The sequence below is a fragment of the Streptomyces monomycini genome, assembly GCF_022271435.1.
Classification (GTDB): Bacteria; Actinomycetota; Actinomycetes; order Streptomycetales; family Streptomycetaceae; genus Streptomyces; species Streptomyces monomycini.
In genome coordinates this window covers 1-56,157 of sequence record NZ_JAFIQY010000006.1, presented here as the reverse complement: position 1 = coordinate 56,157, position 56,157 = coordinate 1, and the positions used below count along the sequence as shown (strand labels likewise).

General features: G+C 72.2%; 49 protein-coding genes and 1 riboswitch (1 of these 50 only partly in view). Of the genes, 16 read left to right on the top strand and 33 right to left on the bottom strand.

All coding sequences use genetic code 11. The annotated features are described in order from the left end of the window. The 4 genes from JXZ78_RS09810 to JXZ78_RS09795 all read right to left on the bottom strand — a co-directional run. Positions 1 to 1,075, bottom strand: partial view of a putative T7SS-secreted protein gene (locus JXZ78_RS09810; protein WP_033038252.1) — the 5' portion only. Its footprint begins 3,674 nt before the window's first position; only the first 1,075 of its 4,749 coding nucleotides appear in the window; the start codon lies at positions 1,073 to 1,075; its stop codon lies beyond the left edge, outside the window. Next, positions 1,075 to 1,692: a hypothetical protein gene (locus JXZ78_RS09805; RefSeq protein WP_050502619.1), complete on the bottom strand. Its 618-nt coding sequence runs from the start codon at positions 1,690 to 1,692 to the stop codon at positions 1,075 to 1,077. The genes JXZ78_RS09810 and JXZ78_RS09805 overlap by 1 nt, the downstream gene beginning before the upstream one ends. Next, the gene (locus JXZ78_RS09800) at positions 1,689 to 2,168 is read right to left on the bottom strand and encodes an SseB family protein (protein ID WP_106968825.1); all 480 of its coding nucleotides are present in this window, start codon (positions 2,166 to 2,168) and stop codon (positions 1,689 to 1,691) included. Before JXZ78_RS09800 ends, JXZ78_RS09805 begins: the two co-directional genes overlap by 4 nt. A gap of 209 nt (positions 2,169 to 2,377) precedes the next feature. Beyond that, positions 2,378 to 3,769, bottom strand: a complete 1,392-nt coding sequence (locus JXZ78_RS09795; protein WP_238782796.1) for a vWA domain-containing protein — start codon at positions 3,767 to 3,769, stop codon at positions 2,378 to 2,380. Between the two features lie 567 nt (positions 3,770 to 4,336). Here JXZ78_RS09795 and JXZ78_RS09790 point away from each other — a divergent pair. The 4 genes from JXZ78_RS09790 to JXZ78_RS09775 all read left to right on the top strand — a co-directional run bounded on the left by JXZ78_RS09790 (position 4,337) and on the right by JXZ78_RS09775 (position 8,030). Beyond that, on the top strand, positions 4,337 to 5,620 hold the full coding sequence (locus JXZ78_RS09790) for an alpha/beta hydrolase (protein ID WP_030021140.1): 1,284 nt from the start codon (positions 4,337 to 4,339) through the stop codon (positions 5,618 to 5,620). 78 nt (positions 5,621 to 5,698) lie between these two features. Continuing rightward, positions 5,699 to 6,370 (top strand): ABC transporter permease, encoded by a 672-nt coding sequence (locus tag JXZ78_RS09785; protein WP_030021139.1) that lies wholly within the window; start codon positions 5,699 to 5,701, stop codon positions 6,368 to 6,370. Next, positions 6,367 to 7,041, top strand: coding sequence for an ABC transporter permease (locus JXZ78_RS09780; protein WP_030021138.1), 675 nt, complete (start codon positions 6,367 to 6,369; stop codon positions 7,039 to 7,041). The genes JXZ78_RS09785 and JXZ78_RS09780 overlap by 4 nt, the downstream gene beginning before the upstream one ends. A gap of 80 nt (positions 7,042 to 7,121) precedes the next feature. Next, entirely contained in the window at positions 7,122 to 8,030 is a 909-nt protein-coding gene (locus JXZ78_RS09775) for an ABC transporter substrate-binding protein (RefSeq protein WP_050502629.1), read from the top strand. A gap of 36 nt (positions 8,031 to 8,066) precedes the next feature. On the opposite strand, the gene JXZ78_RS09770 is transcribed toward JXZ78_RS09775, so the two are convergent. Further along, the gene (locus JXZ78_RS09770) at positions 8,067 to 9,224 is read right to left on the bottom strand and encodes an ABC transporter ATP-binding protein (RefSeq protein ID WP_238782795.1); all 1,158 of its coding nucleotides are present in this window, start codon (positions 9,222 to 9,224) and stop codon (positions 8,067 to 8,069) included. A 144-nt stretch (positions 9,225 to 9,368) separates the two neighbouring features. Further along, the gene (gene ligD / locus JXZ78_RS09765; RefSeq protein ID WP_030021134.1) at positions 9,369 to 10,301 is read right to left on the bottom strand and encodes a non-homologous end-joining DNA ligase; all 933 of its coding nucleotides are present in this window, start codon (positions 10,299 to 10,301) and stop codon (positions 9,369 to 9,371) included. A 281-nt stretch (positions 10,302 to 10,582) separates the two neighbouring features. Between ligD and JXZ78_RS09760 the strand changes: the two genes are divergently transcribed. Continuing rightward, positions 10,583 to 11,524 carry an NADP-dependent oxidoreductase gene (locus JXZ78_RS09760; protein ID WP_030021133.1) on the top strand — a complete coding sequence of 314 codons (942 nt, stop codon included), beginning with the start codon at positions 10,583 to 10,585 and terminating at the stop codon, positions 11,522 to 11,524. Between the two features lie 67 nt (positions 11,525 to 11,591). Here JXZ78_RS09760 and JXZ78_RS09755 read toward each other — a convergent pair whose 3' ends face one another. After that, entirely contained in the window at positions 11,592 to 12,620 is a 1,029-nt protein-coding gene (locus tag JXZ78_RS09755; RefSeq protein ID WP_030021132.1) for a cation diffusion facilitator family transporter, read from the bottom strand. A 520-nt stretch (positions 12,621 to 13,140) separates the two neighbouring features. Then, a complete protein-coding gene (locus JXZ78_RS09750; RefSeq protein WP_033038250.1) occupies positions 13,141 to 16,350 on the bottom strand; it encodes an AfsR/SARP family transcriptional regulator in 3,210 nt (1,069 codons plus the stop codon). A gap of 205 nt (positions 16,351 to 16,555) precedes the next feature. Here JXZ78_RS09750 and JXZ78_RS40195 point away from each other — a divergent pair, with 205 nt between their 5' ends. Next, complete coding sequence (locus tag JXZ78_RS40195; RefSeq protein ID WP_078624361.1) at positions 16,556 to 18,757, top strand: tetratricopeptide repeat protein; 2,202 nt, start codon at positions 16,556 to 16,558, stop codon at positions 18,755 to 18,757. Here the strand turns inward: JXZ78_RS40195 and JXZ78_RS09730 are convergent. From JXZ78_RS09730 to JXZ78_RS09720, 3 genes are all read right to left on the bottom strand, one after another. Continuing rightward, entirely contained in the window at positions 18,735 to 19,337 is a 603-nt protein-coding gene (locus JXZ78_RS09730; protein ID WP_030021129.1) for a hypothetical protein, read from the bottom strand. The genes JXZ78_RS40195 and JXZ78_RS09730 overlap by 23 nt on opposite strands. Next, entirely contained in the window at positions 19,334 to 20,584 is a 1,251-nt protein-coding gene (locus tag JXZ78_RS09725) for a hypothetical protein (protein WP_238782794.1), read from the bottom strand. The genes JXZ78_RS09730 and JXZ78_RS09725 overlap by 4 nt, the downstream gene beginning before the upstream one ends. Positions 20,585 to 21,129: 545 nt before the next feature. Further along, the gene (locus JXZ78_RS09720) at positions 21,130 to 21,366 is read right to left on the bottom strand and encodes a hypothetical protein (protein ID WP_030021127.1); all 237 of its coding nucleotides are present in this window, start codon (positions 21,364 to 21,366) and stop codon (positions 21,130 to 21,132) included. A gap of 293 nt (positions 21,367 to 21,659) precedes the next feature. Between JXZ78_RS09720 and cbiE the strand changes: the two genes are divergently transcribed. The 3 genes from cbiE to JXZ78_RS09705 are packed head-to-tail and all read left to right on the top strand — an operon-like array spanning position 21,660 to position 24,620. Further along, complete coding sequence (cbiE, locus tag JXZ78_RS09715; RefSeq protein ID WP_078624360.1) at positions 21,660 to 23,141, top strand: precorrin-6y C5,15-methyltransferase (decarboxylating) subunit CbiE; 1,482 nt, start codon at positions 21,660 to 21,662, stop codon at positions 23,139 to 23,141. Continuing rightward, a complete protein-coding gene (gene cobM / locus JXZ78_RS09710) occupies positions 23,138 to 23,923 on the top strand; it encodes a precorrin-4 C(11)-methyltransferase (RefSeq protein ID WP_030021125.1) in 786 nt (261 codons plus the stop codon). Before cbiE ends, cobM begins: the two co-directional genes overlap by 4 nt. A 40-nt stretch (positions 23,924 to 23,963) precedes the next feature. Beyond that, on the top strand, positions 23,964 to 24,620 hold the full coding sequence (locus JXZ78_RS09705; RefSeq protein WP_078624369.1) for a cysteine hydrolase family protein: 657 nt from the start codon (positions 23,964 to 23,966) through the stop codon (positions 24,618 to 24,620). A 36-nt stretch (positions 24,621 to 24,656) separates the two neighbouring features. On the opposite strand, the gene JXZ78_RS09700 is transcribed toward JXZ78_RS09705, so the two are convergent. After that, positions 24,657 to 25,919, bottom strand: a complete 1,263-nt coding sequence (locus JXZ78_RS09700) for a cobalt-precorrin-5B (C(1))-methyltransferase (RefSeq protein ID WP_030021122.1) — start codon at positions 25,917 to 25,919, stop codon at positions 24,657 to 24,659. Positions 25,920 to 25,936: 17 nt separating this feature from the next. On the opposite strand from JXZ78_RS09700, the gene JXZ78_RS09695 reads away from it, so the two are divergent. Continuing rightward, a complete protein-coding gene (locus JXZ78_RS09695) occupies positions 25,937 to 26,704 on the top strand; it encodes a cobalt-precorrin-6A reductase (RefSeq protein ID WP_030021121.1) in 768 nt (255 codons plus the stop codon). On the opposite strand, the gene JXZ78_RS09690 is transcribed toward JXZ78_RS09695, so the two are convergent. The 3 genes from JXZ78_RS09690 to JXZ78_RS09680 all read right to left on the bottom strand — a co-directional run bounded on the left by JXZ78_RS09690 (position 26,674) and on the right by JXZ78_RS09680 (position 28,796). Continuing rightward, positions 26,674 to 27,312: a TetR/AcrR family transcriptional regulator gene (locus tag JXZ78_RS09690; RefSeq protein ID WP_050502616.1), complete on the bottom strand. Its 639-nt coding sequence runs from the start codon at positions 27,310 to 27,312 to the stop codon at positions 26,674 to 26,676. The two genes, JXZ78_RS09695 and JXZ78_RS09690, sit on opposite strands and share 31 nt — an antisense overlap. 45 nt (positions 27,313 to 27,357) lie before the next feature. Further along, positions 27,358 to 28,263 carry a quinone oxidoreductase family protein gene (locus tag JXZ78_RS09685; RefSeq protein ID WP_238782793.1) on the bottom strand — a complete coding sequence of 302 codons (906 nt, stop codon included), beginning with the start codon at positions 28,261 to 28,263 and terminating at the stop codon, positions 27,358 to 27,360. A gap of 305 nt (positions 28,264 to 28,568) precedes the next feature. After that, positions 28,569 to 28,796 carry a hypothetical protein gene (locus JXZ78_RS09680; RefSeq protein ID WP_030021117.1) on the bottom strand — a complete coding sequence of 76 codons (228 nt, stop codon included), beginning with the start codon at positions 28,794 to 28,796 and terminating at the stop codon, positions 28,569 to 28,571. 127 nt (positions 28,797 to 28,923) lie between these two features. On the opposite strand from JXZ78_RS09680, the gene JXZ78_RS09675 reads away from it, so the two are divergent. Both JXZ78_RS09675 and JXZ78_RS09670 read left to right on the top strand, forming a co-directional pair. Further along, on the top strand, positions 28,924 to 29,745 hold the full coding sequence (locus JXZ78_RS09675) for a helix-turn-helix domain-containing protein (RefSeq protein WP_030021116.1): 822 nt from the start codon (positions 28,924 to 28,926) through the stop codon (positions 29,743 to 29,745). Beyond that, positions 29,742 to 29,954 carry a DUF397 domain-containing protein gene (locus JXZ78_RS09670; RefSeq protein WP_033038248.1) on the top strand — a complete coding sequence of 71 codons (213 nt, stop codon included), beginning with the start codon at positions 29,742 to 29,744 and terminating at the stop codon, positions 29,952 to 29,954. The genes JXZ78_RS09675 and JXZ78_RS09670 overlap by 4 nt, the downstream gene beginning before the upstream one ends. Positions 29,955 to 30,076: 122 nt before the next feature. Here the strand turns inward: JXZ78_RS09670 and JXZ78_RS09665 are convergent, their stop codons facing one another. From JXZ78_RS09665 to cobG, 4 genes are all read right to left on the bottom strand, one after another. Then, positions 30,077 to 30,580, bottom strand: coding sequence for a hypothetical protein (locus tag JXZ78_RS09665; RefSeq protein ID WP_030021114.1), 504 nt, complete (start codon positions 30,578 to 30,580; stop codon positions 30,077 to 30,079). 206 nt (positions 30,581 to 30,786) lie between these two features. Continuing rightward, positions 30,787 to 32,328, bottom strand: coding sequence for a precorrin-2 C(20)-methyltransferase (locus tag JXZ78_RS09660; RefSeq protein WP_030021113.1), 1,542 nt, complete (start codon positions 32,326 to 32,328; stop codon positions 30,787 to 30,789). Next, positions 32,325 to 32,957, bottom strand: coding sequence for a precorrin-8X methylmutase (locus tag JXZ78_RS09655; protein WP_030021112.1), 633 nt, complete (start codon positions 32,955 to 32,957; stop codon positions 32,325 to 32,327). The genes JXZ78_RS09660 and JXZ78_RS09655 overlap by 4 nt, the downstream gene beginning before the upstream one ends. Before the next feature lie 55 nt (positions 32,958 to 33,012). Beyond that, positions 33,013 to 34,524, bottom strand: coding sequence for a precorrin-3B synthase (gene cobG, locus JXZ78_RS09650; protein WP_238782792.1), 1,512 nt, complete (start codon positions 34,522 to 34,524; stop codon positions 33,013 to 33,015). A 117-nt stretch (positions 34,525 to 34,641) separates the two neighbouring features. Further along, a riboswitch (cobalamin riboswitch) is annotated at positions 34,642 to 34,714 on the top strand. Between the two features lie 54 nt (positions 34,715 to 34,768). On the opposite strand from cobG, the gene cobN reads away from it, so the two are divergent. Next, entirely contained in the window at positions 34,769 to 38,440 is a 3,672-nt protein-coding gene (gene cobN, locus JXZ78_RS09645; protein WP_238782791.1) for a cobaltochelatase subunit CobN, read from the top strand. Positions 38,441 to 38,561: 121 nt separating this feature from the next. Here cobN and JXZ78_RS09640 read toward each other — a convergent pair whose 3' ends face one another. The 5 genes from JXZ78_RS09640 to JXZ78_RS09620 form a co-directional block, all read right to left on the bottom strand. After that, on the bottom strand, positions 38,562 to 39,893 hold the full coding sequence (locus JXZ78_RS09640; protein WP_030021109.1) for an LCP family protein: 1,332 nt from the start codon (positions 39,891 to 39,893) through the stop codon (positions 38,562 to 38,564). Positions 39,894 to 40,134: 241 nt separating this feature from the next. Beyond that, positions 40,135 to 40,389, bottom strand: coding sequence for a hypothetical protein (locus JXZ78_RS09635; protein ID WP_238782790.1), 255 nt, complete (start codon positions 40,387 to 40,389; stop codon positions 40,135 to 40,137). Positions 40,390 to 40,499: 110 nt separating this feature from the next. Continuing rightward, on the bottom strand, positions 40,500 to 41,219 hold the full coding sequence (locus JXZ78_RS09630) for a hypothetical protein (protein ID WP_050502615.1): 720 nt from the start codon (positions 41,217 to 41,219) through the stop codon (positions 40,500 to 40,502). A gap of 67 nt (positions 41,220 to 41,286) precedes the next feature. After that, positions 41,287 to 42,252: a M56 family metallopeptidase gene (locus tag JXZ78_RS09625; protein WP_030021106.1), complete on the bottom strand. Its 966-nt coding sequence runs from the start codon at positions 42,250 to 42,252 to the stop codon at positions 41,287 to 41,289. A 7-nt stretch (positions 42,253 to 42,259) separates the two neighbouring features. Beyond that, positions 42,260 to 42,652, bottom strand: a complete 393-nt coding sequence (locus JXZ78_RS09620) for a BlaI/MecI/CopY family transcriptional regulator (protein WP_050502626.1) — start codon at positions 42,650 to 42,652, stop codon at positions 42,260 to 42,262. Between the two features lie 347 nt (positions 42,653 to 42,999). On the opposite strand from JXZ78_RS09620, the gene JXZ78_RS09615 reads away from it, so the two are divergent. Beyond that, positions 43,000 to 43,575, top strand: coding sequence for a TerD family protein (locus tag JXZ78_RS09615; RefSeq protein WP_030021104.1), 576 nt, complete (start codon positions 43,000 to 43,002; stop codon positions 43,573 to 43,575). A gap of 118 nt (positions 43,576 to 43,693) precedes the next feature. Here JXZ78_RS09615 and JXZ78_RS09610 read toward each other — a convergent pair whose 3' ends face one another. Beyond that, entirely contained in the window at positions 43,694 to 44,149 is a 456-nt protein-coding gene (locus JXZ78_RS09610) for a tellurite resistance TerB family protein (protein ID WP_030021103.1), read from the bottom strand. 181 nt (positions 44,150 to 44,330) lie between these two features. Then, positions 44,331 to 45,713: an alkaline phosphatase gene (locus JXZ78_RS09605; protein WP_030021102.1), complete on the bottom strand. Its 1,383-nt coding sequence runs from the start codon at positions 45,711 to 45,713 to the stop codon at positions 44,331 to 44,333. 380 nt (positions 45,714 to 46,093) lie between these two features. On the opposite strand from JXZ78_RS09605, the gene JXZ78_RS09600 reads away from it, so the two are divergent. Beyond that, positions 46,094 to 46,666 (top strand): DUF6344 domain-containing protein, encoded by a 573-nt coding sequence (locus JXZ78_RS09600; protein WP_033038245.1) that lies wholly within the window; start codon positions 46,094 to 46,096, stop codon positions 46,664 to 46,666. Positions 46,667 to 46,926: 260 nt separating this feature from the next. On the opposite strand, the gene JXZ78_RS09595 is transcribed toward JXZ78_RS09600, so the two are convergent. The 3 genes from JXZ78_RS09595 to JXZ78_RS09585 all read right to left on the bottom strand — a co-directional run bounded on the left by JXZ78_RS09595 (position 46,927) and on the right by JXZ78_RS09585 (position 51,544). Further along, positions 46,927 to 49,191: an MFS transporter gene (locus JXZ78_RS09595; RefSeq protein ID WP_030021100.1), complete on the bottom strand. Its 2,265-nt coding sequence runs from the start codon at positions 49,189 to 49,191 to the stop codon at positions 46,927 to 46,929. Positions 49,192 to 49,384: 193 nt separating this feature from the next. After that, positions 49,385 to 50,656: a sensor histidine kinase gene (locus tag JXZ78_RS09590; protein WP_238782789.1), complete on the bottom strand. Its 1,272-nt coding sequence runs from the start codon at positions 50,654 to 50,656 to the stop codon at positions 49,385 to 49,387. Between the two features lie 186 nt (positions 50,657 to 50,842). Beyond that, a complete protein-coding gene (locus JXZ78_RS09585; protein ID WP_078624358.1) occupies positions 50,843 to 51,544 on the bottom strand; it encodes a response regulator transcription factor in 702 nt (233 codons plus the stop codon). Between the two features lie 336 nt (positions 51,545 to 51,880). Between JXZ78_RS09585 and JXZ78_RS09580 the strand changes: the two genes are divergently transcribed. Then, on the top strand, positions 51,881 to 52,873 hold the full coding sequence (locus JXZ78_RS09580; protein ID WP_030021097.1) for a D-alanyl-D-alanine carboxypeptidase family protein: 993 nt from the start codon (positions 51,881 to 51,883) through the stop codon (positions 52,871 to 52,873). Between the two features lie 85 nt (positions 52,874 to 52,958). On the opposite strand, the gene JXZ78_RS09575 is transcribed toward JXZ78_RS09580, so the two are convergent. The 4 genes from JXZ78_RS09575 to JXZ78_RS09555 form a co-directional block, all read right to left on the bottom strand. Then, a complete protein-coding gene (locus JXZ78_RS09575) occupies positions 52,959 to 53,534 on the bottom strand; it encodes a hypothetical protein (RefSeq protein ID WP_030021096.1) in 576 nt (191 codons plus the stop codon). 45 nt (positions 53,535 to 53,579) lie between these two features. Further along, on the bottom strand, positions 53,580 to 54,461 hold the full coding sequence (locus JXZ78_RS40185) for a 4'-phosphopantetheinyl transferase family protein (protein ID WP_078624367.1): 882 nt from the start codon (positions 54,459 to 54,461) through the stop codon (positions 53,580 to 53,582). After that, positions 54,356 to 55,318 (bottom strand): alpha/beta hydrolase, encoded by a 963-nt coding sequence (locus tag JXZ78_RS09560; RefSeq protein ID WP_078624357.1) that lies wholly within the window; start codon positions 55,316 to 55,318, stop codon positions 54,356 to 54,358. The genes JXZ78_RS40185 and JXZ78_RS09560 overlap by 106 nt, the downstream gene beginning before the upstream one ends. Positions 55,319 to 55,321: 3 nt before the next feature. After that, on the bottom strand, positions 55,322 to 56,157 hold an 836-nt coding region (locus JXZ78_RS09555; RefSeq protein ID WP_238782788.1), incomplete at its 5' end, for a biotin/lipoyl-containing protein.

The window sequence follows — 56,157 nt, the reverse complement described above, 5'->3', positions numbered from 1 at the left end:
CAGGGTCACTCCCCCAGCCCGTACCCAGCAGGGCCTTGGGCAGCCGCTCGGGATGGGCCACCGTGGTGGTGAGTCCCATGAGGGTGGTGGAGACGTTGGACATGAACTGGAAGGGGTGGGTGATGTTGTAGACGTCCAGCGGATTGACCGTACGGACCAGCTTCACCGTCTCGGCCCCGGTCCGGAGCACACCGCCTGCCACGTGCATCAGCTGGATCCCGCCGGACACCGCTCCGTCCGCCACGTCGGAGACGAACTGCTGGGTGAACTTGGGCTCCCGCGGCGCGTGGGCCAGCGCCTGGCTGATGGCGTGCTGGGCGCGCTCGGCGGCTTCGTCCCGCTGGTGACGGGCGTTCTTGAGCAGTTCCTGGGCGGCCTTGCGCCCTTCCGCACCGGGGTCGGAGAAGGCGCCCGGCTGCTGGGGCTTCTGGCCCGGGTCGGTGTTCTTCGCCAAGGCGGCGTTGTACGCGTCCGCCTTGGCGTTGTACGAGTCGACCTGGGTTTGGTGGGCATCCATGGCCTTCTTGGTGGCGTCCTGCGCGGCCTTGTACTTGTGGATGGCCGTCTCGGCCTTGCTCTGGGCCCAGGAGACCGTCTCCCCGTACGCGTGGAGTGCCTTGCCCGCGGCTTCGCAGGCGTCCGCCGCCTGCATCCACTGCTTCGGGTGGGCGTCGAACTCCTCGTGGAAGCTGTCCGCCGCCTTGCCCTCCCAGCCGCCGGAGTCCAGCTTGCGCAGGCCCTGGCCGACCCGTTCGAAGGCGGCGTAGAAGTCCTTCAGGTGCGCGGCGGACTCGTTGATCGCGGAGGCGTCGCCGTGGACCAGGGCCTTGGGGTCGTCGGTCTCGCCCAGGTTCCGTTCCTCGACGTGGGCGCCGAGGTTGTCGGCGACGTCCTCGCCCGCGGAGCGGACCTTGTCGGCCACTCCTTCCGCGCCGACCGAGTCCAGGGCGTCGGCGGTCTTGTCGGCGACGAACTCGACCCCCTCGCCCAGCTTCTCCTTGGTTCCGTCAACGACATCACCGGCCTTGTCGGCCACCGTGTCGACGACATGGCCCAGGCCGTCGAGGATGCCCATCAGCTCTCGTCCCCGTCGTCGTGCGTGTTCCCGGGCCGGTCCCGGCCGGTCCCCATGGCCTTGAGGGCCAGGTTGTGGTCGGCGTCGCCCGCCCACTTGGACGTGGACCAGTCCTGCTTCGTCTGCTCCCACGACGAGTTGACCCGCTCGAACGACTCTCTTGTGGCGGCCGAGTTGATGTCGTAGTCGGCGTCCCTGATCTGAGTGATCGGGTTGTCGTCGCGGATCTGCTCCCAGGACTTCTTCTTGATCTCTTCCGAGGACAGTGACGGGTCGCCGATCGCCGCATTCGTCGTGATCTTCAGCTGGTCGGAAACGTACTGTTCCTGCTCGTGGTAAAGACCGGCCGACAGGTCGAGGCGGCGGGCGAAGGAATTGGCTTCGTGCACCAGGGCGCGCACTCCCCAGGTCCAGCGTTCGCAGAACGTCTCGAAAGTCGAGGCCAGTTCCGCATGTCCGGCTTCCATACCGGTCAATTGGAGCTTCTCGAAGCCGTGGCCGAGTTGTGCCTGGCTGTCGAATCCCAGCTCTTTGAGTTCCGAGATGGTGTCGTTGATGCCTTTGCTGACCTGCTGAAGGGCCTGCTGGTCGAGCTTGTAACCGCCCCCTGCGGTCATATTCGCGCACCGTCCTGGCCGGGCGTGGTGCCGGGCGGCGACGCTTGTTCTTCGGCTGTGTCGGCAGTGGCGGGGGCGTCGGGAGCGTTGACAGCGTCGGCATCGGTGCGGACGGCGACGGAGTCCGGCACGATTCCGGGCGCGGGCGGGAACAGCATCCCCTGTTCGCTACCGGCGTCCAGAGCTACACCGGCCGGCCCTTTCACGGCGGGAATGACGACGTCGAGCAGGCGGGCGCCGAGTGCGGACACATACTGCCAACGAGTGTCCGGGCTACTTCCCCTGGCGAGGGCGAAACGGCTGAGCGCTTCTTCGTCCGTGAACGCGTAGAGCCAGCGTATTCCGCCCCATTCGGCGGACATGAGCCCGTCGTCGGATACGGGCACCAAGACGCTGGTGCGGCGGAATTCGCCGACCAGTGCCGTCGGGTCACCCTCGTAGGCGTACATACCGGCGATCTCTTCGGTCAATGGCATAGCGGTTCCCCCCACCCCCGTGTGGTCCAAGCGGTAACACTCTTACACATGGCACTGACAGGGGAGCTGAGGTCGGTGGGAACGAGCCGGACCGATGGTGTCGTGAAGAATTCAACCAGTGCCGGGACGGGTCAGGAAAGGCACCGGTCGCGGCGGGCCGTCCGGCCCGGCCGCGACCGGTGGGGGGTGGGGGTGGTGGGGGTGAAGCGTCAGGCGGGGAGGATGCCGGCGGTGCGGGCTTCCTGGAGCCAGGCGGGGAACTCGACCATGAGCTGCTGGTAGAGGTCGGCGTCGGCGAGGGCGCGCGGGTCGCGGCCGGCGTGGAAGAAGCCCGCGTTGTCGACCACGCGCTTCTCCGGTACGGCCAGGTCGTCCAGCTTGCGGAGGAAGTCGAAGCCCTTGGCGTCCGGGTCGCCGAAGCCGACGAACTGCCAGAAGATGGGCAGCTTCGCGGCCTCGCAGAGCGCCTTCTCGGCGGCCGGCTTGGACGTGGGGGCGCCGTCCGTCTGGAAGATGACGAAGGCGGGATCGGTGGCGCCGGACTTCTCGTAGTGCTCGATCACGGCGTTGATCGCCCAGTGGTAGTTCGTACGGCCCATGTGGCCGAGGCCCGCGTGCAACTCCTCGATGCGGCCGGAGTAGTTGGCCAGGTCGAGGTCGGCGGTCCCGTCGACGTCGGTGGAGAAGAAGACCACCGGTACGGTGCCGTCGTCGTCGAGGTTGGCGGACAGGCCGAGGGCCTGCTCGGCCAGGTGCTGGACCGTGCCGTCCTTGTAGTAGTTGCGCATCGATCCCGAGCGGTCGAGAACGAGGTAGACCGCGGCGCGCTGGGTGGCCAGCCCCTGCTTCTCCAGGGAGACCCGGGCGGCCTTGTAGAGGCTGACGAGGGCGGGAGCCTGGGCTTCTACCTTGGTGAGGGAGGCGGGGGCGGGGGCGGGGTCGGTCCCGGTCACGGGTTCCGGGTCGGCCACCTGCGTCGTGTCGGTTACGGGCTCGGGTTCGGCCTCGGCCTCGGGCTCGGGCCGGGGCTTGGGCTGGGCCTCGGTCGTCACCTCGGGTTCGGGCTTCGCGTCGGCCGCGGGCACCGGCTTCGCTTCGACCACGGCTTCCGGTTTCGGCTCGACCACGGCCTCCGGCTTCGCCTCGACCACCGGCTCCGGCTTCGCCTCGGGCGCCTCGCCTTCGGGCTTCGCGTCGCTCTCGGGCTTCGCGTCGCTCTCGGGCTTCGCGTCGCTCTCGCGCTTCGCCTCGGCTTCCGCAGCCGCTTCCGTGACCGCCGTCGTCGGCTCCGCCTCCCGCGTCGGCTTCGGCGCGTCGAAGGCCTGGGAGACGAGGTCGGTGGCCGAGTCCTCGGCCGAGGGTGTGGTGTCGGGGCGGGTGGCCTGGGCCGGGAGGGAGGCGGCCGGGGGGTCGGCGGGGGCCGTACGGGCGGTGGGGACGGCGGGGTCGCGGGGTGTGGCGGGTTCCGGGGTGGCCTCTTCGCGGGCCTCCGGGATCGTCGCCGCTTCCGGCGCCCCGGTGCCGCTCGCCGCGGTGTTCGATTCCTCGCGGGCCGCCTTGGAGCGACCGAAAGCGTTGCGCAGCAGACTCCGAATGCCCATCGGCGAACCTCTCTAGCGTGTGTGGGGTGCGGCGAATGTCCGAGAAGCGCGGACATGTCCCTGACCAGGCCGGACACGTAAGGGTAGCCGCCTGGGCCGGTCCCATCGTGGGAGCCCGCGCGTCTCGCGGCACGCCCCGTTTGGGTGTTTTGTGTAGCGGGGTGGTGTAGGGGTGCGAGTGGTGGTGGGGGGTGTGCGGGTGGGGCGTGTGTGTGGAGAGCGTATGTGCGGTGGGCGGATGTGCGAAGGGGCGGGAGTGACGGAGAGGGGGCGAGCGGCAGGGAGGAGGTGTGACGGCCGACGAGGCGGATGTTTGTGCGGTGCGGGGTGGTGAGGGAGGGGTGGAGGTTGCGGAGAGACGGCGTGCGAGACGGGTGGCGTATGCGTCTGCGCACGTCAAGCGGGGGTGTGGCGGGAGGGGCGGGCGCGTCGGAGCGGGGCGGCGGAGGCGGCGGGCCCGTGGTGGGCGTGGCCCGTGTAGTGACCCATCGACCGGACGTCCGTTGACCCTGGCGGCGGTCCGGAGGACCGGACAACCCTCGTACGGGTGACGGGAGATGTGGGCGCATGGGGCTGACCAGTCAGTCGCTCGAAATCACGGTGATCACGCTGGCCGTGGCCTGTGTGGCCCTGACGGTGTGGCTGTGGCCGCGGCTGTCCTTGCGCGGTGTGCTCCCCGTACTGGGCCGGCTCGCGACCGTCCTCGTCACCCAGGTGGCGGTCCTGTGCTCGCTCGCGCTGGCCGTGAACTCCAGTTTCGAGTTCTACAGCAGTTGGGACGAGCTGCTGGGCACCGGCGACGAGGGGCCGGTGGCGGTGAGCAAGGGCGGCGGTCCGCGGTACGCCGACGCCCGCAGCCTCCGGGGCGGGCTGGTCCAGCCGGCCGGGCCGCAGGGCCTGGACCGGGTGACCGGGCTGCCGGAGGGCCCGCCCCACGAGGTCGGCAGGGTGGAGTCCGTACGGATCGTCGGGCGCCGGACCCGTGTCGTCAACCCGGCCTTCGTCTATCTGCCGCCGCAGTACTTCCAGCACCAGTACCGCCGTCAGCGCTTCCCCGTCTCCGTCGTGATCAGCGGCTACCCGGGCGGCATCATGAACCTCGCGCAGCACCTCCGGATCCCGCACACCGCGGGGCGGCTGATCGAGGAGGGCCGGATGCAGCCGACCGTGCTGGTGATGGTCCGGCCGACGATCGCGCCGCCGCGGGACACCGAGTGCGTGGACGTGCCGGGCGGGCCGCAGGCCGAGACGTTCTTCACCCAGGACCTGCCGGAGGCCGTCAAGGCGGCCTACCGGGTCGGTCACGACCCCGGCGCGTGGGGCGCGTTCGGCTACTCCTCCGGCGGCACGTGTTCGCTGCTGCTGGCCCTGCGCAACCCCGGCAGCTACACGTCCGCGGTCTCGCTCTCCGGTGACTACGCCGTCAAGGACGACCTGACCACCGGGAATCTGTTCGGCAGCGACGCGGCCGCCGGGCGGCGGGAGCGCGAGCACGATCTGCTGTGGCGGCTGGCGCACCGGCCCGTACCGCGGGTCTCGGTGCTGGTGGCCAGCAGCCGCCTGGGTGAGCCGAACTACCGGGACACCCTGCGGTTCATCGAGGCGGCGAAGCCTCCGATGACCGTCGACTCCATCATCCTGCCGAGGGGCAGCCACCAGTTCTCGACATGGCGGCGGGAGGTGGCGCCGGCCCTGGAGTGGCAGGGGCGTCAGCTGACGTTCCCGCAGGACGTGGAGGCCGCGCACGCGCCGCCGAAGCGGCCGGGGGCGGGGGCGACGCCGTCCCCGGCCTCGTCCCCGGCCCCGTCCTCGTCCTCGTCCTCGTCCTCGTCCTCGTCTCCATCGTCGTAGGGGAAGCACCGGTACCGGCCCTCACCCGTCCGGCCCGCCCGGCAGGACACCCGCCCCGCGGCGCGGTGGACTGCTGTCGTGACCGCCCCTCCGGACGACTGCCTGGCCCGCAACGACTGGATCTGCGGCGATTACCTCGCCACCCGCCGCCACATCCTCCTCGACGCCACGCTCCAGCACCTGCACCTGACCGTGGTCTCCGTGCTGCTCGGCCTGGTGGTCGCGCTGCCGCTGGCGCTGATCGCGAGCCGGTGGCGCTGGACGGCGGGGCCGGTGCTGGGCGTCACCACCGTGCTCTACACGATTCCGTCGCTGGCGATGTTCTCGCTGCTGCTGCCGCTGTACGGGCTGTCGTCCACCTTGGTCGTCGTGGGCCTGGCGCTGTACTCCCTGACCCTGCTCGTACGGAACATCCTGGCGGGCCTGGCCGGCGTACCGGAGGAGGCGAAGGAGGCGGCCCGCGGCATGGGGTACGGGCCGCTGCGGCAGCTGCTGGCCGTCGAACTGCCGCTGGCGGTGCCCGCCGCGATGGCCGGGCTGCGCATCGCGGCCGTCTCCGCCGTCGCGCTGACGACGATCGGTGCGATCGTCGGCCACGGCGGGCTGGGAAACCTGATCTACGCCGGGATGAACTCGTTCTTCAAGGCGCAGGTGCTGACGGCGTCCGTGCTGTGTGTCGTCATCGCCGTCGCCTTCGATCTGCTGCTGCTCGGCCTGGAACGGCTGCTGACGCCGTGGCGACGCGCATGAAGACGCTCGGAGACGTCTGGACCTGGCTCGGTACGGGCACCAACTGGGCCGGTGAGAACGGGATCTGGCACCGCCTCACGGAACACCTGCTGCTGACGGTCGGCTGCCTGATCGCCGCCTGCCTGATCGCGCTGCCCGTCGCCGTCACCCTCGGACACCTCGGCCGCGGCGGCGCGCTGGCCGTCAACCTCGCCAACGTCGGGCGCGCCGTGCCCACCTTCGCCGTGCTGGTGCTGCTCCTGCTGACCCCGCTCGGCCGGCACGGGGACTGGCCGACGTTCATCGCGCTGGTGCTGTTCGCGCTGCCGCCGCTGCTGACCAACGCCTACGTCGGGATGCGGGAGGTGGACCGGGACGTGGTGGAGGCGGCGCGCGGGATGGGGATGTCCGGCGGGCAGCTGGTGCGGCGGGTGGAGGTGCCGCTGGCGCTGCCGCTGATGCTGACCGGGGTGCGGATCGCGGCGGTGCAGCTGGTCGCCACGGCGACGCTGGCCGCGCTGGTCGGCGGGGGCGGGCTCGGGCGGATCATCACCGCGGGGTTCAACCTGGCGAGTACGCCGCAGGTGGTCGCGGGGGCGGTGATCGTGGCGGTGTTCGCGCTGCTGATGGAGGTGCTGTTCGAGGTGGTGCAGCGGCTGGGGCCGGGGTGGGCGCGGGGGCGGACGCGGTGAGCGGGCCCCGAGGAGACACGGCGACCGGACGGTTCCGTACGCGCGAAAGAGCCCGCCGATTCGCCGTCACCGTGGCGCTGATGGCGGCGGCGCTCCCCGGCTGCGCCACCGGCCCCTCCCTGGAGAACCGCGGGCAGGTCACCGCCGCGCCCGGCGACAGCCGCCGCCTTTCGATCGGCTCGGCCGGCTTCACCGAGAGCGAGCTGCTGGCCCGGATGTACGCGGTGCTGCTCGACAAGGCCGGGTACGCGACCGACATCCTCACCGTCGGCAACCGGGAGCTGTACGAGCCGTCCCTGGAGAGCGGCCAGATCGACGTCGTACCCGAGTACGCGGCGACCTTCGCCGACTGGCTGAACGCCAAGACCAAGGGCGCCGACGCCGACCCGGTCGCCTCGCCGGACCTCGGCACGACGATGAAGGCACTGCGCGAGCTGGCCACGCCCCGGGGCCTGACCGTGCTGCCGCCGGGCCGGGCCGTCGACCAGAACGCGTTCGCCGTCACCGCCTCGTACGCGAAGCAGCACCGCCTGAAGACCCTCAGCGACCTGGGGCGCGCCAAGCTGCCGGTACGGCTGGCGGCGGGCGACGAGTGCGTGCAGCGGCCGTTCTGCGCGCCCGGCCTGAAGCGTACGTACGGGATCGACATCACGGCCGTCGACCCGAAGGGGGTGGGCACCACGCCCGCCAAACAGGCCGTGCAGAACGGGCAGGACCAGATGGTGCTGACGACCAGCACGGACGCGACGATCGAGCAGTTCGGGCTGGTCTTCCTGGAGGACGACAAGAAGCTCCAGAACGCGGACTACCTCGTTCCGGTGGTCAACCGGGCCCGCGCGGGCAGCGAGCGGGTCGCCGCGGCCCTCGGCAAGCTCAACTCCGTACTGACGACGGAGGACCTGGGCGAACTCAACCAGCGGGTGGACAGCTGGCGGCGGCTCCCGGAGGACGTGGCGCGGGACTACCTGCGGAAGAAGGGGCTGCTGTAGTTCCGGGGGTACGGAGCTCTGGGCCGGCCCGTCTCCTCATTCCGTGGGCACCGAGTCCACCTCCGCCTCCTCCCGCGGCACCCCCTGCTCGTCGGACCCGATCGTGCGCCGCAGCGCCTCGTGCAGCCGGGCCGGGGTCAGGACGCCCAGGAAGCGGGTGCCGTCCACGACGGCGGTCCAGCCCGCGTCGTACTTGAGCATCTCGCTGAAGGCGTCCTTGAGGGAGCCGCTCACCGGGACCCACGCCTCCATCCGGCGTGCGTGCGCCGAAACGTTTCCCCGCGCTTCGGACATCTCCTCCGTCCCCACCCACCCGTGCAGCCCGCCCTCCTCGTCCAGGACCACGGCCCAGCGCGCGCCCTCCGCGCGCAGCCGCTCCGCCGCCCGGCCGGCCGGTTCGCCGAGCCGGGCGAACGGCGGGTGCTCCAGGTCGCCGGGGGTGATGCCGGTGACCGCGAGCTGCTTCAGGGCCCGGTCGCTGCCGACGAACTCGGCGACGTACGGGGAGGCCGGCGCGCCCAGCACGCTCGCCGGAGTGTCGTACTGCTCGATCCGGCCCTGCCCGTAGACCGCGATCCGGTCGCCCAGCCGGATGGCCTCCTCGATGTCGTGCGTGACCAGCAGCACCGTCTTGTGCAGGGACGCCTGGAGCCGCAGGAACTCCTGCTGGAGCCGGTCGCGGACGACCGGGTCGACCGCGCCGAACGGCTCGTCCATCAGCAGGACGGGCGGGTCCGCGGCCAGCGCGCGCGCCACGCCGACGCGCTGCCGCTCGCCGCCGGAGAGCTGGTCCGGGTAGCGCGGCCCGTGGAGGCCGGGGTCCAGGCCCACCAGGCCCAGGAGTTCGGCGGCGCGGGCGCGGGACTTCTTGCGCGCCCAGCCGAGGAGGTGCGGCACGGTGGCCGTGTTGTCCAGGACGGTGCGGTGCGGGAAGAGGCCGGTCTGCTGGATGACGTAGCCGATGCGGCGGCGCAGGCGTACGGGGTCGGCCGTCGCGATGTCCTCGCCCTCGACGAGGATGCGGCCGCCGGTCGGGTCGATGAGCCGGTTGACCATCTTCATCGTCGTGGTCTTGCCGCACCCGGACGGCCCGACCAGCGTCACCAGCTCGCCCTCGGCGACCTCGAAGGACAGGTCGTCCACGGCGGTGGTGCCGTCCGGGTAGCGCTTGGTGACGGACTCGAACCGGATCATTGGTCCATTGAAGCCCGCGGCCCGGGGCCGGTCGCCTTATGCGGGCAAACGGGCGGGACCGTACGCGTACCGGCGCGCCCGCCGCCCAAGCAGGCGCCGCCGTGGCAGGGCGAGTGCCCCCGCCCTACTCCTCCCTACTCCTGCCTACTCCTCCAACGCCTCCAGCCGCTCCCACGCCGCCCGGACCGACCGGCCGCGCCAGGACAGCCCGGACCACGGGTCGTCCTCGGCGAGACGCTCGGGGAGGGTGGCGACCGTCCACCGCTGCGCCGTCAGCCCGGGGTCGTCCAGCTCCTCGCGGGAGATCGGGGTGGCCACCGGCGCGCCCAGCTTCGCCCGTACGGAATAGGGCGCGACCGCGGTCTGCGCGTACGCGTTGCGCTGCACGTCCAGATAGATCCGGCCCTTGCGGTCGGCCTTGCGCTGCTCGGTGGTGAGGCGGTCCGGGTGCTGCCGGGCGAGCCGTTCGGCGGCCAGGTGCGCGAAGTCGCGTACCGCGTCGAAGGCGGAGTTGCCGTCCAGCGGCGCGATGACGTGCAGGCCGCGCGAGCCGGTGGTCATCAGGCGGGCGGGCAGTTTCAGCGCGTCCCACAGTTCGCAGACCCGGTGGGCGGCCCACCGTACGTCCTCGAAGTCCGCGCCCTCCGACGGGTCGAGATCGAAGATGAGCAGGTCCGGGTGGTCGGGGCGGTGCTCGCGGGAGAGCCAGCGGTGGACGGTGACGGTGGCCTGGTCCGCGAGGTAGACGAGGGTCGCCGGGTCGTCGCACACGACGTGGGTGACGGTGCCGCCCTCCTTGGACTGCTCGGAACGCCGTACCCAGTCGGGGAAGTGATCGGGGGCGTTCTTCTGCATCAGGGGCTTGCCGCCGATGCCGTCGGGGTGCCGCTCCATCATCAGCGGCCGGTCGCGCAGCTGCGGCACCGCGCGCCGGGCGACCGCCTTGTAGTGGTCGGCCAGGTCGGCCTTGGTGAGCCCGTCGTCCGGGAAGAGCACCTTGCCGGGCCGGCTGACCTTGATCGTGCGCCGTCCCGCCTTGATGGTGTGTGCGTCGTCCGTGCCGCTGCTGCCGCTCATACCGAGGACGGGTAACCGGCCGGGGCGCGGGGCAAACGCGGCGCGCCGCGGGGCGGGCGGCACCGGTTCGGCGGGGGGCCGTACGAGTTGCTTCCGGGGCACCGCCCCTCGTCCTGCCGGATACGCCCGGTTCGCGTGCTTACGATCCTGTGGGCTGTCGTCACCTGGCGTCGTTTCACCCGAAGGCGGGCCGCGACGGGCGCCATGTTGACGGCGGCCCTTGCCCTGCCACCGGTCGGGAGGGTGGATCGAGGATCGTTCGGGCGGAAGGGAACGCGACGATGAAGGCCGTAGCAGTCACCGCATTCGGCGAACAGCCCCAGCTCATGGAACTCTCGGAGCCCGATCCCGGACCGGGCGAGGTCCTGGTGCGGATGTCCGCCGCCGGGGTCAACCCCCTCGACTGGAAGATCGCCGACGGCCTCCTCAAGGACGCGACACCGCACACCTTCCCGCTCGTCCTGGGGTCGGACGGCGCGGGCGAGGTGGTCGCCGTGGGCACCGGCGTGCGCCGCTTCACGGTGGGCGACTCGGTGTTCGGCCAGTTCCAGCGGCCGGCGCGGGGCAGCGGCTCGTACGGCGAGTTCGCGGCGGCCGAGGAGAAGGCGCTGGCCGGCGCGGCCCGCACCGTCACGTACGCGAACTCGGCGGCCGTCCCCACGGCCGGGACGTCGGCCTACAACCTGGTGGAGGAGACCCGGGTCAGCGAGGGCAAGCGGGTCCTGATCGTCGGCGGGACCGGCGGCGTCGGCACCTTCGCCACCCAGCTCGCGGCCGGCCGGGGCGCCGAGGTGATCGTCACCGCGCGGCCGGGTACGGAGGACCTGATGACCACCCTGGGCGCCGCCGAGACGGTGGACCACACGCTGGGCCCGGTGGCCGACCAGGTGCTGGCCGCCCACCCGGACGGTGTGGACGTACTGCTCGACCTGGTCAGCGACCCGGCCGCGTTCGGCGAGATGACCCGGACCGTACGGGACGGCGGTACGGCCGTCTCCACCGTCGGGTCCGCCGACGCGGACGTGCTGACCGACCACAACCTGCGCGGTTTCAACTTCCAGAACCGGCCGTCGCCGCAGCTGCTGGAGATCCTCGCCGGGCAGCTCGACGCGGGGCGGCTGACCGTGATCTTCGGCAACGAGATCACGCTGGGGGAGGCCCCGGAGGCGCTGGAGACCAGCCGTGCGGGGCACACGCAGGGCAAGACGGTCATCACCTTCTGATTCTGACGGCCGTCGCCTTCTGACGGCCGGTACCCCTGGGTGACCAGCACTGCCTGACGGTCTCGCCTCAGTGGTCGTGCGGACCCGGCCGGTGCACCGGCCCGTGCGTGCCCTCGCAGTGCGGGGGCACGAGCGCCGCGTCGTCCGGCCCCGCCGCTATGTGCAGCACCTCGCCGGACCGGGGCAGCTCGTCCACGTGGTCGACCTGGAGGGTGGCGTGGGTGATGCCGTACTTCAGGCTCAGCAGCTCGTGCAGGCACCGCCGTACGGCGTGGCAGTCACCGCCGGGCGCGACCAGGATGTGCGCGGACAGGGCCGGTTCCCCGGACGTGATCTCCCAGATGTGCAGGTCGTGGACCTCCACGACCTGGTCCACCTCGACGAGGCGGTCCCCCAGCGCGTCCGGGTCCACACCGCTCGGCGCGGCCTCCATGAAGATCCGCCCGGACTCGCGGACCAGTCCGGTGCCGGCCCGCAGCATCAGGACGACGACGACCAGCGAGGCGATGGCGTCGGCGCGTGCGAAGCCGGTGGTCAGGACGACCGCACCGGCGACGGCGGTGGCGATGAAGCCGAACAGGTCGGTGAGGATGTGCTGGTAGGCGCCCTCGACGTTCAGGCTGCTGCGGTTGGCCCGGGAGATGCACCAGGCGGCCGCGATGTTGACGACGACCCCGGCCAGCGCGGTGACCAGGACCAGGCCGCCGGTCACTTCGGGCGGTGACACCAGGCGGGTGATCGCCTCGTACCCGAGCCAGAGGGACAGTACGAGCAGGGTGATGCCGTTGGCCTGCGCGGACAGGATCTCGGCCCGCTTGAGTCCGTACGTGTAGCCACCGCGCGCGGGCCGCGCGGCCAGCCGCATCGCGACCAGGGCGAGCACGATCGAGGCGGCGTCGGTGAGCATGTGGGCCGCGTCGGAGATCAGCGCCAGGGAGCCGGCCAGGAAACCGATCACCACCTCCACGGCCATGAACGCGGTGATCAGCACCAGCGCGGCCCGCAGCCAGCGGCGGTCGGCGTCGGGCGAGAGGGTGTGCGAGTGCGAATGCCCGTGGCTGTGGTCGTGGTGGTGGCTGTGGGCGTGCTCGGTCATGGGGCGCGCTCCTCCCTGGGGCGTCCAACAGGACGTGCGCAAGGAAGCAAACCGCACTTCCGCGCTAGATCCAAAGGCTGCACCGGTGACCGTTGTCATTACCGTCGGATGGCGCATCGGCGCAGGTCAGGGAGGTGGGGGGTGGGAACGGCCGAGGGGCCGTCGCAGGTCTTGCGACGGCCCCTCGGAGCGACTGACGACGGACGCGAGCGTCTACGTCGGTATGCATATCCTCGCCATCGCGCGCATGGTGGGTGTCGCGGTGGCGGACACCATGCTGTGGGCGGCTTGATGCTCTCCCGTTGCTGCGGGCGAGGTGGTCGCTGCGGTCAGCGCCAGGATGGCGGCGGCTCCGGCTAACGCCATGGAGAGAACGCGCCGCACTGCGGATCGTGTCACCTGGAAGGTCCTCATGCAGAGAGTTGGATCAATCTGAGCGCAGATTGGATCACGTTCGCGCTTGAGTGACAATGCCTGTCTCTGCAACAGTCCAGCGAGACCGCCGTAACTGACGAAACTGTCAATTATTCGACGTGTTTTGTCCCAGACGCCGGGCCACCCGCGAAGCCTCCGCCTTGTCCAGGCCACTAAATAATTCGAACGCCTGTCGCCACAGCGTCTGGGCGGCGTCACGGCTGCCTTCTCGGAGCCGTACCTCGGCCAGCACATCCGTCGCCCGCGCCGCTTCCTCCGGGAAGTGAATCCGGCGGGCGAGCGAAATCGCCGCGCGAAGATTCTCCGCCGCGGCGGCGAGGCTGCCGAGTGCCGCCTCCGCGCTTCCCAGGCACCGCAGTGCGCGTGCCTCTTCCTGGGCGGCGCCGATGCTCCGGGCGAGGTTCAGGGCCTGCTGGTGGTGGATGGCCGCCTCGGTGAACTGTCCGAGGCCGAAGTGGGCCGTACCCAGACCGATCAGTGCGTTTCCCTCGTTCTTACGGTCGCCGAGCCGCCGGAAGGTGAACAGGCACTCTCTAAACATGTCCATGCCAGAAGCGACGTCGTGCCGGTCGGCCGAGGTGGAGAGCAGTCCGGCGAGATTGGCCTGCACCGTCGCCACGTCGGAGAGGCTTCCGACGTCCATGGTGAGAGCGAGGGAGGTTTCGTACGTCTGGCGTGCCAGCTCCACATTCCCCACTTGCAGGTGCAGATCCCCGAGGTTGTTGATGCACTTGGCGGAATTCCGGCGGTCACCGGCCTGCTGGAACGTGTCGATCGCCCGGGTGAAATACTCCAGCGCTTCCCGGGGCTCGCCCAGGTGCAACAGGGAAATGGCGTAGTTGTTCTCGCAGCGGGCCTGGCTCCAGGTATTGCCCGAGCGGACATGTACGGCGATGGCTTCCCGGTGCGCGGCGAGTGCCTCGTGATTGCGGCCGTGATTCCAGTGCAGAATTCCCAGCTTTCGCAGTGCGTCGGCTTCCGCGTCCGGGGCATGCGTGATGCGTGCCAGTTCGAGTGCGTGGCGGGCGGCCGCCATGGCCTCGGGGTAGTGGCCGGTGTTCGTGCGGGTGGCGCTCAGGTCGAGCAGGGCCAGACAGAGTGCGCGCTGGTCACCTGCCTGTTTCCAGTGATCGACGGCGTGCCGCTGCATCCGGTCGGTGTCCACCCAGTGGCATTCGGCGTCCAGGAACCCCGCCAGCGCGTGGCTGAGCAGCGCGGCCTGGCGGGGAACGCCGTGGGTGCGCGCATGGCGCTCCACGGTGAGGAGGTTGGAGCGTTCCGTGGTCAGCCATTCCTTTGCCGCCTCGGCGTCGCGCCAGGCCAGACGGCTGCCGACGGTGCCGGTGGTGCCGTCGGCGCGCTGACGGGTCACCCGGGGCCGTTGCGGATAGACGAGGGCGTCAGCGGTCTCGCTGGCGGACAAGTAATAGTCGGTCAGGCGCCGCACGGCCTGGTCGCGGGTTTCCTCGTCGTCCTCGGAATGCGCCAGGGCCCGTGCGTACTCTCCGAGCAGGTCGTGGAACCGGTACCGGTCGGGGCGGGGTTCCTGGAGTAAATGGCAGTACAGCAGGCTTTCGAGGAGCCGTTCCGTTTGCTGCTGGGGCAGGCCCATCAGAGCGGATGCGGCGTGCGGGCCGAACTCGGCGCCGAGATGGAGGGCGAGGCGGCGGAACGCGGACTGCTGAGCGGGAGTCAGCGTCAGGTAGGACATCTCGAAGGCGCGGGCCACCTCCGAATATCCGTCGTACAGCTCCGTGAGCCGGCCGGGGCCCCGGGTGAGTCGTTCGCGGAGATCGGCCAGGGACCAGGACGGGCGGGCGTTGAACCGGTTGGCGGCGATCTCGATGGCGAGCGGCAGATGTCCGCAAAGGCTCACAATCCGGGACAAGCCGGTGGTGTCCTGGGTGCGTTCCTGACCGGAGAACGCACGGAAGAGGGCTATGGCATCCTGCGGGGGGAGCACGTCGAGGGCGAGAGAGTGGGCACCGGGTAATCCTGCCAAATGGCGGCGGCTGGTGATGATGATGAGCGAGGGCGACAGGCCGGGAAGAAGCGGGCGCACCTGGTCGGTGTCCGCGGCGTCGTCGAGAATGATGACGGCTCGTTTGTGCGAGAGCAGAGTCCGCCACAGATCCGTGCGTTCTTCGAGCGCGGAAGGAATACAGGACGCGGGAACTCCCAAGAGGCGGAGCAGGGTTGCCAGGGCGATGGAGGCGCTCATCGGTTCCTGGACGCGGGCATGGGTGCGCAGGTCGATGTAGAGCTGCCCGTCGGGGAAATGCCGGCCCAGTGCACTGGCGGCGTTCACGGCCAGGGCTGTCTTTCCCACGCCCGCCATACCGGAAATCGCTTCCAGGGCCACGATGGAGGCGTAACCGTCTCCCTCCGTCCGGCTCGCGGCGGCGATGACGGCGTGGAACCGCCGCATTTCCGTCCGGCGGCCGACAAGAGCGGCCTGACGCGGCAGGTTGCGCGGGGCGTACGCGGTGCGGAAAGTGTCAGGGGCATGTGGCGGGCCGTCAAAAAGGACCTCACGGGCCGGGACGCGCCGCAGGATTCTCTGATGGATGCGGGCGAGTTCTTCGCTCGGGTCGCAGCCCAGTTCCGCCCGGAGTTTCCGGCGGGCCTCCTGGTAGATCCGTAAGGCGTCCGCGTGCCGTCCACAGCCGTAACAAGCCAGCATGTGATAGCCGAGAAGGGTCTCGTCGTCGGGGAACTGACCGGCCAGGGAGGAGAGAACGCCGATCACCTCGCTGAAGCGCCCCAGGCGCAACTGCATGGCGATACGCGAGGTGGTCGCGCTGAGGCGCTGTTCGGTCAGGCTCGTCCGCATCCGCTCGGCCCACGACCCCGGCAGCCCGGCGAGGGGATCACCGCGCCACAGATCGTCCGCCTGGTGGAGCAGTGCGACCGCCTCCCCGCCGCATCCGTCGTCCGACAGGCGCCTGGCTCGGGAGACGAGATCCTGAAAACGGTGCCAGTCAATGCGTTCGGGCAGAATTTCGAGGGTATATGTGTGCGCATGATGCTTGATCGCAGCGGATTCGGTCCCGCCGGACACGGCGGCGGCCACGCGTATGGATTTGCGAATGCGTGACACATACGTGTGAACAGACTCGCGGGCTTTGCCCGGCGGTGTGCCGTCCCAAAGACGGTCGATCAAGGCGTCCAGAGCGACGGGCCGGCCCGCGGACAAGGCCAGCGACGCGAGAACACCACGCTCTTTGTCGGAGCCGAGACCGACCCGGTGCGTGGCCGATCCGAGGCAAATGGGGCCGAGGATGAAAATCTCCATCAGCGCCTCCCGTCATCGGCGCCCCATACCGGTTCGGTGAGCATGGCACTCAATGGTTGAAGTGGCCAGTAGGCACCGGACGGGCGGTGGCCGGTTCGGGTCCTTTGCCGGACTTCGCGGCATCCGCCGCCCTTGCGGAGGACTTCCGCCGTCCTTCCATGGGTAGAGCTGAAGTGATCGCTGACGTACCGGACGGGGGTGGGGGATGCGCCGGGATGTGAACGCCATTGGCGGTTCGGCCAGGATTCACGGGACGAGTATCCAGGCGGGGGATGTCAGCGGCGGCATACACGTGCACGCGGACCCCGCCGCGCGGCTTCCCGTTCCACGGCAACTGCTCTCCGTCACACCGCTTTTCACCGACCGGGAAAATGATCTGTCGGCACTGGCGGCGCTGCACGCGCGATTTCCCGAGCTGTCCACTCCGTTGATCGTCGTCAGCGGGCCCCCCGGAATAGGCAAGACGGCCCTGGTGTCCCGATGGCTGCGCGGGATGGCCGAGAGATTCCCCGACGGCCAGTTGTACGCCGATCTCCGCGGACACGCGGAGGACGGGCCGGCCGCCCCGGGCGACGTCATGAGCCAGTTCCTGCGCGCTCTGGGCGTCGTGCAGGTGCCGCACGCCCTGGACGAGAGAGCCGCGCTGTGGCGCTCGGTCACCGACGGCCTGCACCTGTCGATCATGCTCGACAACGTCCTGTCCGCGGCCCAGGCCCGGTCCCTGCTGCCCGGCGGCCGGCCCGGCCTGGTCGTGGTGACCAGCAGATACCGCCTGACCGGGCTGCGCGCCGACGGAGCGCTGTACCACGAGCTGGGCCTGCTGGAGCAGCACGCGGCCGTCGAGATTCTCTCCCGTGGCATAGGGGCCGAGCGCGTGGAGCGCGAGGACAGCGCGGTGCGCCAGGTCGTGACCCTGTGCGCCGGTCTGCCCTTGGCGGTGTGCTTGGCGTCCGCCCGGCTCGCGTCCCGCCCCCGGCAGCCGGTGCGCACCATGGTGGAAGCGTTGGAGCAGGACCGAGGACGGCTGGCGGCGCTGGCCGTGGAGGGGGAGTTGTCGGTGTATGCGGCGCTCGACGAGTCGTACGCGGTACTGGCGCCCGAGGCGGCCCGGCTGTACCGGTGCCTCGCACTGCTGCCGGCCAGGGAACTGGACTCGCGGCTGGCGGCGGTGGCCCTCGGCGTGCCCCTGGGGGAGGCGGAGCGGCTGCTGGACGTGCTGGTCGAGGCCAACCTGGTGGAGGACACGGGCCCGGACGCCTACCGCTTCCACGATCTGGTCCGGCTGCACGCCGAGGAGCGCGGCCGGGCGGAAGAAAGTCCGACGGCCCGGGAAGAAACGTCCCGGCGCGTGGCCGACTGGCATCTGCACACCGCGTCAGCAGCGCAGGCGCTGCTCTCCCCCATACAGTTCACCCTCGGCCGTACGTACGTCTACGAACCGGACCTTCCCTGCCCCTTCGCGGACGGGAGCGGCGCACTCGCCTGGCTGGAGACCCGCCGCGCGGACCTGATGGCGACCGTGCGCACCGCTGACGAGAAACGCTGGGACGAGCTGGCCTGGCAACTCGTGGACGCGTTATGGCCCTTGTTCCACCGGCTGCGCCACTACGACCTCTGGATCGAGGCTCACACCATCGGCCGCCGGGCGGCGCACCGGACCGGGGACCGCAGGGCGGAACGCCAGATGCTGAATTCCGGTGCCATAGGGCTCAACGCGGCCGGGCGCACCGAGGACGCCATCGACTGGTTCACGCAGTCGCTGCGGGCCGCCCGCGAGGCCGGGGACACCCGTGACGAGGGGCAGGCGCTGCTCGGTATCGGCGCCGCGCACCGGGAGGCGGGGCGCTTCCCGGAGGCGGAGGTCCACCTCCGCCGGGCCATCTCGGCCTGGGAGACGGCGGGTTACGAGCGCGGAGTGGCGCTGGCGCGGATCATAGTGGGCGAAATGGCACTGGAGGAGGCGGAGAGCGAACGTCCCGGTGGCGCAGGCGGCTCGGCCGAGCGGGCGGCGGAACTCTTCGCGCGGGCCCACGAAGCGCTGGTCGCGCTGAACGATCCGTACGACGCCGCGCGGGCGCTCGCCTTCTCCGGGCGCGTGAGTGCGCTGCGAGACGCGTACGACACGGCGGTGGAACGCCTCGGCCAGGCCTTGCGATTCTTCGAGTCCGCCGGGTCCACCCACTGGCAGGCGCGCGTCTCGGAAATGCTGGGAGCGTGCGCGCGCGAGCACTCCCTTCCGGACGCGGCCCGGGAGCACTGGGAGCACGCCAGGAGGCTGTACGCGTCGCAGAGCCCTTCGAACGCCCAGCGGGTAGGGGACCTGCTGGCCGGCCTGGGTGGTGCGAGCAGGCCGGTGGATTCAGCAGGCCCCCGGGAGGAGCGCCCTACGGGCCCGTCAGAAAGCTGACGGCACGCAGCCCGTCCAGGGTGTGCCCCGCAGTGAGCAGGCCGTGCAGGCACGACGCGGCCTGCGCCCATCTCTCCGGCCCTGCCGTCCCCGTCCCGGTCCCCTCGACGGCGAGGCGCCGCAAGCCTCCGGCGCCGTCGCGGTACGCCACGGCGCAGGTGCCGTCCGGAAGGGGCACGGCCGCGAGCCGACAGCCGACATGGTGTCCCAGTACGCGATCGAGCCGGCGCCACGCCCCACGCCGCTGCCGTGGACGGCTGTGGACCAGGACGTCCGCACAACCGAGCCAGCACTCTTCGGCGCAGGTGTCGGCGTCGACGGCGAAGTGGTCGTCGGTGCCGAGGAGCGCCTGGCGCGCGGCCGGTCCGGGCGGCTGCCCGGCGTGGACGAGCACGGTGCGTACGCCGGTGGACGTGGCGACGGTGATGCCGGGTACCGCGACGGGCCCCGTACGGAGGGGGGCGGCGGGCGGCGGCCCGGACAGCACCTGTACCGAACGGTGCCAGTGGTGGCGGGAGGGAGGCGGGGCGGTGGTACCGGTGGCCGGCTCGGTGTCGGTCGTACCCCACATGCCGGTCATGCTGTCGCCTCCCTACCGGTACCGCTGTCCGGGGCGCACCAGGAGTCCAGCCGCGGCGGCAGCGGCAGCTCACGCGTGACGGCCGGGTGTGCGGGCTGCCCCAGCCCCAGGACCCGGTACATCAGCCGCCGCATGTTTCTGGTGAACCGCCCCGGCTCCGAGGTGATCCGGGACGCGATGGCCGCGTACTCCTCGCCCTGGTGCTCCGCGTACTCGGCAGCGGCGTACGCCAGCTGGCTGGGGAGCGAATGGCCCGGCGACAGGGCCGGAGCGGTCCGCGCCAGGGTGGCGGCGGGCGACACGGGGTTGATCTCCCCTTCCGGCGACGAGGCGAGCAGGATCGGGGCGCGGGTCAGCGTCCCGTAGAGCGTCACCGACCCGTGGTCCCCGATGATCCAGTCCGCCGCCACCAGTACGGACCGCCAGTCCGCCTCGGGCGGTACGACGGCGATGCCGTGCCGCCGGCACTGCGCCAGCCAGGCCCGTACCTGCCAGGCGCCGTGCCCCGACCAGACGTTGGGATGGATCAGCAGCGCCACCCGCCGGTTCTTGCCCGACAACTCGTTGATGAGGCGCGGGAGCAGCGCTTCGATCGCCCCGAAGGACGACAGCGCACCCCAGGTGGACACCACGGCGACGAGTTTCTGTCCCTTGCGCAGCCCGAGCGCGCGCCGGTAGGCGGGACGGCGGGGCAGGCTGGCCACGATGCGGTCGTGCACCGGGTCCCCGACCACGGACGCCACGGGCAGGGCTTCCGGACACGACTGCGCCAGGCCGTGCAGGTCGTCCCGGTGGGGCAGGACGACGGCGGCGGGCAGGCACCGGCCGTCCGGAACGATGTCCGGGCGCCCGAGGCCGGCGACGCGGGCGTCCGTGCCTTCGATGATGCGCTTGAGGTAGTTGGCCCCGTGCGGCAGCGTGATCAGCGGCGCGCTGATCTCTCCCAGCCCGCGCGGCCCCGCGGCGAGCGCGAGGTCGTATTCGAGCCGGGCCGCCTTCTCCCAGGGCAGTACCGCGCTGCCGAGCCGGTGGAGGAACGCGGCCACCCCGTCGCCGAACGGGTGCGGAGGGGCCGTGAACAGGACCTGGACGCGGAGGTCGGACTCCAGGAGCGAGAACACTTCCTGGAGGCGTTTGACGTACGTCACCGTGTGGGCGACGACGAGGACGCGTTTGCGGCCGGTGAGGGTCAGCCACTCGCGTAACTGGTGTGGTGAATTCTTGTCGAAAGCGCTCAATGCCCCCATGACATCCCCCTGTCGGATCAAGCCGGCGTGTTCCGGACCGGACACGGCGGCCGGTTGGGGAGGGGATGCCCACGGGGTGGGACGAAAGCCTTGACCGGCCCTTGCGAAAACCTTGCCCCGGTGGCCGGCGGAGGTGTCGGGTCCGTGCGTGGTGTGCGCGGGGCGGGTGGGGTGCCGCGGCAGGTGTGTACTCCTTCATGTCCGCGCGGAGGCGTCGCCACACCTGCACCACTGTGCGCAGGGCTCGCACGCCGCGTCGAGGGGCCCGTCGAGAGGTCTGCCAGGAGGCCTGCCGCGGGCCCTGTCGTGCTGAGGAGGGCGGGGCGCAGTCATCCGCCGTCGGCGTGGCCCACGCGTCGGTGGCACGCCGCCGCGGTGCGGATGGGCGGGCTCCGCCCCAGCCAGGTCCTCGGGTCGTGCGCGGTCGGTTCGAGCCGGATGCGCACCGATTCCGGATCGGCTTCAGCGAGTACTACGGGCGCGGGGGCCGCAGCTCGTCGAACCCGCCTTCTCCGGGCCGTGCACCGACCGCCGACCGCCGAGCCTCACCGCTCCCGGCCCGTGCACCGCAGCGCGGCCGCCAGCCGCCGGGCCACGTCGGGCGCGCAGCGGCCCAGTTCCACCAGCGGCCGTGGTGCGTCGGCCGCCAGTGACGGGCCGTCCAGGCCCAGCGACGGCAGGGTGATGCCCACTCCGGCCAGCGCGGCCTGGAGTTCGTCCCGCGCCGCCTCCGCGTCCGTGATCTTCTCGCCCGCTGTCGTCGCGCGTTCCACTGTGTCCATGATCGCAGCGCCTTCCCTCGATGCCCGGTGCGTGCCGCACCGAACAACATCGCTCGGTGAATCCACGACTACTAGGAGTAGCCAATTATGCGCCCGTGAAACGAATTCGGCGGCGGTTCTGCGGGCACCGCGCGCACCGGCGCCCGTAGCCCGCCGGTGAGGGCCCTGCGCACCGCCTCTTACTCTGGAAACGCACCGACCGGGTGGTCTGCTCCCGGTTGACTTTCCGCGTCCACCGGACCCCGTCGTGCCGCCCGTACGGCGGCCGACCCGAAGCCATGAGGTAACCGGCAGTGAGCCCCGCCCCGCCGCCCGCAGCGCCCGCGCCGGGTGCCCCCGAGCCGCCGCCCGCGGCCCCCGCACCGCGCGTCCCCGGTCCCGGCTCCGGCTCCGGCTCCGGCTCCGACCCTGGCCCCGGCTCCGGCTCCGACCCCGGCCCCGCACGAGTCACCGTCGTCGGGATCGGCGCGGACGGCTGGGACGGGCTGCCGGCCGCCTCACAAGAGGTGCTGCGGGGCGCGGGGGCGCTCGTCGGGGGCGTACGGCAGCTCGACCTGTTGCCCGCGGAGTGCGCGGGCGAGCGGGTTCCGTGGCCGTCGCCGCTGCGGCCCGCCGTACCGGGGCTGCTCGCCGCGTACGCCGGACGCGAGGTGTGCGTCCTGGCCAGCGGCGACCCGATGTTCTACGGCATCGGGCGGACGCTCACCGAGGCGCTCGCCGAGGCGGGCGCCGCGCCACCGCACGTGCTGCCGCACCCGTCTTCCGTCGCGTACGCGTGCGCCCGGCTCGGCTGGCCCGTCGAGGACACCGAGGTCGTGACCCTCGTCGGCCGCCCCCTCGCGGGCCTGGCGGCCGCCCTGCACGACGGCCGCAGGCTGCTCGTCCTCTCCGCGGGCGCCGAGACTCCCGCGCAGGTCGCCGGGCTGCTGCGGGAGCGCGGCTTCGGGCCGACCCGGATGCGCGTACTGCAACAGCTCGGCGGCCCGCGCGAACGGCAGGCCGAGGGCACGGCCGCGGACTGGCCGCCCGTGCCGACAACCGGCGGCACCGGCCCCCTCCCCGCGATCGACCCGCTCAACGTCATCGCCCTGGACTGCGCCCGCGCCCCGGAAGCCCTCCGGCTCTCCGCCGCCCCAGGCCTGCCGGACGACGCGTACGAGCACGACGGCCAGCTGACCAAGCGCCACGTACGCGCCGTCACCCTCGCCGCACTCGCCCCTGCCCCCGGCGAACTCCTGTGGGACATCGGCGGCGGCTCCGGCTCCATCGGCATCGAGTGGATGCGTACGCACCGCACCTGCCGTGCCGTGGCCGTCGAGCGGGACGCCGTACGGGCCGGACGCATCACCCGTAACGCGGACGCGCTCGGCGTACCGGCGCTGCGCGTGGTCACCGGCCCCGCGCCCGAAGCGCTCGCCGGACTCCCGGCCCCGCACGCCGTGTTCATCGGCGGCGGCCTGACCGCGCCCGGCCTCCTGGAGGCGTGCTGGGCGGCGCTGCCGCCGGGCGGCCGGCTGGTCGCCAACACCGTCACGCTGGAGTCCGAGGCGCTGCTCGCCGACTGGTACCGGCGGCACGGCGGCGACCTCGTACGGCTCGCGGTCGCGCACGCCGTACCGGTGGGCGGATTCACCGGCTGGCGGCAGGCGATGCCGGTCACCCAGTGGTCGGTGACGAAGCCCGCGGCCCCCGAACCTCCCACCCCTGACGCCTCTGCCGACCCTGCCAACCCCTCCGTAACCACTGCCCCCTTCGTCCCAGGAGACGCACAGTGACCGTCCACTTCATCGGCGCCGGACCGGGCGCGGCCGACCTGATCACGCTGCGCGGCGCCCGCACCCTGGCCCGCTGCGAGGTCTGCCTGTACGCGGGCAGCCTGGTGCCGCGCGAACTGCTGGACGAATGCCCGCCCGGCGCCCGCCTGGTCGACACCGCGAACCTGGACCTCGACCAGATCACCGCCGAACTGGTCCGCGCCCACGAGGCCGGCCAGGACGTCGCCCGGCTGCACTCCGGCGACCCGTCCGTCTTCAGCGCCGTGGCCGAGCAGATGCGCCGCCTGGACGCGGCGGGCGTGCCGTACGAGGTCGTCCCCGGCGTCCCGGCGTTCGCCGCCGCGGCGGCCGCCCTCAAGCGCGAACTGACCGTCCCCACCGTCGGCCAGACCGTCATCCTCACCCGCGTCGCCCAGCAGGCCACCCCCATGCCCGAGGGCGAGGACCTGGCCACCCTGGGCCGCAGCGGTGCCCTCCTGGTCCTGCACCTCGCGGCCCGTTACGTGGACCGGGTCGTCGGCGAACTCCTGCCGCACTACGGCGCCGACTGCCCCGCCGCGGTCGTCGCGATGGCCTCCCGCCCCGACGAACTGGTGCTGCGCGGCACCCTCGCCGACATCGCGGACCAGGTGAAGGCGGCGGGTGTGGTCCGTACGGCGGTCATCATGGTCGGCCGCACGCTGGGCGCCTCGCAGTTCCGCGACAGCCACCTGTACTCGACGGAGAGGGAGCGGGGATGTGCGGCGGAATCCGGCCAACTCCGGGACGCGGAAAACGGATAACCGGTTGATCGGGTACGGCGGCCCCAGCAGCATCGGCAGGATGAACGCGAATCCGCAGCCCGAGCCCGCGAAGACCCCGCCCGGACCCGTGAACAACCCGCCCGAGCCCGCCAAGTCCCCGCCCGAGCCCGTCGAAGCCCTGATCGTCGTCGACGTCCAGTCGGCCTTCTTCGCGGGCGAGGGCGCGGCACCGCACGCGGCGGCCGTCCAGGAGCGCACCGAGGACCTGGTCGACCGGGCGCGGGCGGCCGGCGCGCTGATCGTCCACCTCCAGAACGACGGCGCGCCCGGCATGTCCGACGAGCCGGGCACCCAGGGCTGGGAGCTGCACCTGCCCGTCACGCCCGGCCCGCGCGAGGTCGTGATCCGCAAGACACTGGACGACGGCTTCCATGAAACCCCGCTGGGCGAGCTGCTCACCGAGACCGGGGTACGGTCCCTCGCCGTCTGCGGCGTGATGTCCGAGATGTGCGTACTGGGGACTGCGCGTACCGCCCTGGAGCGCGAGTACCGCGTCGTCCTGCCGCACGACGCGCACGGCACGTACGACGTACCGCCCGCGCCGGGTGAGACGGAGGGCGTCCCGGCGGCGATGGCCTCGCGCGTCGCGGAGTGGGCCCTCGGCGACGAGGTCGAGATCGTCGCGTACGCGAAGGACGTACCGTTCCAGGCGCCGCCGGGGCCGGCCGCCACCTGACGGAACGCGTCACTCAGGGGCGCACGGCCGCCCCTGTCACCCCTCTTCCCGCGGCCCCCGGGGTTCGACCCGCCCCACCACATTCCCCGCCCGGTCGATGCAGATCACGTCCACCGCGACCGGCGCGCCCCGCAGGACGGCCAGCGCCTCGTCGCGGGCCGTCCTGGCGACCAGGTCACCGAGCGGTACACCACGCGCCGCGCACAACTGGAGCGCGGCCAGCCCCGTATTGGCCACGGCGACCTCGCCCGCCAGCTCCGCGTCCGCACCGCCCTGCCGCGCCAGCTCGGCGAGAAACCCCTTGTCCACCTGCGAACGCGCCGAGTGCAGGTCCAAGTGCCCCGCCGCCAGCTTCGACAGCTTCGCGAACCCGCCGCAAACGGTCAGCCTGGGCACGGGATGCCGCCGTACGTACTTCAGCACCGCGCCCGCGAAGTCGCCCATGTCCAGCAGCGCGTCCTCGGGGAGGCCGTGTTCCGCGACGACGACCTTCTCCGAGGTGGAGCCGGTGCACCCGGCCACATGCGTACGCCCCGCCGCACGCGCCACATCCACACCTCGCCGGATCGAGTCGATCCACGCCGAGCACGAGTACGGCACCACGATCCCGGTCGTCCCCAGGATCGACAGTCCGCCCAGAATCCCCAGCCGCGGATTCCACGTACTCCGCGCGATCTCCTCACCGTGATCGACCGACAGCTCGACCTCGACGTCCCCACTGCCCCCGTACCGCCGCGCGACCTCCGCGACGTGCTCCCGCATCATCTGCCGGGGCACGGGGTTGACCGCCGGCTCGCCGACATCGAGCGGCAGCCCGGGGCGCGTGACCGTACCCACCCCCGGCCCGGCCTTGAACACCACACCGCTTCCCGCCGGAAGCCGGCGCACGGTGGCCCGGATCAGCGCACCGTGCGTGACGTCGGGATCGTCCCCCGCGTCCTTGACGACGGCTGCCATGGCCGTGGCGCGGTCCTCGGGCATCTCCTCGGCGGCCAGCGCGAACGCGGGCGTCTGCCCCTTCGGCAGGGTGATCGTCACCGGGTCCGGAAAATCGCCGGTCAGCAGCGCCGTGTACGCGGCGGTCGTCGCCGCGGTCGCGCAGGCCCCGGTGGTCCAGCCGTGCCGCAGCCCGGTGTGCGCGAGCTGCGCCGTACGGCCGCCGGTGGCGGCGCCTGTGCCGGTACCGGTCCCGGGCGTACTCCCGCCCGTACGCCCGCCGGTGGGGGAGTCTGTGCCGGCCGTGCTCCCGCCCGTACGCCCGCCTCCCGTACCGTTCGTGTCCGTACCTGCCTCACCCATGGAGAAGACCACCCGCCATGAGCGCCCCCGCCGGAGCCGTACGCGTCCCGCACGTCCTGATCCTCGGCGGCACGACCGAGGCCCGCCGGCTGGCCGCCGGCCTGGCGGACCGTCGGCCCGACTGGCGCGTGACGACATCCCTGGCAGGCCGGGTGGCCGCCCCCCGGCTTCCCGCCGGAGAGGTCCGCATCGGCGGATTCGGAGGCCCGGACGGCCTCGCACACTGGCTGCGCGAGCACGCGGTGGACGCGCTCATCGACGCCACCCATCCCTTCGCCGGCACGATCAGTTTCAACGCGGCGCAGGCGGCCGCCACGGCCCATGTTCCCCTGCTCGCCCTCCGCAGGCCCGGCTGGGTCCCCGGCCCGGGTGACGACTGGCACCCGGTCGCCTCCCTCGAAGAGGCCGCCGCCACCCTTCCCGCCCTCGGCCAGCGCGTCTTCCTCACCACCGGCCGCATGGGCCTCGCCACCTTCGCCCACCTCACCGGCCTCTGGTTCCTCGTCCGCTCCGTGGACGCCCCCGAGCCCCCGTACCCACCCCACATGCAGACCGTCCTCGACCGCGGCCCCTTCACCCTCGAAGGCGAACGCACCCTCCTCCGTGACCACCGCGTCGACGTCCTGGTGACGAAGGACAGCGGCGCGACGGCCACCGCCCCGAAGCTGACGGCGGCGCGGGAGGCGGGGGTGCCGGTGGTGGTCGTGCAGAGGCCGGGCGTCCCGGTCGGTGTGCCGGTGGCCGAGACCCCGGATCAGGCGGTCGCCTGGCTGGCGGCGCTGTGACTGCCTAGCGCGCGGCGCTGCCCGCAGTCGCGTCCCCCACCTGTCCCGGTCCCTACGCCGGAGAGCAGGGCACCCACCACGTCCTCCGGGAACTCCGGCCCGAGCCCGGAATGGCCGAAGAGCGACCGGAACACGACGGGGGCGGCGAACAGGTCCAGTACGAGATCGACGTCGAGGCCGGGCCGGAGGTCACCGCGCGCCTGCCCCCTGCGCAGGGACGCCACGCACGCTTCGCGGCGAGGTGCCCAGAACTCGGTGAGGAAGCGTTCCCGCAGCTCCGGATCGTCCGCGAGATCGGCCACCAGCCCCGGAAGCACATGGCCGAAGGCCGGGTCGTCCATCGCGCCCCGGAGCGCTTCGAGATGCCCGACGAGATCGCAGTGGGTGCATCCGGTGTCGATCTCCACGACCCCGATCCGGTCCTCCGCCATGGCCTCCACGACCAGGTGCTTCTGGCTCGCCCAGCGTCGGCGGATGGCGGGTTTGGTGGTCCCCGCCCGCTGCGCGATGGCTTCCATCGTCAGGCCCGGATAGCCGACTTCCCGTACGAGTTCGGCCGTCGCGGCCAGTACGGCGCGGTCGATCCGCTCATCCCGCCTGCGCGCCATCGAACTCTCCCGGGAACCGCACGCCCATCCTGTCGACCGGCAACCCTACCGGGGACGCAGGACGACCTTGCCGAACGCCTTTCCATCCGCCACCCGCCGCAGTGCGGCGGCGGCCTCGGCGAGCGGGAAAACATGATCCACCACGGCTGACAGCCGCCCCTCGTCCAGAAGCGCCACCACCCTCTTCCAAGAGCCTCGAAGCTCCTCCGGGGCCACCGAATTGAGGCTGAACGCGTGCAGCGACAGCGACTTGTGGAAGTCCCGCAGCAGCGGCGCGAAGGACTCCACCGAGGGGAAGCCACCGGCGGCGCCACAGAGGACGTAACGCCCGTTCGGCCGCAGGAGTGCGAGATGCTGCCCCAGATCCGGGCCGGCGACCGTGTCCACCACGACATCGAAGCCCGCATCGGGAACGCCGGACCGGTTCCGGTCGACGACGTGCGCGGCGCCCAGGCCCCGCAGGCGCTCGCCGCGTGCCGCGGACGAGGTGACGACGGTGACCTCGGCTCCCCGGGCACGCGCGATCTGTGTGGCGAGCACCCCGATCCCGCCACCGGCACCACGGACGAGCACCCGCTCCCCGGCAGCGGCCCCCACCCGCTGGAGCGCCAGCTCGGCGACCAGGGCGTTGACACCCAGCGCGACCACATCGTCCGCACCGGCCCCGGGCGGGCTCGTGAGGACCATTTCGGCCTCGGCCACGACCCGCTCGGCAAACCCGCCGAACCCCGTCAGCAACGCCAGAACCTGCTGCCCCACCAGCCCTTCGGACACCTCCGCCCCGACCGCCGTCACCCGCCCGACGACCTCCATCCCGGGCACCGCCCCCGCACCGGGAAACGCCGGGTACTCGCCCCGCAGCGTCATGACGTCCACATACCCGACGCCTGCGGCTTCGACGTCGATGAGCACCTGGGTGGGGGTGGGGGACGGGTCCGGTGTGTCGGTCACGGTGGTGTCTCCGGATGACATGGCGACTACGGCTTTCACTTGCGGCTCCCTCATGGAGGCGAATAGCGTTCCGATCCGAATCGGAACGCTATCCGCCGGGGTGGTGAGCGTCAAGGCCTCGCCGGGGTGCTGCCCGTCTGTCGAACCTCCCGACCCTGCTGGCGACGTGTCAGGGCACGTGCCGTCTCACCGGGGCCAGGACTCGCTCCACCGGTTGGCCTCCCTGACGCGCGCCGTCAGAGCCTGGTGGCGGACGGTGTCGTCCGGGGGTGGGGGCGGCTTCGGGGGCGCGGGCTGTACGTCGGTCACGTGGAGCACGTCCGGAGTACGGCGGCGAGGCGGCGGGCCACCTCGGGTGTGCAGCGGCCGAGGGTGACGAGCGGGCGGGCGATGTCGCCGGTGACGGAGACGGCGTCCAGGCTCAGGGTGGGCAGTTTGATGCCGACTGCGGTGAGGGCGGTACGGAGTTCGTCGCGCGCTTCCTCGGCGATTTTGATCGTGTTCGTGGTTCGGGTGTGCGTGTTCGTGGTCATGTGTATCTGCCTTTGAGCGGTCGGTGGTTTTCGCAAGCACCTTGCGTTCATCCATGGTTACCCTCCGAACAACTCGCAGGCAGGGGGACGCTGTTGTCACCCCTCAAGGGGCAACAGAGGAGGCCATATGGCTACGGAGGGTGCGGGAGCGGAGGAGTCGGCGCGTGAAGTGCTCGCGCGTGAGTTGAGCCGTTTGCGGGACGCCTCCGGGATGTCGCTGGCTCAGCTGGCTGAGGAGACGAGGTACGACCGTACGTACTTGAACCGCCTCGAAAACGGCGAGCGTCTGTCACGGCGGGAAGTCATGGAGGCGCTGGACCGGGTCTACGGAACGGGAAAATTGCTTGTTGGGCTGTGGAGGCTGGCACGTCAGGACGCCTTCAAAGACCGCTACAAGTCGTTCATGTGGTACGAGGCGAGGGCCACTGTCATGCACAAGTACATGATGGTTCTGCCAGGCTTGTTGCAGACCGAGGATTACGCCAAGGCAGTGCTCTCATCGGCGCCGACGCCTCTCAGCGACGAGGACTTGGAGGAAGCGGTCGCGGCCCGCATCGGTAGGCAGGAGCTGCTGTGCCGAGCGACGCCTCCCCGCATCCGGGTGATCATCGATGAATCGGTCCTCATGCGACCGTTGAAGGACGCGGCGGCCTGGCGAGCCCAACTCGCGCACCTTGTGGCATCCGCTGGCATGCCGAACATCGTCTTGCAGGTACTTCCGCTCAGTGCGGGAGTGCACGATCTGCTCGGTGGCTCGCTGTCTCTCTTGTGGATGGCGGACGGAAGTGCTGTTGCCTACCATGAAGGCAACAAGTCGGGGGAACTGATCGAGGACGTGGCGGAGGTGTCCCAGTACCGCCTGTCTTACGAGCAGTTGTGGGACCTGGCGCTGTCGCCATGTGACTCGGTCGCGTATATCAAGCAGTTGATGGAGGGCGACACGGCATGAGCGCAGGAATCGGCCCGGCGGTCGGGGAGTGGCGGAAGAGCAGCCACAGCAACGGCGGCGACGGCAACTGTGTCGAGGTAGCCGACGCGGTCACCGGTTCGCTGCGCGTACGCGACAGCAAGGACGCAGACGGCCCAACGCTGATATTCACCCACCATGCGTGGGTTTCCTTCATAGGTGAGCTGAAAGTGCGCGGCTACCGCTCTTGACTCAGCCCCGGGCGAACCGGCTGGCGTGCACCCGATCAGGCGGGGGAGCGGTTGCGCGCGCCCGGCAGGTGCCCTCGTCGCAGCACGGGCGGGGCCTCCCGCCACCGGCCGCCGCTCCCGGCTCACTCCCCCTGCCGCGTCAGCATGAACACATGGCACTCCTCCGGGTCGCCGACCCGCGTGTAGAGGACCGGTTGGCTCTTCTCCTCGCCGATCCGCAGGGTGTGGATGGTGGTGCGTTCCAGTTCGGCGTCCAGGCGGTCGAAGGTGAGGGTGAGGGCGGTGTGGTCGGTGGAGAGGGACCAGGTGCCCTTGCCGAAGAGGCCGCCTTCGAGGGGCGCGTCGTTGACGGTCTGGTCGAGGGTGGTGTTCTTCGGCCAGCCCTGGGAGTTGAAGGTCTGGCCCAGTTTGCCGCCGAGGTCGCTGAGCTTGAGATGGCCCTTCAGGGAAGTCCAGGTGCCGTGAAGGTCCGTAGCGCGGTAGCGCGACGAGGAGGCCGGGCCGCAGGGTTCGTCCTTGGTGGCGCAGCCGGTGGCTGAGGCTGCCAGCAGGAGTGCCGTGGCGGTGGCGACGGCGGTGCGTAAGTGTGGGTGGTTGCTGCGCTTGCTTCTGGATGTGCCGGTCATGTGGTGCTGTCCCCGTTTGTGTGCCCCGTTGAGCGGTCCGCCGGGTTGGCGGACCGCGCCGACGTTAGGTGATCAGGGGCGGCACGGCCCGGTGGTGGCTGGATTCGCCTGTCGGGTGGGGATCATGTGGCGGGTTCTCGACCGGAGGGCCGACCAGGGGACGGGCGGCCCGGGGTGCAAGCCGGGCCCGCCCGTCGCGCGGGCTCTTACTTCTCCGGGTACCGCCGCGGCGTCCACACCGTCTCCCGGTCGCCCTCCCCGCGCCGTACCGACTCCGTCTGCGACGAGCCGATCAGGAGGATCGTGCGCATGTCGACCTCCTCGGGGGCCAGGTCGGCCAAGGGGACGACGCGTACGGACTCCGTCGGGCCGCCGACGTCGCGGGCCATGACCACCGGGGTGTCGGGGGCGCGGTGTTCCAGGAGGAGTTCGCGGGCCTTGGCGACCTGCCAGGTGCGGGTGCGGGAGCCGGGGTTGTAGAGGGCCATCGCCAGGTCCGCGGAGGCGGCCGCGTGGAGGCGGTCGGCGATGACTTCCCAGGGCTTGAGGCGGTCGGAGAGGGAGATGACCGCGTAGTCGTGGCCGAGGGGGGCGCCGGCGCGGGCGGCGGCCGCGTTGGCGGCGGTGACGCCGGGGAGGACGCGTACGGGGAGGGAGCGGTAGGGCTCCTGGGCGGCTACTTCGAGGACGGCCGTGGCCATCGCGAAGATGCCGGGGTCGCCGCCGGAGACGACCGCGACCCGGCGGCCGCGGCGGGCCAGGTCCAGGGCGAGTTCGGCGCGTTCGGACTCGACCTTGTTGTCGGAGGCGTGGCGCTCCTGGCCGGGGCGTACGGGGACGCGGTCCAGGTAGGTGGTGTAGCCGACGAGGTCGGTGGCGGAGGCGAGCGCGCCGCGGGACTCCGGTGTGAGCCACAACGGGCCTGCCGGGCCGGTGCCGACGACCACGACCGAGCCGGTGGCGGGGGCCGGGGGAGGGGTGGCGATGCGGCTGGGGACGACGGCGACGGAGAAGTAGGGGACGGTGGACGGGTCCACCTCCGCGAGGGGCGCCGTGCGTTCGCCGGGCATCGTGGCGCGTTCGACGTAGTCGGCCTCCGGGAGGCGGCCGGAGTCGGTCAGGGCCTGGTGCACGGAGGGGAAGGTGCGGCCGAGCTTCATGACGACGGCGGCGTCGGTGGCGGCGAGGCGGGCGGTCAGTTCCTCGGTGGGCAGGGTGCCGGGGAGGATGGTGAGGACTTCGTCCGCTTCGCAGAGAGGTTTGCCGAGGCGGGCTGCGGCGGCGCTGACGGAGGTGACGCCGGGGATGACCTCGGTCTCGTAGCGGTCGGCCAGGCGCTGGTGCATGTGCTGGTACGAGCCGTAGAAGAGGGGGTCGCCCTCGGCGAGTACGGCGACCGTGCGGCCCGCGTCGAGGTGCGCGGCGAGGCGGGCGGCGGCTTCGGTGTAGAAGTCGTTGAGGGCGCCTCGGTAGCCGTCGGGGTGGTCCGTGGACTCCGTGGTGATCGGGTAGACCAGGGGTTCTTCGTGGTGGTCCGGGCGGATGTGGCGTTCGGCGATGGAGCGGGCGATCGAGCGGCCGTGCCGGGCGCTGTGGTACGCGATCACGTCGGCGGACGAGATGACCTCGACGGCGCGCAGCGTCATGAGGGACGGGTCGCCGGGGCCGAGGCCGACCCCGTACAGGCGGCCCGGGGCGGGGGCGGAGGACTGCTCGGCCTGGCGGCCTGCGGTGTGCTGCTCGGTCACTCTTCCACGCTCGCTATCGCGTTGATCGCTGCCGCGGCCATGGCGCTGCCGCCGCGCCGGCCGCGTACCACCAGGTGTTCCAGGCCCGCGGGGTGCTGGGCCAGCGCGTCCTTGGACTCGGCCGCGCCGATGAAGCCGACCGGGATGCCGATGACGGCGGCCGGGCGGGGCGCGCCCTCCTCGATCATCTCCAGGAGGCGGAAGAGGGCGGTGGGGGCGTTGCCGACGGCGACCACCGCGCCGTCCAGGCGGTCGCGCCACAGTTCGAGGGCGGCGGCGCTGCGGGTGGTGCCCATCCGCTTGGCCAGGTCCGGTACGGACGGGTCGGCGAGGGTGCAGAGCACCTCGTTGTCCGCGGGCAGCCGCTTGCGGGTGACGCCGCTGGCGACCATGTTGGCGTCGCAGAGGATGGGGGCGCCGTCCCGCAGCGCCTCGCTCGCACTGGCGACGACCTTCGGGGAGTACGCCAGGTCGCGTACGAGGTCGGTCATGCCGCAGGCGTGGATCATGCGGACGGCGACCCGGCTGACGTCGTCGGGCAGGTCCGCGAGGTCCGCCTCGGCGCGGATGGTGGCGAAGGACTGGCGGTAGATCTCCGCGCCGTCCTTCTCGTAGTCGAACTCGCTCACTGTGTTTCGTTGCCCTCGGTCATGTCATCGGTCATGTCAGGTGTGCGGGTGGCCGTCATGGCGTGGTGCGGCCGGCCGCGCGGGCCGACGCGACGGCGTCGGCGAGGCGGCCGGGTTCGGTCAGGGGGACGGTGGCCGTGGCGGGCGCCGCGTGCCGGGTGCCCCGTACGGACACCTCGTAGGCGTCGCCGGTGGCGACGACATCGACCCACGCGCCGTGCGGGTGGCCGCAGCGGCGGGCGCAGCCCGACCAGTGGACGGGGAGGAGCCCGGTGGCGGCCTGGTGCGGGCCGCCGGTGCCGTCCATACGGAGGCCGGTCACGGCGTCCGCCCGTACGTCGGACAGGGACTTGGCGCAGCCGGGGAGGCCGGTGCAGGCGCCGAGCCCGTACCAGGGGGAGGCCGGGTCGGTGACCAGGCCGGCCGTGGCCAGTTCGCGCAGCCGGGGGCCGGCCGCCTCGGGGGGGAGGCCGGGCAGGACCACGCCGCGCCAGGGTGTCATACGGAGTTCGCCGTGGCCGTCCTGGGCCGCCACGTCGGCCAGCCGTCGCAGCTGGGCGGTGGTGAGGCGGCCGAGGGGGGCGAGGAGGGAGAGGGCGGCGTGGGTGCCGTCGGGGGTGGTGAGGGTGCTGGGACGGGGCGGGCGGGGCGCGGTGGGCGCGGGGGCCGCGGTCGTCTCGTACGGCTGCGGGAGGCGGGTGCGGAGGAGGGCGCGTACGGCGGCGGCGTCGTGTCCTGGCGGGAGTTCCCGGACGCGCCAGGAGCCGTGGCCGGCCTCGTGGGCGACCGAGAGGAACGCTTCTGCGGCGGTGCGGGCAGCGCGGGGGGCCTCGCTGCCGGGGAGGCGCAGGGCCTCGGAGTCGTCGCCGACGCGCAGCAGCGCCGTGCCGCCGGGTTCTGCGACCAACGTCACATCGCCGCCGAGCGCGGCCACGTCGCCGCGGCCGTCGTCCAGTGCGAAGAGGAAGCGGCCGGAGAGAGCGGGGGCCGTGTCGCTCGCGCACAGCAGGCGGTCCAGCTCACGGGCCCACTCCTGGACGGGGGCACCGCCGTCGGCGCCCTGCCCGTCCAGGCCCGCGAGCGGGGAGGCGACGATGTTGCGGACGCGTTCGTGCTGGTCGGAGGGGAGGAGACCGGCGGCGCGCAGCAGGTCGGCGAGCGGTGCGGCGCAGCCGTCGCCCAGGCCGCGCAGCTCCGCGTTGCCGCGGGAGGTGAGGGAGAGGTGGCCGTCGCCGAGGCGGTCCGCGGCGTCGGCGAGGGCGCGTGCCTGAGGTGCGGTCAGGAGACCGGCGGGGAGGCGGAGTCGGGCCAGCGAGCCGTCGGCGGCGGAGTGCAGCCGCAGCGCGCCGGGGCAGGCGTCTCCGCGGTCCCGAACGAGGGTGTCCGCGCCGGTCTGCGCGTCTCGCACGCGGGCGGCCGCACGGTCGCGTACGCGGGCGTCCTCCCGGCCCCGCACGGCGTCCCCGTCGGCCTGTCCGGCGTCTCCACGGTCCGGTGCGCAGGCAGCACCACTGTCCCGTACGAGGGATTCGTCCCGGTGCGGGGGTATCGCGGGGGTGGGCGGCATGGCGGCGAGCATACCGACGATGCTCTGTACGGTCTGCCGCCCGCCGTTCGATCGCAGCCTCTACTATGCAGGTCGGTGGGTCAGCTGGCCCACCGGACGCCAGCGACGGCGCCAAGGGAGGAAGCCCGGTGGAAACCCGGCGCGGTCCCGCCACTGTGAGCCCGGCCACCGCCGGGCGAGCCAGGAACTCCCGCCGTCCGTGAACCGCCCGGGGCGCGGACCCCGAGGAAGGCCAGACGCCGCCATGATCCTGCTGCTGTCGACGTCCGACACCGACCTGCTGAGCGCCCGCGCGGCCGCCGGTCCCGTGCCGTACCGGCTCGCCAACCCCGCCCGTCTCGACCTCGCCGAGCTGCCCGCCCTCCTGGACGGCGCCGACCTGGTCGTCGTCCGTCTCCTCGGCGGCCTGCGCGCCTGGCAGGAGGGCCTGGACCAGCTCCTCGCCGCCGGCCAGCCCCGGCCCGTCGTGGTGCTCACCGGTGAACAGGCGCCGGACGCGCAGCTCATGGAGGCGTCCACCGTCCCCATCGGCATCGCGGCCGAGGCGCACGCCTACCTGGCGCACGGCGGCCCCGCCAACCTGGAGCAGCTCGCCCGCTTCCTGTCCGACACCGTGCTGCTGACCGGCCACGGCTTCGAGCCGCCGGCCGCCGCGCCCTCCTGGGGCCACCTGGAGCGCTCGAAGCACCTGGCGGCCGAGGCGCGTACGGGCGCGGAGGTCGTGGCCCGTACGGACGACACGGGCGCCGCGACCGGCCCGCTGGTCGCCGTGCTCTACTACCGCGCCCACCACATGAGCGGCAACACCGGCTTCATAGAGTCGCTGTGCGAGCGGATCGAGGAGGCCGGCGGCCGCCCGCTGCCGCTGTTCGTCGCCTCGCTGCGGGCACCCGAGCCGGAGCTGATCGAGGAGCTGCGGGCCGCCGACGCCATCGTGACGACCGTGCTGGCGGCGGGCGGCACCAAGCCCGCCGAGGCGTCGGCCGGCGGCGACGACGAGTCCTGGGACGCGGGCGCGCTGGCCGCGCTGGACGTGCCGATCCTCCAGGCCCTGTGCCTGACCGGGCCGCGCAGCGCCTGGGAGGAGAACGACGAGGGCCTGTCGCCGCTGGACGCGGCCAGCCAGATCGCGGTGCCCGAGTTCGACGGCCGGCTGATCACCGTCCCGTTCTCCTTCAAGGAGACCGACGAGGACGGCCTGCCGGTGTACGTCGCCGACCCCGAGCGCGCCGCCCGGGTCGCCGGCATCGCCGTACGCCACGCCCGGCTGCGCCACATCGCGCCCGCCGACAAGCGCCTGGCGCTGGTGCTGTCCGCGTACCCGACCAAGCACTCCCGCATCGGCAACGCGGTCGGTCTGGACACCCCGGCCAGTGCGGTGGCGCTGCTGCGCCGCCTCCAAAAGGAGGGCTACGACTACGGGGACGAGCCCGTGCCCGGCCTGGAGTCCGGCGTCGGCGACGAGCTGATCTACGCGCTGATCGAGGCGGGCGGCCACGACCAGGAGTGGCTGACCGAGGAGCAGCTGGCCCGTAACCCCGTCCGTATCCCGGCCGCCGACTACAAGCGCTGGTACGGCACGCTGCCGAAGGAACTGCGCGAGCAGGTCGAGGAGCACTGGGGCCCGCCGCCCGGCGAGATGTTCGTGGACCGAAGCAAGAACCCGGACGGCGACATCGTGCTGGCGGCCCTGCGCCGCGGCAACCTGCTCATCCTCATCCAGCCGCCGCGCGGTTTCGGCGAGAACCCGATCGCGATCTACCACGACCCCGATCTGCCGCCGTCGCACCACTACCTGGCCGCCTACCGCTGGATCGCCGCCTCCCAGGAGGACGGCGGCTTCGGCGCCGACGCCATGGTCCACCTGGGCAAGCACGGCAACCTGGAGTGGCTGCCCGGCAAGAACGCCGGCCTGTCCGCCGCCTGCGGCCCGGACGCGGCCCTCGGCGACCTGCCGCTGATCTACCCGTTCCTGGTCAACGACCCGGGCGAGGGCACCCAGGCCAAGCGCCGGGTGCACGCCACGCTGGTCGACCACCTGGTGCCGCCGATGGCCCGTGCCGAGTCGTACGGCGACATCGCGCGCCTGGAGCAGCTGCTGGACGAGTACGCGGCGATCTCCGCCATGGACCCGGCCAAGCTGCCCGCCATCCGCGCCCAGATCTGGACGCTGATCCAGGCCGCCAAGCTCCACCACGACCTCGGCCTGGAGGAGCGCCCGGACGACGAGGGCTTCGACGACTTCCTGCTGCACGTCGACGGCTGGCTGTGCGAGGTCAAGGACGCGCAGATCCGCGACGGACTGCACGTCCTCGGCGGCGCGCCCGCCGGTGAGGCGCGCGTCAACCTCGTACTCGCCATCCTGCGCGCCCGCCAGATCTGGGGCGGCACGTCCTCGCTGCCGGGCCTGCGCGAGGCGCTGGGCCTGGACGAGTCGGCCGCGACCCGCACGACCGCCGACGCGGTCGAGGAGCAGGCCCGCGGCCTGGTGCAGGCCATGGACGACGCGGACTGGGACCTGGCGGCCGTCGAGCGGGTCACCGCCGAGCTGCCGGACGACCAGCGCGAGCCGGTGGCGGCGATCCTCGCCTTCGCCGCCCGCGAGGTCGTGCCGCGCCTGGCCGCCACCACCGACGAGATCGACCACGCGGTGCACGCGCTGGCCGGCGGCTTCGTCCCGGCGGGCCCGTCCGGATCGCCGCTGCGCGGCCTGGTCAACGTCCTGCCGACCGGCCGTAACTTCTACTCGGTCGACCCCAAGGCCGTTCCCAGCAAGCTGGCCTGGGAGACCGGCCAGGCGCTCGCCGACAGCCTCCTGGAGCGCTACCGCACCGACCACGGCGACTGGCCGACCTCGGTGGGTCTGTCCCTGTGGGGTACGAGCGCGATGCGCACCTCCGGCGACGACGTGGCCGAAGCGCTCGCCCTGCTCGGCATCCGGCCCGTGTGGGACGACGCCTCGCGCCGGGTGACCGGCCTGGAGCCGATTCCCGCCGACGAACTGGGGCGCCCGCGCGTTGATGTGACGCTGCGGATCTCCGGCTTCTTCCGTGACGCGTTCCCGCACGTCATCGGCCTGCTGGACGACGCCGTACGGCTCGCCGCGTCCTTGGACGAGCCCGCAGACGTCAACTACGTGCGCGCGCACGCCCAGGCCGACCTGGCCGCGCACGGCGACGAGCGCCGCGCCACCACCCGCATCTTCGGCTCCCGCCCTGGCACGTACGGCGCGGGCCTGCTCCAGCTCATCGACTCCCGCGACTGGCGCACCGACGCCGACCTCGCCGAGGTCTACACGGTGTGGGGCGGATACGCCTACGGGCGCGGCCTGGAGGGCTGCCCCGCGCGCGAGGAGATGGAGACCGCGTACAAGCGGATCGCGGTGGCGGCGAAGAACACCGACACCCGAGAGCACGACATCGCCGACTCGGACGACTACTTCCAGTACCACGGCGGCATGGTCGCGACCGTGCGCGCGCTCAAGGGCACCGCGCCCGAGGCGTACATCGGCGACTCGACGCGCCCGGAAACGGTGCGCACCCGCACGCTGGTCGAGGAGACCTCCCGGGTCTTCCGTGCCCGCGTGGTCAACCCGCGCTGGATCGAGGCGATGCGCCGCCACGGCTACAAGGGCGCCTTCGAACTCGCCGCGACCGTCGACTACCTGTTCGGATATGACGCCACGACCGGCGTCGTCGCCGACTGGATGTACGACAAGCTCGCCCAGACGTACGTCCTGGACCCGGAGAACCGCGCGTTCCTCCAGGAGGCCAACCCCTGGGCCCTGCACGGCATCGCGGAACGCCTTCTGGAGGCGGAGTCGCGCGGCATGTGGGCCGAGCCGGACAAGGAGACGCTGACGGCGCTCCGGGAGGCGTTCCTGGAGACCGAGGGCGACCTGGAGGAGAAGAGCTGACGGGCGCTTAGGCGCAGACATACGCCGGAGCGCCGGACAGGCTGACCACTCAGCCTGTCCGGCGCTCCGGCGTCTGCGCGACGGTGCCGTACGACGACGGTGCGTACGTCGCGGGAGGGGGTCAGCCCGTCGTACTGAACCCGTCGCCGACCGTCAGCGTCACCACGCCGGGACCGGCGGCCGTCGCGTCCGCCGACTTCTCCGTCTTGGCACCCGCGAGCCGGGCGGAGAGCACCTTGGCCTGCGCGTCCAGCGCCGCGGGGTAGGTGATGGCCGTCTCGCTGCCGGCGGGCGCGTTGTCGGTGGAGACGACCGTGAAGCCCATCTTGCGCAGGTCCGCCGCCACCTCGGCCGCGTAACCGGTCCTCCCCGTGCCGTTGAGGACCCGTACCTTCACCGAGCGCGCCGTGACGAGCTTCTTGCCCTCGGCGGCCAGCTTGTCCTTGTCGATCTCCTTGTCGTGCGCCAGGTCGCTGAAGAGACCGCCGGCCTGCGGGTACTGCCACACGACGTTCGCCTTGTCGGTGGGCACGTCCGCCTCGCGCGGGTAGTTCGGCACGGTCAGGAAGGTGAGCCGGTTGCTGGGCACGTCCTTGACCGTGGAGGCCAGCTCGGACAGCGGCTTGACGCCCGCCAGGTCGTTGTCCGTCGTGATGGACTTGGTGGCCGAGTCGAGGAAGTCGTACAGCGCGCCGGGGCTGGTCAGCTTGGACTGCGCCTTCTCGCCGAGCGCCTTCATGAACTCCTGCTGGCGGCCGATGCGGCCCAGGTCGGAGCCGTCGCCGACGCTGTAGCGGGTACGGACGTAGCCGAGCGCCTTCTCGTCCTGGACGTTCTGGCAGCCCGCCTCCATGTCCAGGTGGGCCTTCTTGTCGTGGATCGCGGTCTTCGGGCAGACCTCTATGCCCCCCAGGGCATTGACCATGCCCTTGAAGCCCTGGAAGTCGACCGAGACGAAGTGGTCGATGCGCAGCCCGGTGTTCTTCTCGACGGTCTTGATCGTGCAGGCCGCCGCGCTGGCGACGTCACCGCCCTCGCCGCCGATGGTGAACGCTTCGTTGATCTTGAAGTGGTGGGGCTTGGACTTCCGGCCGTTGCCGCTGTCGCAGGACGGGATGGACACCCAGGAGTCCCGCGGGAAGGAGACGGCGGTGGCCCACTCGCGGTTGGCGGCGATGTGCAGCACCATCAGGGTGTCCGACTGCATCGTGTCCAGGTTCTTGCCGTACTTGGCGTTGGCGCCCGCACGGCTGTCCGACCCGACGACGAGGATGTTCTTGGACCCGGGGCTGAGGTTGGCGGGGCGGTCGCCGCCGAGCCGGCTGCCGACGTCCGCGCCGTGGATGTTGCCGTCCAGCTTGAAGTAGACCCAGCCGCCGACCCCGGCCGTGATCAGCAGCAGGATGCCGATGATGCCGCCGGTCCAGGCGAGGATGCGCCCGCGCCGGGTCATCCGGGCCTTGCCCGGCTTGCGCCCGCGGCCGGATCCGGCGGCACGGCGGGAGCCGCCGGAGCCTGCGCGGCCAGCGCGGCGGGAGCCCCCGGCGGGGCCGGTGCGGCTCGCGGAGCCGCTGCGGCCCGGGGGGCCGCTCCGGCCCGCGGGGCCGGAGGTGACGGAAGTTCCGGTCTGGCCGGAGGGTGCGCCCCGCCGGGGCCGGTGCCTGTCTTGCACGCTCTATGGTCCTTCTGGTGCGTCAGATGCCCGCGCTCGGCAGAACGAGAATCCGGTCGGGGTCGTACGGAAACCACTGCGGGCAACTGCCGCCGCTGCCGCGCATCGTACGCAACCTGCACCACAGTTCGCCTGCCCCGTCCCGCCACCAGGCGGTGATGCGGCCCAATTCCCATCCGCCGTCGGGGTGTTGCAGCTCCACCGGCTGGTAGACCCAGTGCACCTCCGCCTCCGGAGGAGGGCCGCCTCCCGGCGGGGGCCCGGACCTCGTCGTCATCTCCCCCTCCGGCCACGTCCGTTGCGCACGTTTCGGCGCACTCTACAGCCCAGTTCTACAGGGCTGTAGAAGCGAGCGGGTGTGGGGCAGGTCACAGAGGGTGGGGTGGGTCAGGCTCGGGGGAAGGTGGTCGGTGCGGTCAGATGCTCGCCCGGCTGGCCGTCACTTTCCTTCCACAAAGGGGCGTGTGTGCACGAAGAGGACGTCTCGCCCTCCAGGCGCTGACGGTCGCCGTACCAGAAGACGTGGTGGTGTCGGGCACCCCCGGCCGAGGCGGCGTCATCACGCACCGCGTTCATCTCCCAAGTGTCGTCGTAGGGCTTCGCGTACGACGTGATGCGCCAGCCGGTGCTCTTCAGATGGTCCCGCAGCCGGTCCAACGCGGGCCGGACCGTACTCGACGGCACCCGGTCCAGCGCCCAGATGTGGCTGATCTGGTAGGCCCCGCCCACGGGCCGGTCGTGGAGGCTGCCCTCGCCGGGCCGGTAGCAGGGGCCGGAGTAAAGTGTGTTCACCGTGCGTGCACCGGGCGGACGGGAGTGTTCGCTCCTCGGTATGGTGCGCTGCAGCCCCAGGGCCCGGTAGGCGTTCTCGGACGCGCTGACGACCTGTTCGGCCACCTCCTCGGGGGCTGCCTCGGGGAACGCATTCTCGGGGGCCGCCTCGACGGGCTTCGCGGGAGCCGTCGCCGTGGTGCCGCAGGCCACCACCCCCGGCATCACGAGGATCGGGACGGCTGCCGCGATGACGCGGCCGAGGGCGGACACCTTGGGGGCCGCAGGGCCCCCGATCCGGCCGGCGGCGGTGCTGTCTTCCTTCACGCTCGTCATCGCCGCATCGTACGGAGCGACCGGTCGCCACGTCCGGGCGCGCCCCGACGTATTGCCGCGCCCCTGTTCAGAGCGGTGTGGCGGCCTTGAGAACGAGGAAGAGGGCCACCGCCGCGTTCAGTGCGGAGAGTGCCGAAGCGGCGGTGCCCGCGGCGGCGATCAGGGCGGCCAGGCCGGCCGGAGTGAGGGCCGGCGGCCAGCTCCGGGCCGGGGGTACGGGGCCCAGGAGTGCCGCCACCCGGCGCGGGACGGGACCCGGCTCCGGGGTGGCGAAACCCGCCAGTACGGGCCCGGGAGTGGGCCGGGAGACGAGGGCGGCCTTGCCGACGGCCCGCGCGGTCAGCCGCCGGTCGCCGACGGTCCGCGCCGCCTCCTCGTCGGCCCAGCGCTCGGCGCTGAAGGCGACCGCCGTACGCAGCGGCCGCAGCAGCGGGTTCGCGCAGCCCGCCAGCCGTACGGCGAGCTGGAAGCGGTGGTGGCGCTCCGTCAGGTGGGCGCGCTCGTGGGCGAGCAGCGCGCGGCGCTCGTCACTGTCCAGGCTGCGCAGCATGCCGCGGGAGACCGCGATCCGGCCCGGCCGTGCGGGCCTGCCGGGGCGGGCGGGCAGTCCGGGTACGGCGTAGGCGTACGGGGAGTCGTCGGGCAGCACCGCCAGTTCCGTGGCGGGCGGCAGGCCGTCCAGCGCGCGGTGCGTACGGGAGCGGACGCGGTAGTGGCGGCGCAGCTCGGCGCCACCGGCCGTCAGGACGGCGGCGAGCGCGGCGATCGCCGCCGCCCCGGCCACCTCGGCGAACGGCACCGCCGCGCGCACCTCCGGGTCGGACCAGCCGTCGGGCAGCGGGTTGCCGGGGAGCTGGGCGGTGCCCACCACCATCAGCAGCCCCAGGCACAGCGTGCTGCACACACCGAGGACGACGGACAGGGCGGTCAGCAGGCGGGTGGTGCTGCGCGGGTGCAGATGCTGGCCGGCGAGGCGGGCGATCGGCAGCGCGGTCAGCGGCAGGACGAGCGGGAGGAAGACGAACACGCCCATGGGTCAGTCAGTCTCCGTGCGGGGGGCGGCCCGTACCGGGGCCGGGACCGGTGGGGTGGCCGGGGTCTTCGCCGGTGGCGCGCTCCAGCAGGGTGCGCAGCAGCTGTTCGTCCTGGGCGGAGAGCGCCGAGACGAAGCTGGCCAGGACGGCGTCCCGGTCGGACTCGCTGTCCAGGACGCGGCGCATCCGCAGCGCGGCGAGCCCGGCCTCGTCGGCGGCCGGGGTCCACACGTAGGAGCGGCCGACGCGTTCGCGGGTGACGGCCTTCTTGGCGTGCAGGCGGGACAGGATCGTCATCACCGTCGTGTACGCGAGGTCGTCACCGAGGTGGTCCTGCACCCAGGCGGCGGTGGCCGGGCCGGGCGCCTGGTGCAGCGCGGCGAGCACCTGGGCCTCCAGCTCGCCCTGGCCCCGGCGGCGCGCACGGTCGCGGCCGCCCGGGTGGCTGTCGAATCCGCCGGGATGGTCGCCGGGTGCGCCCGGATGGCCGTCCGGTCCGTCTGTACGGCTGCCGGGCCCGCCCGTATGGCCGCCGAACCTGCCCGTACGGCCGTCGAAGGGGTCCCCGTTCATCGCCGTCGCCTTCTTCCGTTCGTGCCGCACGCCCCGCGCGGCGGGGGCGTCGCCGCATCCTACTGAGCGGTCCGGGAACGCGTCCCGCTCCTCGTTCGTCATCTTCTACAGCACTGTAGATTTTGTGGCCCGCCGCACACGGCGGGCCGCATCCCGACCCGGGAGGAACATCCATGGGAGTCTCGCTGGCCAAGGGCGGCAACGTCTCGCTGTCGAAGGAGGCGCCCGGTCTGACCGCCGTGACGGTGGGCCTCGGCTGGGACGTCCGTACGACCACCGGCGCCGACTACGACCTGGACGCGAGCGCCCTGCTGTGCAACGAGTCGGGCAAGGTCGTCTCGGACCGGCACTTCGTCTTCTACAACAACCTCACCAGCCCGGACGGCTCGGTGCAGCACACCGGCGACAACCTCACCGGTGAGGGCGAGGGCGACGACGAGTCGGTCAACGTGAACCTGGCGGGCGTGCCCGCCGAGGTCTCCAAGATCGTCTTCCCGGTGTCCATCCACGACGCGCAGAGCCGCGGCCAGAGCTTCGGCCAGGTCCGCAACGCGTTCATCCGCGTCGTCAACCAGGCCGACGGCAACGAGCTGGCCCGCTACGACCTGACCGAGGACGCCTCCACCGAGACCGCCATGGTCTTCGGCGAGCTGTACCGGCACGGCACGGAGTGGAAGTTCCGCGCGGTCGGCCAGGGCTACGCGTCCGGCCTGGCCGGCATCGCGGCGGACTTCGGCGTCAACGTCTGACCCGCGTCCGGAGGCGAGCGGTACGACGGCGGGCCCGCGGCATGTGTGCCGCGGGCCCGCCGCCGTACGGCGCGTTCGTGCGGCGCGCCCTGTGACGCGCCCGAGTGGCGCGCTCCGGTCAGAGGTCGAACTCGGCCGGCGGAATGTCCAGCGCGTAGCAGACCTCGCGCACGACGGCCTGCTCGGTCTTGTCGAAGTCGCCGTCGGCGCCGCCGATGACGATGCCGATCTGGATGACGGCGCGCGCCTCGACCGGCTTCTTCTTCACCTTGCCGATCTCCTGCATGAGGCCGACCTTGCCGAAGTCGAAGTCGGCGGTCAGCTTGTCCAGGTAGGCGTCGAAGCGCCGGCGCAGGTCCTCGGCGTCGAAGTTCTGCAGCACCTCGTTGGTGGCGATGAGCTGGGCCACCCGCTGCCGCTCGGAGGGGTCGACGTGCCCGTCGGCGGCGGCGACGAGCGCGCACATCGCCATGCTCGCGTCCCGGAAGGCGCCGCTCTTCAGTTCGTTCTTCTTCGCGACGAGCTGGGTCTGCATCGTCTGGGCGGAATCCTTGATCCGGTCCCACAGAGCCATGTGGATCTCCTTGTCGTTCCCGCGTGGTGCCGCGCATCGCTGCCGGTCGAGTCATGCGCAAGTAAAATCTACAGCCTTGTAGATTCCGGCATGCCAGTGCGGGGGTGCAAAGCGGTACGGCCCTGAACGTGCGGAGGGCCGGGGCGTCGGCCCCGGCCCTCCACAGCCCCCCGTTCCCCCGTCAGCGCAGCCGCAGCGCGGTGCGGATGGTGCTGAACAGCTGCGTCTGGTCGGTGACGCCGAGCACGCGGTACGCCTGCGGGCCCTGCGCGGCGATCCGGACCTGCACCCCGGTGTGCTCCTGCGACTTGCCCGGCGTGTTCGTCGAGTAGTTGACCTTCAGCTTGCCGCCCTCGTCGGTGACGAGCGTCGAGGAGAGGCCGGGCGGATTGGCGTCCAGCGGCACGATCTGGCTGGAGTGGCCGTGGTCGGCGGTGGTGACCACGAGCGTGTCGGGGTGCTTGGCGGCGTAGTCCCGGGCCACCTTCACCGCGCGGTCGAACGCCGCGGTCTCACCGATCTGCCCGCAGGGGTCGGCCGCGTGGTCCTGCTTGTCGATCGAGGCACCCTCGACCTGGAGGAAGAAGCCCTTGTCCCGGCCGTGGCCGCGCTGCGCCTTCTGCTTCTTCTCCAGCAGCTGGATGGCCTTGGCCGCCTGCTGGTCCAGGGCGGGCGTGCCCTGGGGCCGCTGCGGGTTGCCGGTGGTGCACCGCTGCGGGTCGGTGCCGCCGACGGCGGCGGGCTCGCCGGTCCACTCCACGGGCACGTTGCCCGGCGCGAAGAGGCCGAGCACCGGCTTGCCGTGCGCGACACTCCGTACCCGCTTGAGCGCGTCGCGGTCGGTGACGACCTGGTAGCCCAGCTTGCGGGCCTGCTCGGCCACCGTCAGACCCTTGTACGGGCCTTCGGTGATCTTCTGGTCGAAGCGCTGCTTGCCGCCGCCGAGGAGTACGTCCACCTTGTGGTTGACGCTCTGCTCGGCGATCGAGCCGGGGCCGCCCTTGCTGATCTTGTCGGTGGGGCACTTGGCCATGTCGGCCGGGCCCTGGCAGCTGCGGTCGGTGGCGTGCGAGGCGAGCACGGCCGGGGTGGCGTCGGTCAGCTCGGCGGTGGTGACGGAGCCGGTGGCGTAACCGTTCCGCTGCGCCAGCTCCAGGATCGTCGGCAGCGCCTTGTCGGTGTCCGGCGTCTTGGAGATCCGGCCGTTGACCGTCTTGTGGCCGGTGGCCCAGCCGCTGCCGCTGGCCGCGGAGTCCGTCACGTAGTCCGGCTTCTTCCGCTTGTCCACGGCGTACGTCGTGTAGGTGCCGGTCATCGGGAACTTGTCCATGTTCAGCCGCCCGGCGGCGCCCACGGTGTAGTCCCGGGCCAGGGTGATCTCGCTGTCGCCCATCCCGTCGCCGATCAGCAGGATGACGTTCTTCGCCGCTCCGCCCCTGACCGCCCGCTCCGCCTGGTCCTCGGCCCCGAACGCGGCGGCTCCCGCGGGTACGGCCACCGCGGTGGCGAGCACCACGGCGGCACCGGTGATGACGCTGCGGCGGGACAGGCGCAGTCTTCGCATGAGTACTCCTCTTCGTGCGCCGGCCGGATGCCGACGCAGCGAAGCCCACCAGCCTCCGGTGAATGCGGGGTGACCACCACACGGCGTCCCGGCCGCCGCCACCCCAACGGAGGGCGCGCGAAGGGCGGGGCGCGAGGTGCGGCGGGCACGGGCCGACCGGCCGGCGCGAGCCGGGGTGGGCCGACCGGGTGGTGTTCATCCGAAGAACGACGAATCGCGGTGGCCGGTGCTCGTCTTCCGGCGGCGTCTACACATCATGAGGAAAGTACGCAAATCGGTCATCGGGACAAGTGTCCCGGCGGCGCCGCACCACCGCTTCACCGCGGCGCCGCCCCGACGGCCCGGAACCACCGCAGGACCGAGCAGAGAAGAGAGGGATCATGGCCACCACCAAGGTCACGAAACTCTGGACCGCCTTCCTCGTCGTCATCGTCAAGTTCCTCGCCGCCCTGGGGTTCCGCACCCCCGCCGCGGCCTCCTCCGTGGCCTTCGCCACGATCCCCGCCCCCGCCGAGGGGGAGGCGCGCGGCACGGCCGCCGCGCTCGCCGCCGCCGGGGCCGAGCGCGCGACCGGGGTGAGGGAGACGACCGCGCCGCCCGGCAGCAGGACGCACGCGGCGCCGTACCCGGCGACGGGCGCTGCCGAAGGCCCGGACAGCGGCCACGACTTCGGGTACGCGGGCGCCGCGTCACTGTTCGCCGCGCCCCGGATGATGTACGGGCGGACCCTGCCGCCGACGATGAAGCAGCGCATCCGCGCCGAGGCGCACGGCGCGGCACCCAGCTCCCGCTGCGTCCAGACCGACGCCTTCGACGCTCCGCGCGCCGCCTCGTACTCCGCGTCGTACACCGTCCCTGTGGGCGCCCCGCCGGCCCGTGCCGCCGCGGTGCCGTCGCCCCGTGGCGCGGTGCCTGCCGCCCGGCGCCCCGAGCGCGTCCTCTGCCCGGCCTGAGCCGTACGGAGTACGTGCGCGGGGCGTGCCGAGGATCCGTACCGAGTACGCGCCCGATCCGTACCGAGTACGCGCCCGAACCGCATCGAAGTGCGCGCCTGAACCGTTCCCCGTGAGCCCGTGAGCCCGTGAGCCCGTGAGCCCGTGAGCCCGTGAGCCCGTGAGCCCGTGAGCCCGTGAGCCGCCTGGGCCGTACGGCGCAGGTGACATGACGGCGGACGTACCGGATACCGGAAGCAGCTCCTCCGGTCCCGACCGGCTTACGGAAGCGGCCTCTTGGCGGCTTCGTGGGTGAGGTCGAGGTCGAGGCGGCGTTCCCGGTCACCGGCGGCGAGCGTGACCCGGCCGGCGTGCGGCGGACAGCCGGCGGCCGTCAGCGTGTAGGCGCCGCCAGCGAGACCGGTGAAGGCGAAGGTGCCGTCCGGACCGGTCACGGTGTGGAGGGCGGACGTACCGCCCAGATCCTGAAGAGTGACGGCGGCGTCCGGCAGCGGACGTCCGTGCGGGTCCCGTACGGTGCCGCGGACCGCGGTCGCCGGGACGAGCCGGGCATCCTGCCGTGCGGGTGTGCCGGGAGACGAGAAGGAGCGCGCGTGCGGGCGGTGGCCCGTGGCGCTCAGTACCAGGGTGAAGTCGCCGGGCGTGAGTCCGGTCAGCTCCCAACCGCCCTGCGCATCGGCCGTCGTGGTGACCACGACCGCGCCGTGCGCGTCGGTGAGGACGACGCGGCCGCCGTCGAGCGGGGTGCCGTCGGTGCCGCCGAGCAGGGTGCCGTGGACGCGGCGGGAGCCGGTCCCGGGTGTGGTGACGAGGGTCGACGCGGGCGTGGTGGCGCCCGCGGGACCTGTCGGATGCCCGCCGTCCGGAACGCTCCCCTCCCCGCCGTTCGGGACGCCGGCCTTCCCGCCGCCCGGAGCGGTCCCCTTCCCGCCGTCCGGAACGCTCCCTTCCCCGCCGCCCGGAACGCTCCCTTCTCCGCCGCCCGGAGCGGCCAACTCGAACCCCCCGCTCTCCTCCCCGCCACGCGCGAGCAGCTGCGGGCGGGACGTCGCGCGCTGGGACGGGAGGAACGCCGCCAGGACGAGTCCGACGGCGACCGCGCCGGTGGCGATGGCGAACGAGGTGCGGAACCCGGCCATGGTCGGCACCGTGGCCGCCCCCGCCGGAGCGGACATGTGGGCCAGCACCATGCCGATGACGGCGCTCGACACGGACGTGCCGATGGAGCGCATCAGGGTGTTGAGGCCGTTGGCGGCGCTGGTCTCCGACGGGTCGACGGCGCCGACGATCAGGGCGGGCAGTGAGGAGTACGCCAGGCCGATGCCCGCGCCCACGATCACCGAGATGATCACGGTCTGCCAGGCGGCGCTCATCAGGCCGAGACCGGCGCCGTACCCGACGGCGATGATCAGCATGCCGAGCATGAGGGTGGCTTTGGGCCCGCGCCGGGCGGAGATGCGCGCGTACACCGGGGCGGTGAGCATCATGGTCAGGCCGAGCGGGGCCACGCACAGGCCCGCCACCACCATCGACTGGCCCAGGCCGTACCCGGTGGACGCGGGGAGCTGGAGGAGCTGCGGCAGGACGAGGGAGATCGCGTAGAAGGCGACGCCGACCATGATGGACGTGAGGTTGGTGAGCAGGACCTCGCGGCGGGCGGTGGTGCGCAGGTCCACCAGCGGTGCGGAGACCCGGAGTTCGAAGACGCCCCACAGGAGCAGGAGGCCGACCGCGCCGCCGAACAGCCCGAGCGTGGTGGGCGAGCCCCAGCCCCAGTCACTGCCCTTGGTGATCGGCAGCAGAAGGCAGACCAGGCCGCCGGTCAGTCCGACGGCGCCGAGCACGTCGAAGCGGCCGGTGGCCCGTACGGAGGTCTCCGGGACGAAGGCCACGCTGAGCAGTATGGCCAGCACGCCCAGCCCCGCGGAGCCGAAGAACAGCGCGTGCCAGTCGGCCTGCTGCGCGACCAGGGACGCGGCGGGCAGCGCGAGGCCGCCGCCGACGCCGATGGAGGAGCTCATCAGCGCCATGGCCGAGGCGAGGCGTTCACGGGGCAACTCGTCGCGCATGATGCCGATGCCGAGCGGGATGGCGCCCATGGCGAAGCCCTGGAGCGCCCTGCCCACCAGCATCGTGGTCATGTCAACCGTGAAGCCGCAGATCAGCGAGCCGAGGACCATGAACGCCAGGCTCGTCAGCAGCATCCGGCGCTTGCCGTACAGATCGCCGAGCCGGCCCATGATGGGGGTGGCGACGGCGCCGGTGAGCAGCGTCGCCGTCATCACCCAGGTGGCGTTGCTCGGGGCGGTGGCCAGGAGGGCCGGCAGGTCCTTGATGACCGGTACGAGCATCGTCTGCATGACGGCGACGACGATGCCGGCGAAGGCGAGGACGGGGACGACGGCGCCGCTCCCGGTCCGCCGGGCCCCTTCGGGTGCTGCCAGGGCTGCTTCGGTGGGGTCGGGCAGGGAAGGCGCGGCGGTGCGCGCCGGTTCCCCGGTGCGCTGTTCCGTCGTCTGTGGCATAGGTGGGGCCTCCGGTGGGGACAAGTGGATGCCCCCTGAACGTTTTTGCCGCGGTGGACATTCCAACGTCCGCTGAAAAGCCTCGCCACGGCCCTTCATGATGCCCAACTTCCCGCCGAACGCCCGGTTTACGCGCCATTGCCCAGGCGCCCGGCCCCCCAGGGGGCTGGTGGTCGACCGTCCCCTCACAGACTCAGGACATCACCGTCAACACGCAGGGCACCTGGAAGCTGACGATCGTCGGGCCGCCCGCCGGGCTGCTGATGCCCAGGGTGCCGTCGAAGGCGGCCAGTCGCCGCTGGATGCCCTGGAGGCCGCTGCCGTTCTCCAGGCCCGCGCCGCCGTGGCCGTCATCGGTGACGCTGACGGTCAGCGCGCCGGAGCGGTACTGGATGTCGACCAGCACCCGGCGCGCACCGGAGTGCTTGGTGGCGTTGGTGAGCAGCTCGCAGACGGCGAAGTAGGCAGCGGACTCCACGGCCGGTTCCGGGCGGGACGGGAGGTTCGCGGTCACCTGTACCTGGAGACGGCTCTCCAGGGCGAGCGAGCGGACGGCGTCCACGAGGCCGCGGTCGGCGAGCACCGGCGGGTGGATGCCGCGGACGAGGTCGCGCAGTTCCTCCAGCGCGCGCATGGAGGCGTCGCGGGTCTCGGCCAGCAGCGTACGGACGGCCTCGGGGTTCTCGTCCAGAAGCGATTCGGCGGCGCCCAGCTTCATGCCCATGGCCAGCAGCCGGGCCTGCGCCCCGTCGTGCAGGTCGCGCTCGATACGGCGGATCTCGGCCGCGGACGAGTCGACGGCATCCGTACGGGTACGGGCCAGGTGCGCCACCCGCGAGCCCATCTCGGCCTTGGCGGTGGGCGCCAGCAGGGAGCGTGTGATGCGGGCGTGCAGGCGCAGCACGTACGGGGCGATCAGCAGGCCGACGGGGATCTCGGCCAGACCGAGGCCGGCGGCGATCCAGGCGGACTCCTGGCCGCGTACGGGCACGAACAGGTACCAGGTGCCGTCCCAGGACCCGGTCACCGGCTCCCAGATGAACGGCAGCGCCATCCCGAACAGGCCGTGCGCGAGCATCGCGAACGGGACGATCGCGAGGAGGCCCGTCACGGTGACGGCGCACTGCGCCCACAGCACATCGCGCCAGGTGGCGCTGTCGGTGAAGACCGCCTTGCAACGACGCCAGGCGCCCTTCCAGCCGCCCCCCGCGCGGGGCACGGGCCGGTACGGCTCGGCGATCGGCACCCCCGTCTTCCCGGTCAGGCGCCGCTGCGCGCCGGCGGCCCGGCGCAGGACCGCGACCAGACCCGGTACGAGGAACAGCCCGAACCCGACCAGCACCAGGGACATGCCGACGAGGGCGACCCAGGCGAGGACGACGGCGAGCACACCGAGGAAGAACATGCTCAGGCCGCGCCCCATGGCCGACCATCCGGCGGTGAACCAGTCGCGTCCCTGGCGCACACCCTGAACGTCGCTTCCCGGACCTGGGTCTTCGGCCATCTCACTCGTCTCCGTGTCGGTGCGCGTGCCCGGGCCGGAGCCCGGGGGCGGTCGCTCGGTGCGGTGCCTGCGCGGTGTCGTACGCATACGGATTCGCATACGCGTCCATCGTCCGGCGCGCGGCGCCGGTAATCAGTGGTGCTAGCCCTACTTCCGCGCGACGGCCGCGCCGGTGGCCGCCCCCGGCCGGACCGGGTCGTGCTGCACATAGGTCAGGTACGCGAGGACCGCCTGCACCCGGCGGTTGTCGTCCTTGGACGGCAGCAACTGGAGCTTCGTGAAGATGCTGTTGATGTGCTTGTCGATCGCCTTGTGCGTGACGAACAGCGACTCGGCGACGGCCGCGTTCGACCTGCCCTCGGCCATCAGGCCCAGCACCTCCAGCTCGCGGCGGGTGAGGAGGTCCAGGGGCTCGCGGCGCGACCCGTTGTGCAGCAGCCGCTCGACGACCGCGGGGTCCATGGCCGTACCGCCGTCCGCGACGCGGCGCACCGCCTCGATGAACTGGCGGCTGTCGAGCACCCGTTCCTTGAGCAGGTAGCCGACCGAGCCCGCGCCGTCCGCGAGCAGTTCGCGGGCGTACAGCTGCTCCACGTACTGCGACAGGACCAGGACCGGCAGGCCGGGGACGCGGCGGCGGGCCTCCAGCGCGACCTGGATGCCCTCGTCGGAGAAGGTCGGCGGTAACCGTACGTCCACGACAGCCACGTCGGGCCGCTCGTCGAGCAGCGCGCGCAGCAGCTCCGGCGCGCTGCCGACGGAGGCGACGACCGTACAGCCGTGCGCCGTCAGCAGATGCTCCATGCCCTCCCTCAGGAGGAACAGGTCTTCCCCGAGGACGACGCGCATCCGAGCCTCCCCCCGCGGCGGCCGCTTTCCGGGCGCCGCCCCCGTACACAGCGCCTCACGACGCCTGCGCCGCGCCGCCTCGATGACGCCCCTCCGTTTTCGGGACCTTACCCGGTGCCTCCGGCACCGCAGGGGCAATCCGGTGAAGTCCGTCGGTATCCGGCAAACCGCCGTCGTACTTCCGCAAGTCGCCTGCCCGGCGCGGGGCTCGGCGCCGGGGCCCGACGACCGCGTACCGCCCGCCGTGCAGTTTGATGTACAGGGCATCCTCTGCAGGCTCGTCCCGCACGGGAGCACAGTTCGTCAAGAAGCACGACAGTGATGGAGCGTTCCGACTTGACCGCAAGAGTCCTGACTTCGCGAGTAGCAGCCGTCGCAGGCGGCGCCCTGCTCGCTCTCTCCCCTCTGACCGCGCAGGCCGCCCAGGCCACGCCCCCCACGCAGAACGCACCCTCCACCCACACCTTCCAGACCCGGCAGACCCCGCAGACCCCGCGGCCCGCCCAGACCGCACCCGTCATCGCGGCGAAGGGCGCGGCCCTGGTCGACGGCGCCACCGGCAGGTCGCTCTTCGGCAAGGAGGCGGACACGGCCCGCCCCATTGCCAGTACGGCAAAGATCATGGCCGCCTCCGTGGTGCTCGACACCAAGGGCGTCGACCTGGAGCGGCGGGTCCCCGTCAAGCAGGAGTACCGGGACTTCGTCACCCAGCACGGCTCCAGCACCGCGGACCTCCAGACCGGTGACAAGCTCACCGTCCGCCAGCTGCTCTACGCCGCCCTGCTGCCCTCCGGCGCGGACGCCGCCTACGCCCTCGCCGACACCTTCGGCACCGGCGGCACCAACGACGAGCGCACCGCGTCCTTCATCGCCCAGATGAACCGGAAGGCCGGTGAACTGGGCCTCAGCCACACCACGTTCGACTCCTTCGACGGCGCGGGCACCGACGCCAGCACCCCCAACGAGCTGGTGAAGCTCGCCCGCCACGCCATGCAGAACGACACGTTCCGCACGGTCGTCAAGACCAAGCAGTACAAGGGCGAGGCACCCGCGGCCAACGGCCGCACCCGCTACTACACCTGGAACAACACCAACCAGCTGCTCGGCTCGTACGACGGCGTGACCGGCGTCAAGACCGGCACCACCACCCCGGCCGGCGACTGCCTGGTCTTCGCCGCCACCCGCGGCGACAAGACCCTCTACGGCACCGTCCTCAACAGCAAGGACCGCTACGCCGACGCCGCCAAGCTGCTCGACCACGGCTTCGGCACCACCAAGGCGAAGTCCCTGAAGCTGCGCGCCCTCCCGGCGAACACCCAGCGCGACTGATCCGTTCCACCGGCACCGGTACGGACACGACGGGGCGCGACCGCCGAAGCGGCCGCGCCCTCCGCGCGAACCGGGCCCGCCCGGTTCACCGCTCCCAGTACGAGGCCACCGCCTGCGCATACGCCACCCGGCGATCCAGCCGCCCGCCCCGCACCCGGAAGCGACCACGCGCCGTCTCGGTCATCACCGCCCGGCCGAAGGGCTTGCCGGGACGCTTCCAGGCCGTACGGAGCTGAAGGTCGGTGGCGCCGATGTCGGAGTTGGACCAGAACACGGCGACCAGGTACAACAAGAAGACCGGCAACAGCACCAGGCACACCAACAGCGACGGCACCGTCCCCTCGCGCCCACGCAGCACCGTCCCGTCGGGCAGCTGGATCTCGTGCGCGGGCCGCCAGTACTTCTTCTTGGGCGGCAGCCGGATCTCCGCCAGGAGCTGAAGGTCCGCCCCGAGGACGGCGAGGCAGCCGCCGCCCGTACGGACGACCACGGCGAGCGGGGAGGCACCGGCAGGCTCAGCGGCCAACGTGAAGCACGGCTCGCACCCTTCCGGCACGGAGCAGCCGTCGGGGACGCCCCGGAGCACGTGGACGGGCGCGGCGCCCTGGGGGCGCAGCTCATAGCTCTTGGGGCTGGGGCGGCGGGTGAAGGTGAGTGTCATGAAGCGGTCCGCCCCGTCGCGTCGGTGAAGAGCTGGAAGATACCGTCACTGCCCTGCCGACGGCGTGGTGTGCGGGACGGTGACCGCGGTGAGGATGAGGGACTGATCCGCCAGCCAGCGCCCGGTGAAAAAGTGCGGTGCCACTGGGGAGTTGGGGGCAGGGCCCGGGCCGGGGAGGATTCGGGCGTGGAAGGTGCCCGTGTGGGATGGGGTGCCGGTGGGCGAGGTGGGCATCGCGGGTGGGCAGTGAAGGCGGATTTGGAGGTGTTGGGGGCGTAGTGGGTGGTGGGTCAGGGGGAACCATGCCTTGTAGACCGACTCCTTCGCGCTGAAGAGGAGGCGGTCGTGGTGCACGCCGGAGTGGTGGGGACAGGGGCGGAGGCTGTCGCGTTCCGCGGGCAGGGCGAAGGTGTTCAGGACGGCTGGGGGGAGGGGCTCGTTGGGTTCTGCGTCGATGCCCAGGGACAGGAGGTCGGTGCCGCGCGCGAGGGCGGCGGCGCAGTAGCCCTGGCGGTGGGTCATGCTGCCCACGATGCCTACGGGCCATTGGGGGGCTCCGTGCGGACCGGGGAGTATCGGTGCTGGTGGGGCACCGAGTGCGTGCAGGGCGCGGCGGGCGCAGGACCGGGTGAGGGCGAACTGTCGGCGGCGTTTGGGGACGGCGTGCTGGAGGTGCGCGCGTTCCTCGGGGTGCAGGGTGGTGTTGGGGTCTTCGTGGTGGTTGGCAGCGTGGGTAGGGCCTGGGGGGCTGGGGGAGGAGTTGGGGCCGGGGGTGGTGCGGACTTCGGCTGCGCGGACCGTGGGAGGGAGGAGGGCGGTGATCACGGGTACGGGACGGGGACGGGCTGTGGGGCGCTCGGGGCGCGCTGTTTCAGGTGGGAGGCGAAGCCGTCGAGGGCTCGTAGGTGGTACGTGCGGGCGGCCCATCCGAGGCTGAGGTTGTGGCCGGCGTCGGGCTGGCGCTCGACCTGGGCGGGTGCATCGGCCAGTGCGCCGCGTATCTCGTCCACCGCCCGGTCATCATGGCACCACCAACGTTCGTGTTCGGCGAAGGTGAGGCGGACCGGGACGCGGATGCGCGGGGCGAGTTGGTGGAAGACTTCGGGCCAGCTCAGGGCGTCCGCCGTCTCGCGCGAAGGCATCGGCGTGACCAGGTCGCGGCTGGTGGTGTGGGTGCCGGCGGGGTACAGGCGGAGCGGGCCCCAGTGGAACTGCCAGGCCGCGCGCCCGTCGCGGGAGCGGAGGGCCTGCTCGGCGCCGGGGGCGTAGCGGTGGCCGCAGCCTGAGATGTCTACGCCGAGGAGGTCGTCGGCGGGGTGCTCCGCGGCGTGGGTGAGGGCCAGTTTGCCGCCGAAGGAGTGCGCCAGCAGGAACATGCCGGCCCCGGTCGCGTACCGGTGGCGGATGGCGTCGAGTGCGCTGCGGAGGACGGCGGACTGTTCGGGCAGGGGGAGCCCGTCGGGGAAGTCGGCGGCGGACAGGCCGTAGCCGGGGCGGTCCAGCGCCAGGACGGAGAAGCCGAGCGCGGCGCCCAGGGTGAGCAGGGAGAGACCGGGGTGGGCGGGGCCATGGAAGTATCCGGCGCGCATTCCGGCACCGTGCAGCGCCACGACCGTGGCGCGGGGCGGGCCGGAGAGGGGCGCGCAGTGCAGTCCGGAGAGCCGGACGCCGTCGGCCTGCACGACGACCTGGCGTACGGGGGCGAGGGGCGGGGCGTCGGGGGTGGGGACGCCGAGGGGCGGGGACGGAGGGAAGCCCGACGGCGGGCACGCGAGGTCGGTCACGGTCTACTCCTTGACGTCGCAGATCGGGGACCCGGCGGAGACGGACGCGCCGACTCCGGCGGTCAGGCCCACGATCGTGCCGGCCTTGTGAGCGGTGAGGGGCTGTTCCATCTTCATGGCTTCCAGGACGACGACCAGGTCTCCCTCGGCGACCTGCTGGCCTTCTTCGACGGCGACCTTGACGATGGTGCCCTGCATGGGGGAGGCGAGGGTGTCGCCGGAGGCGGCGGAGCCGGATTTCTTGGCGGCCTTGCGCTTGGGCTTGGCGCCGCCGGCGACCGCGGCGCGGGCCAGCGGCATGCCCAGGGAGGACGGCAGGGAGACTTCCAGGCGCTTGCCGCCGACCTCGACGACGACCGTCTCGCGGGTGTCGGCCTCGGCCTCGTCGGTGCCGGGTGCGGCGAACGGCTTGATCTCGTTGACGAACTCGGTCTCGATCCAGCGGGTGTGGACCTGGAAGGGCTCGGTCGAGCCGGTCAGCTCGGGCGCGAACGCCGGGTCGGTGACGACCGTCCGGTGGAAGGGGAGGGCGGTGGCCATGCCCTCGACGGTGAACTCGTTCAGCGCGCGGGCGGCGCGCTGCAGTGCCTGCTGGCGGGTGGCGCCGGTGACGATCAGCTTGGCCAGCAGCGAGTCCCAGGCCGGGCCGATGACCGAGCCGGACTCCACGCCGGCGTCCAGCCGCACGCCCGGACCGGCCGGCGCCTCGAACGTGGTGACGGTGCCGGGGGCGGGCAGGAAGTTGCGGCCGGGGTCTTCGCCGTTGATGCGGAATTCGAAGGAGTGGCCGCGTACCGGCGGGTCGTCGTAGCCGAGTTCTTCGCCGTCGGCGATGCGGA

Bases quoted from the DNA above. Each gene is read 5' to 3' on its own strand.
- JXZ78_RS09800 (WP_106968825.1), bottom strand. From the start codon at position 2,168: ATGCCATTGACCGAAGAGATCGCCGGTATGTACGCCTACGAGGGTGAC.
- JXZ78_RS09755 (WP_030021132.1), bottom strand. From the start codon at position 12,620: ATGACCGAGCACGCCCACAGCCACCACCACGACCACAGCCACGGGCAT.
- JXZ78_RS09795 (WP_238782796.1), bottom strand. From the start codon at position 3,769: ATGGGCATTCGGAGTCTGCTGCGCAACGCTTTCGGTCGCTCCAAGGCG.
- cobN (WP_238782791.1), top strand. From the start codon at position 34,769: ATGATCCTGCTGCTGTCGACGTCCGACACCGACCTGCTGAGCGCCCGC.
- JXZ78_RS09690 (WP_050502616.1), bottom strand. From the start codon at position 27,312: ATGGCGCGCAGGCGGGATGAGCGGATCGACCGCGCCGTACTGGCCGCG.
- JXZ78_RS09695 (WP_030021121.1), top strand. From the start codon at position 25,937: ATGAGCGCCCCCGCCGGAGCCGTACGCGTCCCGCACGTCCTGATCCTC.
- JXZ78_RS09635 (WP_238782790.1), bottom strand. From the start codon at position 40,389: ATGACGACGAGGTCCGGGCCCCCGCCGGGAGGCGGCCCTCCTCCGGAG.
- JXZ78_RS09595 (WP_030021100.1), bottom strand. From the start codon at position 49,191: ATGCCACAGACGACGGAACAGCGCACCGGGGAACCGGCGCGCACCGCC.
- JXZ78_RS09790 (WP_030021140.1), top strand. From the start codon at position 4,337: ATGGGGCTGACCAGTCAGTCGCTCGAAATCACGGTGATCACGCTGGCC.
- JXZ78_RS09640 (WP_030021109.1), bottom strand. From the start codon at position 39,893: ATGACCCGGCGCGGGCGCATCCTCGCCTGGACCGGCGGCATCATCGGC.
- JXZ78_RS09700 (WP_030021122.1), bottom strand. From the start codon at position 25,919: ATGGGTGAGGCAGGTACGGACACGAACGGTACGGGAGGCGGGCGTACG.
- JXZ78_RS09730 (WP_030021129.1), bottom strand. From the start codon at position 19,337: ATGACCGGCATGTGGGGTACGACCGACACCGAGCCGGCCACCGGTACC.
- cobG (WP_238782792.1), bottom strand. From the start codon at position 34,524: ATGCCGCCCACCCCCGCGATACCCCCGCACCGGGACGAATCCCTCGTA.
- JXZ78_RS09675 (WP_030021116.1), top strand. From the start codon at position 28,924: ATGGCTACGGAGGGTGCGGGAGCGGAGGAGTCGGCGCGTGAAGTGCTC.
- JXZ78_RS09610 (WP_030021103.1), bottom strand. From the start codon at position 44,149: ATGGCTCTGTGGGACCGGATCAAGGATTCCGCCCAGACGATGCAGACC.
- JXZ78_RS09705 (WP_078624369.1), top strand. From the start codon at position 23,964: ATGAACGCGAATCCGCAGCCCGAGCCCGCGAAGACCCCGCCCGGACCC.
- JXZ78_RS09775 (WP_050502629.1), top strand. From the start codon at position 7,122: ATGGCGGCGGCGCTCCCCGGCTGCGCCACCGGCCCCTCCCTGGAGAAC.
- ligD (WP_030021134.1), bottom strand. From the start codon at position 10,301: ATGAGCGGCAGCAGCGGCACGGACGACGCACACACCATCAAGGCGGGA.
- JXZ78_RS09725 (WP_238782794.1), bottom strand. From the start codon at position 20,584: ATGGGGGCATTGAGCGCTTTCGACAAGAATTCACCACACCAGTTACGC.
- JXZ78_RS09575 (WP_030021096.1), bottom strand. From the start codon at position 53,534: ATGACACTCACCTTCACCCGCCGCCCCAGCCCCAAGAGCTATGAGCTG.
- JXZ78_RS09770 (WP_238782795.1), bottom strand. From the start codon at position 9,224: ATGATCCGGTTCGAGTCCGTCACCAAGCGCTACCCGGACGGCACCACC.
- JXZ78_RS09665 (WP_030021114.1), bottom strand. From the start codon at position 30,580: ATGACCGGCACATCCAGAAGCAAGCGCAGCAACCACCCACACTTACGC.
- JXZ78_RS09680 (WP_030021117.1), bottom strand. From the start codon at position 28,796: ATGACCACGAACACGCACACCCGAACCACGAACACGATCAAAATCGCC.
- JXZ78_RS09630 (WP_050502615.1), bottom strand. From the start codon at position 41,219: ATGACGAGCGTGAAGGAAGACAGCACCGCCGCCGGCCGGATCGGGGGC.
- JXZ78_RS40195 (WP_078624361.1), top strand. From the start codon at position 16,556: ATGCGCCGGGATGTGAACGCCATTGGCGGTTCGGCCAGGATTCACGGG.
- JXZ78_RS09780 (WP_030021138.1), top strand. From the start codon at position 6,367: ATGAAGACGCTCGGAGACGTCTGGACCTGGCTCGGTACGGGCACCAAC.
- JXZ78_RS09585 (WP_078624358.1), bottom strand. From the start codon at position 51,544: ATGCGCGTCGTCCTCGGGGAAGACCTGTTCCTCCTGAGGGAGGGCATG.
- JXZ78_RS09720 (WP_030021127.1), bottom strand. From the start codon at position 21,366: ATGGACACAGTGGAACGCGCGACGACAGCGGGCGAGAAGATCACGGAC.
- JXZ78_RS40185 (WP_078624367.1), bottom strand. From the start codon at position 54,461: ATGGGCCGCCCGCACGTACCACCTACGAGCCCTCGACGGCTTCGCCTC.
- JXZ78_RS09670 (WP_033038248.1), top strand. From the start codon at position 29,742: ATGAGCGCAGGAATCGGCCCGGCGGTCGGGGAGTGGCGGAAGAGCAGC.
- JXZ78_RS09605 (WP_030021102.1), bottom strand. From the start codon at position 45,713: ATGCGAAGACTGCGCCTGTCCCGCCGCAGCGTCATCACCGGTGCCGCC.
- JXZ78_RS09615 (WP_030021104.1), top strand. From the start codon at position 43,000: ATGGGAGTCTCGCTGGCCAAGGGCGGCAACGTCTCGCTGTCGAAGGAG.
- JXZ78_RS09750 (WP_033038250.1), bottom strand. From the start codon at position 16,350: ATGGAGATTTTCATCCTCGGCCCCATTTGCCTCGGATCGGCCACGCAC.
- JXZ78_RS09600 (WP_033038245.1), top strand. From the start codon at position 46,094: ATGGCCACCACCAAGGTCACGAAACTCTGGACCGCCTTCCTCGTCGTC.
- JXZ78_RS09805 (WP_050502619.1), bottom strand. From the start codon at position 1,692: ATGACCGCAGGGGGCGGTTACAAGCTCGACCAGCAGGCCCTTCAGCAG.
- JXZ78_RS09625 (WP_030021106.1), bottom strand. From the start codon at position 42,252: ATGGGCGTGTTCGTCTTCCTCCCGCTCGTCCTGCCGCTGACCGCGCTG.
- JXZ78_RS09760 (WP_030021133.1), top strand. From the start codon at position 10,583: ATGAAGGCCGTAGCAGTCACCGCATTCGGCGAACAGCCCCAGCTCATG.